A 57671-nucleotide genomic window follows, 5' to 3' on the forward strand; every position below is an offset into this window, starting at 1 on the left:
TGTTTTCTCATGGCCATGAATTTCCTCTATTAACTATAGCTTTCTTTTCATTCCCATATCAACAAGGAGCTCTCTTATCTTCGGGATCTATCACCACAAGAAAGGCGAGATCCATTAACGTATATGAATACGCAATATTCGACGGAAACGCATATTACCGAAAATAGCGATCCTTCATGAAAGGCATATGGCCGACCAGCCATACAAGCATGCCCCGAACCACGCATCGTGCGCACAGGGAGCAGTGCGCACGATGTACAAAAACCTATTACATCAGGGAGTTGTTCACGCAGAAAAATGAACGCGAGAAAGGGGAATAGCATACTCCGAGCGTATCGACTCCTAAACGCTAGCCTGGCGGCGGACAGTTAAGCTTTTTCACCTCAGCGATTGCGCTAGTCCGGTTCGCCACGTGGGATGGAGCGGCTGCCAGCCATACTCCTTCCGGGCTTTGGCGTTGGATGCGCCGCGCTCGCCGCGCTTGCTCCCTGCTTGATAGGCTGGAGCTGGTGCTTGCAGCGCATCGGCATACACCGGCAGCCATGCCGTTCCCGCAGCAGGCTCATCGTCAACGATGTTGACCGGGCCTGACGGCCAGTCCAATGCCAGCAGAGCGGCAAGCGCCGCATCCTCGACATGGAGAAAGGACTGAACGCCATCCGTTGCCGGCAGAGCTCGACTTCGTACTTTTTCCGCCATGATTCCGTTGGCGTCGTACCACGTGCCGGGTCCGTAGAACATTCCGTACCTTAGAATGACGTGGCTCGGCATTTGGGCAACGGCATGCTCCAGCGATACGATACCGTCTATCGTCGACTTGCGAGGTGCAGGCGCTTGGACATCCAGGGGGGCGTCTTCGGTGGCGGGATGCTCTCCCGGCTCGTACGCCCAAGCAATGCTCTGGGCAATCATTCGCTTAACGCCATGGATTTGGGCGGCTTCCACCAAATGACGCGTTCCCTCTATCCGAATCCTGGCATTGTCCTCCAGATTCCATTGGCTTAACGAAGTAAGCTGATGGATAATGACATCCGGCCGGCTCTCCCCGATTGCGGCGATCATTCCTTCGCGGTCAAAAGCATCCGCAACGATCCCTCTTGCTCCCCAGGATTCGATCAACCCTTTACCCTGATTATTGCGGGTCATGCCTGTAACCTCATGACCGGGTTGCACCAGCTTGGGAAGCAGCTGCTGGCCGATGACTCCCGTAGAGCCTGCAACAAATATGTTCATATAAACTGACAACCTCCTGTTCGTTAGATATAAAATGAATGGAACCCTTCAAGAGTGAAAGACATGAAGGGGCCCTGGTCCTGTCGGAAATTGGAATTGCAGTTCCATCTTAGCATGATGGATAAGCATCCTTAAGGGCCACTTTTCATCGGGCAGACCGTGCCAATTCATCCCCGGCGCAGATGATCAACACGGTTAACCCGGAAGCAGCCAAATCAAGTCAAGCGCACTACAAGCTCTTTTTTGCCAAGCCGGGTGGATCCTCGGCGTATTCGCATAACACAAAAACGCACCACATAAAAGTGGCGCGTTCACTTGAGAATAATAGCCGGTTCCTGTCCATTTACTCTTCTTCTGTTACATCACGTATCGACGCATTCGTAGCGCTGCGCTGCTGCCGGCATTCCGGTTGATTGCATACGCCATAAAAGGTCGCGATTCGATTCGTATCCACCGTATCGATTAGAGCGTTGCAATGTCTGCATAGGATGACACCCATATTCACCTTTTTAACGGAATGGTTCATGCTTCACTCATCCTCTCTTGGTATCAGATTTGTGTTCAGAACTTCCCAGCCATGTGCTTCCTGCTTACCTACAGACCGAACCTCCATTTCCGCTTCTTCTCTTTGGGTTCGATTCACCTCCAATTAAGCATGTTAAATATGAATCGGTTGTAATTAATGTACACCATAAATATATAATACACAATATATATTAAAAAAATAGTTATTTTCATCATATATGACGTCATATTAAATAGACTTTCGTTCCGTGTCTCCTCAGTGTCTATCATGCCTTGTGGAGCGAAAATGTCGCAGTCATTGAGTTTTTAATCGCTTGTGCTGGTTGGGATACTTCATGAAGCTTCCCAGACAAGATCAGATAATCGGTGACGAAAGATAATTGTCGCTCAGAGCCTAATTCGGTGAATATCTCAAAGTTATTTGGGTTTTCAATTGCTAGTGTTGGTTGGATACTTCACCTCACCTCTTATACCAATGAGCTCGTACCAGAGGTACCGAAAGAAACGAGTTTCATCTGATGTCTGCTTGGAGGCTTATAGTGAAACCAATAAAAAAGCCCCATGATTTAGGCAGCATTGCATCGGCTTCTCATCAGGGGCATTTTTTCATGGTCGATATAGACTGATGTAATTAGGATCCGAATATCGGTATCCATTCAATCATGAGAACAATACCTATTGCTAAACCCGCAAAACACAAGTTATACTACCCAACATAAGGACGTGAAGAACACGCCGCTTCTATGCAAAGTGCCCCAATGAAGGATTGGGGTTGCATTGTATGGGGCGGCTTTTTTATTTTCTAGAAAATCGCATTCTGTCTAATACTGAGGAGGGGAACTGATCATGTCACGGTTCGATCAACAATATGAGCTCTGGATACACACGAATATCCTCAATGAAAAGAATCCCCGCAGGCTCGAAATCCTTAATAAAGGCCTAGGCCATGGCACCGTGGAGTTTCTGCGTTCCGTATGGTTTCCAGCGATCGGTCATTTCAATGACTTGCATCCGGAATGGGAAGTACGCGATTTCAGCAATGGTTATCGTTATTTGGACCTTGCCTATATGCCCGGCGATGCTAGAGGAGGCATCGAAATACAAGGGTACGGGCCGCATGCCCGCGATCTGGACGTCAGAAGGTTTAAGGATTTATGCCGCCGTCATTGTTTATTGGCACTAGATGGCTGGACATTCCTTCCTATAGCCTATCCCTCCATCGTCGAAGAGCCAAAGCAGTGCCAGCAGCTCATTCTATCCTTCGTCGGCAGATTCGTTGCAACCGATGTACCTGCATCATTAAGCTGGCTGGAGGCTGAAGCTGTGCGATTTGCCCGGCGACTTCTGCGCCCGATAACCCCTTTAGAACTCGCTAATCATCTTAGGGTGAGTGATCGGCATACGCGACGCTTATTGCATAAATTGGTCGAGCTGCAGATTTTGGACATCGCAAGCGGAGAACAGCGAGCCCGGACCTATAAACTCCGCTTGTAAATGGTAGTAATGACGGGAGCATACAACAGTTCTTGGAAGAAGAAGGGAGACATGCGTTCTTCCAAGTGAGAATAAGAAGACAGCAAGGAGGGAGCTTGTGAATTGGGTACCGGCGATATTGCAGAAATCCAAGAGAGGATACTAGTTCCACTAAGTGGACACCAGATCCGTTATTTCGAAAAAAACAACCACTTGATCCGAATTTATGGACACAGGATCCGCTATTTACTCTAAACAACATGATTAACAGCCATTTTCTAAGCAATAGCGGATCTGGTGTCCTCATATAACCCAAAACTCGCCATTTAAGACCAAATAGCGGAACCTTGGTCCTCATCAAGTTGCAACAGTCACAAACAAGCCCGGACCTACAAACTCCGCTAGTAAATGGTAGTGATGATGGGGGAATGCAACAGTTTTGGAGTTCTTGCGGATATTGCAGTTCTTCAGTTCTTGAAGTTCTTGAAGTTCTTGTAGTTCATGCAGATATTACAGACCAGAGAAATGAATATTAGTTGCACTAAGTGGACACCAGATCCGTTATTTCGAAAAAAACAGCCACTTTATCCGAACTTCCGGACACAGGATCCGCTATTTACTCTAAACACCATGATTATCAGCCATTTTCTAAGCAATAGCGGATCTGGTGTCCTCATATAACCCAAAACTCGCCATTTAAGACCAAATAGCGGAACCTCGGTCCTCATCAAGTTGCAACGGTCACAAACGCGAGCCCGTACCTACAAAAATAGCGGAACCTCAGTCATCAAACCTCACTACTTCTGCCCTTCACCTGATGCTGGATCTCAATCAGCGTCTCATCCCAAAAACGCCTCATGATCTCTCGCACATAAACGTCATCCAACATCTCCTGATGGATCGCGATGGTCGTGTTTCCCGTTTTCGTGGACAGCACATAAATTTGCAGCCGGGACGGGTTGTCCCACTCCTTACGTTTCCAGGTCAGGCGCAGCTTATGGTAAGGGACGACCACCGTAATTTTGCCGGACACGCCTTCCTTCGACTCATATTCCTGCCCGACCCTCAGCTCCAGAGAAGGAACAGCTCCGATCCATAATGACAGGCCCTCTGGAGACGTGAGGAAATCCCACAGGCTCTCCTTCGTCACGGCCATCGTTTTCCTGACCCCGATCTGAACCCCGGCATCTTTCGTAACGCCGACAGGCACCCGGCCCATCAGCTGTTCGTACATCGTGGCGATCCATTCGCCCCACTCCCCGGATACCTGATGCTGCTCGACAATGTGGTTTCTGATCTGCTCATGGGACCAGAGTGGGTCCACTTCCTGCCCAAGGGCTACGACCCATGCTTCCCACGAACGTTCCGTTGCCTTTATCACTTCTTGTTTAAAAATGGAGCCAACCATCGCGCGCTCTCCTCCTGATACGATCTGATGGAGTTCATTATATAACACAAACACTGACAAAGAAGGTCAGTGTTTATCATCAGCTTTGATAATATTTGAATAACGACTCGGCAATATCGGCCAAACCTGATTTCAGCTCCTCGGGCCCGACGATGCGAATCTTACCGCCGAAGGATAGAAGATAGTAGGCAACTTGCGTATACAACGTAGACTCATCCAGTCTAAACACCGCCTCCTCCGCCGTACGTTCGACGAGCGCGTGGCCGAGCAGCCAATGCCCGCATAAATCGTCCAAAGCTTGGGGGATGCCTTGGATATGCACGGAAACCAAATGGGGATTGGATTCGGAGCCTTGCTCCGTCAACAGGCTGTCCAATAAAAATTCACGCGGGGAAAATGTCGCCGGGCGGTTAAACACGACGTCGGTAGGCCGAATCTGGCCCATGCGGTCGACACGGAAGGAGCGAATTTCACCGCGCAGATGGCAATAGCCAACCGCATACCATTTGCTCTTCCAGTGAACGAGCCCATAAGGATCTAAGGTCCGTGTCTGCTTAACGCCATCATAGCCTGTTGTGTAATCGAGCTCGAGACTGGTTTGCCGGTCGATCCCGGCTTCGATCTCATGCAGTATGGAGGTAAGCCCGGAAGCTGCAGGCGGATGGATGGCCTCGATGCTGTTCTCCTGTTGCTCCAAACGCTTCAACTGCTCCGGATTCGTATATCGTTTGATTTTGGATATGGCCCGATTCAGCGGCTCTTCGGATGGATACCCCGCTTCCCGTGCGAATGCTGCTGCATGAAGAAGCGCTTTTTGCTCATCGGCATCAAAAAACAAGGGCTCCAGCTTGATATGATCCGGAATGGAGTACCCTCCGTCGCGTCCCATCTCCGAAATGACAGGCACTCCCGAAATGCATAGGGCATCGATATTCCGGTAAATCGTTCGGATGTGAACGCCCAGTTCCTCCGATAGCTGTTTTGCCGAAATTCTTTTGCGCGATTTCAGCAGCCAAAGAATTGCCAGCATATTATCCGCTTTGGACATCGTGTGCAGCCGTCCTTCCCTTGGAATTCCTTCGTTTGCCGTTTGTTCTATTATATCTCACTTCCTTAGAAGGTTTGGAGATATTCTTCCTGCTGCTGCGCTCTGACGTTGTCCAGCGCTCCCAATGAGAAAAGCCGACCCGCTGCAGGATCGGCCTGATTTTGTACATCGTGCACACTACTCCCACGCCCACGGTACGTGGTCAGTGGCATGCTTGGATGGCTGTCGACTAGATGTAACGGAAAGATGATGCCCTGCTTCATCTGCTGTCACACTCATGCGCATCGTGAACGACGACGGTCCCTGCTTCATCTGCTGTCCTCTCATGCGCACCGTGAATAACGACGTTTCATCGGCTGTCATACTTCATGCGCATCGCGAAGTCAACTTTTCTTTCCACAATGATCATGCCCCACCGTGATGACAACACTGCCCCTCTTACGCCCCGTATCCGCGTATCGGTGTGCCTCGGCGATTTGCTCCAATGCATACCTTCTATCGATGACCGGTTTGATCTTCCCTTCCCCAAGCAGATCCGTAAGCCGTCGCAAATCCTCCATCAGCACCTTGGCTACTCCCTGCCCTTCTACCGTTACATAACTCCCGCCCGCGGCAAGCAAATGCTTGCAACGGGATTTCGGCAGTTTGCCGACCGCGTCCAGAATGATGTCGTACCGATCCCCGCTTTTCGAAATATCCTCTTGGGTATAATCCACGACTTGATCGGCTCCGAGCGACTTCACAAGCTCTACATTCACGGTGCTGCAAACGCCGGTAACCACGGTTCCCGCATGTTTGGCAAGCTGTACGGCTAAATTCCCCACCGCACCGGATGCACCATAGATCAGAACCTTGTGCCCCTGCCGGATGTTCGCTTTTCTAAAAAAATGCAGGGCCGTCGTCCCTCCGAAAAAGATCGCGGCCGCATCGTCATAAGTCACGTGCTCCGGCTTCATTACGATCATCCCGTCTTCGTGCATGCAGATGTACTGCGCATACGTGCCAAATCGCATTCCCCTGAATGCCAGAACCTGATCGCCGATCTTGAACCTTGTAACATCCTGGCCTATCGCTTCCACTTCCCCCGCCAGCTCCACCCCGAGAATCGGTTGTCTCGGCTTCCTCAGACCCAGCACCAATCGCATGGGAATTTTATACAATAGAGGACTGCGAAATCCCCGCACGCGGCAATCCCCCGAATTGACGGTAGTGGCATAAATTTTGATCCGAACTTCGTGATCCTTAGGAATAGGCTTCGCTACCTCCTGGAGCTGTAACACCTCCGGTGGTCCGTATGCGGTGCATACCATTGCTTTCATGGGTTTCCTCCAAACCTGCTTTTGCAATCAGTATATCTGCCGAGACGCACCGGGATATAGATACTTTAGTATGGTTTTCGAATAAAATACGGTATTCAAACCGGGCTGTCACCTACAGCAAGCCCAGCTCGCGCGCACGCGCAACAGCTTCGGTACGGCGGGTAGCCTGAAGTTTATCGAATATGATCCGGTTATGCCCTTTGACGGTACTAAGCGCAACAAAAAGCTTTTCGCTGATCTGACGATTGGAAAGTCCTTGGGCAATGAGACGCAGCACCTCCAATTCCCGTCGGCTTAGGGGCTCGATCAGAGACTCTGCAAGCTGAAGCTGGCTTGGAGAGGACTTGCCCGCGCTTTCCAGTCCTTCCATCTCAAAAGCATGCAGCAGCTTCTCCAGATAGTCATGCATCGGTTGGGTTCCGGTTGCATCTCGTATCGGTTGGCTGGCAGATGCTGCTCTGAGCAGCTCCTGCATCGGCGGCCCTTCATCGATGAATAACCGGATAAAACCGCCGGGCTCGGCCTTCGCCACAGCCTTTGCGGCGATCCGGCCAGCTTTCAGCCTATCACCCTGGGCATGCAGAGCCAGGGCCAGCACGACCATGACCTTAAGCTGCTCGTCGGCCCATTCCTTAGCTTCCATCTGCGCCAGCAGGGGTTCCATGATCGCCAGAGCAGCCCCCGCCTGCCCTTTAGCCAACAAAACTCTAGCCTGGCTGAGAGGGAGTCCATGCTCCTGCGCCAACTGGGAAGCTTCACTGAAATCTCCTTGTTGAAGCAGGACAAGCACCTGCGCTTCGGCAATGAAGGGTAGCTGACTCATGAACTGCTGCTGACGCCCGAGGCGATCCGCTTTAGCTAACATGGCGGCTGCTTCCCTCACTTCTCCTCGCGATAGCTTCAGCCTCGCGAGAAACACCTCGCAAGCCACGGCTCTGTCGGTTTGATCAAACTGCGCGGCTAATTGAAGGGCCTTCAGCCCATGCCGTTCAGCGGCATCAAGGTCATTCCACTCACGGCAGATTCGGGCCAGGCCCAAATGCGCTTCGCATGCTGCCGGCGGCGGAGGGTCACCCGCCAATTCCAGAACGCGTCGATAGGTCACGGCTGCTGCATATAATTGATTATCCGCTTCCTGAAGAAGTCCGAGTCCGAGCGTTGCCATCATGGCGATCATAAAATGTCCGATCTTCTGACTGATGGCAACGGCCTCCTCATAGGCCCGGCCTGCCGCGGCACGATTGCCCTGGAGCTGGTAAGCGTATCCCAGCGTCCACATCGCGGCCGTGCGGACAGGCAGATTATGCGGACTTAAATATTCCAAGGCCCGTCGCGACTCCGTCATGATGACTTCCGGCTGATGCTTGCTGACGGCAAGCGTCGCACGTATGGAGGCAATATGTCCTATGAGATCCCGGGTATTGCCGTTCTCCTCGGCTGGCAAATGAACCTCGGCAGCTTGAAGCTTGCGTTCGACGCGGTTCATTTGGCCGACCATCAGGAGAGCGGAGGCATGCATGACACAAAGCGCCGGCCTTGCGTCCAATTCTGCCTTCGGCAGGGAATCCAGCCAATCGAGCACGGGGTGGATCGCTCCACGGAAGACCAGGGGCATCCCCTCCCCTTCAATCAGACGCGCGGCGCGATCCATGTCCTGGGCAGCAGCCGCATGCTGGAAAGCCTCCAGCCAAAAATCATGACGATCATGCCAGTCGCTGGCACGCCGATGCAGTTCCTCCACGATCCTCTTCCCGTCTTCGGCATCCTTGCTTTTTCGGGATAGGCGTTGCCGCAATGCATCCGAGAACAAGTGATGATACCGGTACCAGCGCCTCTCGTTATCTAGCGGAACGATGAACAGATTGGCACGCTCCAGGTACTCCAGGGTTTCTTGTCCGGAAACGGCGGCCATCGGGGAATCACCGTCTTCCCTCTGCAAAACGTATTCGCACAGGGAACCGCTGAGCCGGTCGAGAATGGAAGTGCGCAGCAAAAAATCCTGCACGCTCTCAGGCTGCTGCTGCAGCACTTCTTCAATCAAATAGTCCAGCACGTAGTGGTGACTGCCGCTGAAGGATCGAATAAAGCCAGCAGCGTCTGGATGGCCCTGCAAGGACAGCGCCGCTAACTGCAGGCCGGCGATCCAGCCTTCCGTACGGGATGCAATAAGCGCTGCATCCTCCCCTGACAGGTCCAGCCCCATCACATGCCGCATGAATTCGGAGGTTTCAATGGAGGTGAACCGCAAATCCGGTGTCCGCACTTCCGTCAGCAGGTTCCTTGCACGGAGCCGGGCCAAGGGCAGATCGGGATCCTTGCGGCTGGCAATAACCACATGCATCTGCGGCGGCATGTGCTCAATGAGAAAGCCAAGGGCGCGGTCTATCGGTTTGGAATCAAGCACGTGGTAATCATCAAGCACAAGGATGACACGGTCCGGTTTGGCCGTGATTTGATTCAGCATGGCCATAACGATGGCTTCGATTGGCAGAGGATGCGGAGACGGGGCGTGGAGTGTGCTCACCATCCTCTCTTCGATATCAACCCCGATGGTTTGCAGGGCAGCCAAGAGGTAAGCGAAAAATCTGGATGGCTCACGGTCCTCCTTTTCCAAGGACAGCCAGGCAACGGGCTGCGGACAGCCCCCGATCCATTGGCTGAGCAGCGTGGTTTTGCCGCTCCCGGCAGAGGCGGAAATCGTGGTCAGCTTCCGGTGCAGACGCAGCCCCTCGTTCAAACGTTCGATCAGTCTGGGACGAAGGACAGCCTGGGACCGTGGAGAAGGAATATATAATTTCGTGGACAAAATCGTCGTGGACATCATAACCCCCGTTATGCCGTCATTGCAGCAGTTTTCAACTTATCGTTTATTATGTTTAAGTGTTCGACGGATGCAGGGTTTTCCCTCTTGTGCGCTACCTCCGCTCGCTGCAGTCGAACCGGAAGCATGATTGGAAGGGTTGCGCATACGATGAAAGATTTTATAATTAGAGCGCTTTAACAGGAGTCCGATTCAAAGGCGAGGTGATAGGCGTTAAGAGAGAACAACGCAATGCAGCGATTCCGACTGAACGGTTGAATGTCGAAATTAGTGAGAAGGTTTTATATGATGATCAAGCCATCCTTCAAGTTTGGCGGAAATACTTACGATTTCTGATAAAAGGCTGGCAGGCCACCCAAAGGTTCTTCCTTAGGCGGCATGCTGCATAAATGAATTTCCTAAGTTTAGACGCATAACCTCTCTCAGCTCTCATCGTCGGAGTTGCGATATGGACAAATCAACAGCGCTTCTTGGATCGTCTCGGCTACGATATCTGCTGCGGATTGGCCCGAAGTGAGCCCTCTTGTGCCTTGCCCTGCCCATAAGGACATATATTCCGGATTGCTTTGGCGATTGGCGGCATTTCGTATGTCGCGGGTCACCGTATTCTGCGTAGGGAAAGGCAGCGGCTCTATGCCGCTTGCATCCCATTGCTTAATGAAAGCATTTCGGATGCCTCTCGCCGGCCGCCCCGAGAACGCTTTGGTAATGACCGTGCTCTCTTCCGTGCTGCGAAGCAGCGCTTGCTGGTAAACCTCATGCGCACCCGATTCGGCCGCCGTCAGAAACCGCGTCCCCATCTGAACTGCTTGGGCGCCAAGAACAAGCGAGGCCACAAGTCCGCGTCCATCCATGACGCCCCCGGCGGCAATGACGGGAATCTTGACCCGGTCCACGATCTGCGGCACCAAAGCAAACGTTCCGATTTGGGCCCCCATCGGGTGCTCCGAAATATCAAACGTGCCCCGATGCCCCCCTGCTTCGCTGCCTTGGGCAACGACGGCGTCGCAGCCTGCTTGCTCGGCCAGGATAGCTTCGCGCACCGTGGTTGCCATCGCAACCACAAGCAGTTTAGCTTCTTTCGCTTGCCGCATAAGGGGCTCATCCGGAATACCGAATGCCGTGCTGATAACGGGCACCTTCTCTTCGAGCAGAACCGCGAATTGCTGCTCAAACCAATCGGGCGTTGTTACGTGTTCCGACCCCGCATGGGGAATGCCAAGGTCGCCGCGCATCCGGTTTAACTCCTGTTGAACATCTTCGATTCGCTCCTGGCGATCCGAGGCCCGGGACGCAAAAAGGTTGACGGCAAAAGGTTGATCCGTCCGCTTGCGGATTTCCTGGATGCTATGGCGAATGGCGGCCGGCTCCATGTAAGCCGCACCCAGCGTACCGATCCCGCCTGCGTTGGATACGGCTGCGACCAGCTCAACGGTTGTCGGCCCCCCGGCCATTCCAGCCAATATAAGCGGATAGCGGATGCCAAACCGTTCGCACAGCTCGGTCTGCAGTTGAATGTTCATGATATCATCTACCTCCTTTAACGCTACAGATATTATCCTATTAAAAGAGAGAAACTTTCAAATAAAAGAAAAACGACGATCGACGTACCCTCTCGAAGACAGACCGGACCGCATATAGTAAATGTTTTTTTATAAAGGCCAACCAGAAGATTCTGGCTAACCTGAATCATACGAAAGCCGCTAAGCACATGAAAAGTGTTTAGCGGCTTTTGCGGGTGCGTTCGTCCGGGGAGACCCTTTTCCCTGATGGTTACCCTTCTAGGACATTTTCACCAAACTGTAGTTTTTCTTGCCCTTGCGAATGATGATAAACCGGCCGCCAATCGCCTGGTCGGCTGTCACCTCGTGGCCCAAATCGCTTACGCGTTCGCCGTTCATCGAGATCGCGCCTTTGGTGATATCCTCGCGCGCTTGCCGCTTGGAAGGCTCGATGCCCAGATCCACGAGCCAGTCCACGATATTCTTCGTTTCCGGCGTTGCTTCGAACGTCGGCATCTCCTTGAAGCCCTGCTCGATCTCATCGGCCGTGAGCGATTTAATATCGCCGCTGAACAGAGCCGCCGTGATGCGCTTGGCCTGCTCCAGCATCTCCTCGCCGTGCACGAATCTCGTCATTTCCTCGGCCAGCGTTTTTTGCGCTTCGCGTTTATGCGGCTCGCTCTGCACCTTTTCGGCCAGCTCGTCAATTTGCTCCTTGGTCAGGAAGGTGAAGTATTTCAAGTATTTGACGACGTCGCGGTCGTCGGTGTTCGCCCAGAACTGGTAGAACTCGAACGGCGTCGTTTTGTTCGGGTCAAGCCAGATCGCGCCGCCGGCCGTTTTGCCGAACTTCGTTCCGTCGGCCTTCAGCATGAGCGGTATGGTCAGGCCGAAGGCTTTGGCTTCGGGTCCTTCCTTCTTCCGGATCAAATCCAGTCCGCTTGTAATGTTGCCCCATTGGTCCGATCCGCCGATTTGCAGCTGCACGTCCTCATGCTGGTACAGATGCAGGTAATCGACCGACTGCAGGATTTGGTATGAGAATTCCGTAAACGAAATCCCGCTGTCAAGCCGGCTCGCAACCACGTCCTTCGCCAGCATCGAGTTAATGCTGAAGTTCTTCCCGTAATCGCGCAGGAATTCGATAATGTTGATCTTATGCGTCCAGTCGTAGTTGTTGACCATGCGGATTTGATTGTCGCCCTCCGTCACGAAGAGCTTTTTCATTTGTCCGGTGAGCGCGTCCACGTTAGCTTGAACCTGCTCCAGCGTCTGGAGGGAGCGCTCGGTTTGACGTCCGCTTGGATCCCCGATGGTGCCGGTCGCGCCCCCGATCAGAATGACCGGACGATGGCCGGCAAGCTGGAAGCGTTTGAGCATGATGAAGGGAATCAGGTGACCGATATGCATGCTGTCGCCCGTAGGATCCACGCCGCAGTACAGCGAAATCGACTTTTCATTCGTAAGCTCCCGGAGGCCTTCGGCATCCGTCTGTTGGTTGATCGCATCGCGCCATTCCAGTTCGTCGATAATATTCACAGCGTTAACACTCCTTCAATACATAATTTTTCCTTATAACGAAACGCCCATCTGTTGAAAAAACAAAAAATCGCCCCTTGTCTGTTACAGACATAGGGACGATTCATAACCGTGTTACCACCCAGATTGCACGAATGGTCTGCAACGCTTGCCGCGCGCCATTCATGCCGCTCATTAGACGAGGTATCGTTCGCCGTTTCCGCTCGGCATTACCCGAGATACTCCAGAGTGTAATTCGCTGCGTTGGTATGTACCGGGTTCCATCGCCCCCCGGCTTTCTATAACAGGGACCAAGCTGCTACTGGGCTCTTTCAACGTATGTCGCTTATAAGATTACAGACAGTATAGTGAATTAATAAATCGATGTCAACTCCGTTTTGGACGGACGTCCCGCTTACCCCGGCAGCATGGGTGAATACCGCCGGAGGTGTCCCCAGAATATTAGGTGCGGCGCATATATGCACGAACCGTGATCGGAGCAAAGATCGCCACGATGATCGCGGCGCCGACCAAGGATATCGTCAGATCCCAGCCCACGGTTCCGGAGTTCGTCAGATCCCGGACAGCCGTCACCAGATGCGATATCGGGTTGATGTTCACGAACCACTGCAGCCAGCCCGGCATCGTATCTACCGGCACGAAGGCGTTGGAGAGAAACGTGAGCGGAAACAGCACGATCATCGATATCCCCTGCACGCCGGAGGCGGATCTTGCAATCACGCCGAAGAACGCGAATATCCAGCTGATGGCCCATGAGCATACAATGACGATCAGCGCGGCAAGAGCAACGTAACCCAGGCCCCCGCCCGGGCGGTAACCCATGACGTATCCCATCGAAAAGGTAAGCACCGTTGCAATGGTATAACGAACGGTATCTGCCAGCAGGGCGCCTGCAAGCGGAGCAATTCGCGCAATCGGCAGCGACTTGAATCGGTCGAATACGCCTTTATCCATATCCTCGCGCAGCTGCACGCCCGTGACGACAGAGGTCGTAATCACGGTTTGAACGAGGATGCCGGGAATGATGACAGGCAAATAACTGGCCACGTCGCCGGAGATGGCGCCGCCAAAAATATAGGTGAACATCAGCGTGAAAATAATGGGCTGGAACGTAACGTCAAACAGCTGCTCGGGCGTGCGCCGGAGCTTCAGCAGACCCCGGTAGGCCATCGTCAACGAGTTGCGTACCGTCTGACCGAAACTCGTGCGGTTTTTAAGCCGGCGTTCCGTCCCCGATTTCATGATCGTGCTGCTCATACTCTTGTCACCTCTCTATCGTTGGATTCATTAGACGATGGGGCATCGTCTTCCTTCACGCCGTGGCCGGTGATCGTCAGGAACACCTCATCCAGGGTCGGCTTCTGCACGCTCATCTCGGACAAGCCGATGCCTGCCGTGCGCAGCTCGATCAACAGGTCTGTAACAAGACCCGCATTAGCCATCGGCGCCGTTATCTTTCCGGCTTCCGGCGATATGTTGGCATGAACGCCTAGCACCTGTTCCACGGTGTGGCGGGCGCGGCCCATTTCCACTGCATCCTGGACGGTCAAGTGCAGCGAGGAAGTCCCTACCGACATCTTCAGTTCATCCGCCGTCCCCTCGGCCACGACCCGCCCGTAATCAATAACGGCGATCCGGTCTGCCAGTTGGTCCGCCTCCTCCAGATACTGCGTGGTCAGCAGCACCGTTGAGCCGGTCTTCACCAATCGGCGGATCGTATCCCACATCTGGGAACGCGTCCTTGGATCCAGCCCCGTCGTCGGTTCATCCAGGAAGATGAGCGGCGGCTGGGCAATGAGGCTTGCCGCCAGATCCAACCTTCTCCGCATGCCGCCGGAGAAATGTTTGAGCGGCCGTTTGGCGGCTTCCGACAACCCGAATTCCTCAAGCAGCTCACCCGCCTTTTGCCGTGCCTCCGTGCGTCCCAGCCCCAACAAGCGGGAGAAAATGATCAGATTCTCCGTAGCGCTGAGCGATTCATCCACCGAGGCGTACTGGCCGGTGACCCCGATCAACTGACGGACAATCTGCGATTCCGTCAGCACATCGTGCCCGAAGATTCGGGCCGAACCCGCATCCGGCTTTAGCAAGGTGGCCAGCATTCGGATGGTCGTCGTCTTGCCTGCGCCGTTCGGTCCCAACACGCCATAAATCGTACCGGTGCGCACGTTCAAATCCACGCCGTCCACGGCGCGGTTATCCCCGAACGTTTTGACCAGCCCGTAAGCCTCGACAGCCAAGTCGCCAGGGCTGTATTCCATGTTCCTTCTCTTTGCATGCTCCATTATGACTCCTCCTATTCGCTTAACAGATGATGTTTGGATCGTAACACCCCTACTTAAACGGAATGTAAACCGGGAGAAGAATAGGCTCGAAAAATAAACCTCCTACCATCAGAGTCGGGGATCGGCAGTACACAACGCCCCTGCTGTCCCTAAACAAAAAAAGTGACAGCGCAGAAAAAATCACTGCACTGCCACCACGGTATGTCTTATCAGAAAAACGAAAATCCCCGTTAAAGCTCTTCCTCATCCTGATCCATCGTATATTTCACCTGCATGATGATATTCTGTTCGTGATCGCCAAACTGGCGGCCGAACAGATTCAGCCCTCCCTGATTCACGGCATCGGGCTTGATGCCGATGCGCAGCCGCAGTTTGGGGCTTGCAGCAATATTCAGCTGATCCAAAGTAACGCTCGATATCTTCTCCATATCCAGCGTCGTTTTCTCATCATCCACGCGCCATATTTTCAGAAACCCGTATTGCGTTGCCCAATCGTACCACCAGTTCGGGTTCAGCTTGCCGCGGCGATCCCCGAAATCGCCGGGGCTTGTCCACATGCCGATCTCCACGCCATTGACCCACACCGAAATATTCGAAGGCCAGTTATGATCATAATTGGGGGCCTCGGAGCACATCTCCATGGACAGTTCCAGCGATTCGATTCGTGCTCCGGCCGGAATATCCATCGGCATCAAGTATTCCAGGTATCCCTTGCGAAGCCAGATGATCTGGGCATTCACATGCTTGGGATGGTAAAAGCTCGCCGGCTCGTCTTCCTTGATGATGTACCCGTCCGCATTGGCCATTCCGCAGGTAGGCGCCACTTCGCAATCGCTGTAATGGCCGATCGGCATATCGACTTCATAGACATGCGTGACTCCTTTAGGAACCGAATTCTTCAAATTCAACGCAATATGGATATCATCATAATTCCGGCTGCACACCTTCATGGCCCCGCGCGAAGCCGGAAGCAATTCCGTATTGATTAACTCGGCCGCTTCCAGCACTTTGATGTTGCTCGCCACCGTCGAAACGGGAAGTTTGAGTTTCTCGGCGATTTCGATGATATTCAGGTTCTTGGAATTCAAGAGCCTCAGAATATCCACCCGAGAACGCGTTGACAAGGCATGAGCTACCGTGACCAGTCTTTCCGGGTCGTTAAAACCAAGTTCCAGCACAAATCCGCTCTCCTTTAAACATATTCATTACCTTTCATCTTATCTCTTAATGAAATGAAAAACAATCATGCTTGCAAGGGCTTACATCCGCGATCCCCCTGCATCTTGCCATAGTTTATAAGCCTGGATGCGGCGAAGAACACCAGTCCCTTCCTAGCCAGAAATGGCTTCCGGGAGAACCGGAAGCCATCCATGATCGAGCTTGCAGCACTTCATTTTTCGGTTGACTAAGCCATCCGCTGCGTCCTAATTCGCCGGCTTGATGTCGAAGAAGTCGATTTCTCCGTATCCTTCGCCTTTTGAAAAACGTATCGTGTTCACGCCGGCCTTTAACTGAACCCGCGCCGTGGACAAGCCCCAGTTCTCCCACCCTTTATTCGTAATATGGAATTTGTCGGCCGTTCCGGCATTCACGCTGAGCATAAGATGGGACCAATTCCCTCCGGCCGTTCCGTTCGCCGTGCGGGCCAGCAAAATGTAGTCGCCTGCGGACGGGGCATGCACCGAAAATTCCACGTAACTCTCCGGCGTATCGATATGCCCTGCTTTCATGCCTCCCGAGCCGTTAGGGCTTTGGGATGCATAGGCGACGCCGCCGAACGTTCCCTCCTCGCCTTCATATCGGGTGTGCGCCGCTTCGCCGGAAGGCAGCGCTATCGGAGCATTCGGATTCGCCGGCACGCCGAGGTTCGGCGTATGGTCGGCGTGCCATGTGAATTTCTGCGCTCGGACCTCACGGTTCCATCCCGCGTTGTTATATTTAGCGACATGGTATAGCATCCAGTCTTCCGTTCCGTCGGGTGACTTGGTAAACGAATGGTGGCCCGGGCCGTACAGCCCGTTGCCGGACTTGAATATAGGCTGGCTGCGCTTGGTCCATGAAGCCGGATTCAGCAAATCGCTGGTTGTGCTTGCCGTGATCAGGCCGAGGCAATAATCATTGGTCCAGCTTCCGCTTGCCGAGTACACCAGGCTGATGACGCCGCCGCGTACAATCACCTGGGGTCCTTCGTTTACATGCGGGGAATGATTCGTTTCCCAGCTGTGCGTAGGCCTCGCAATTTCGACGCGGCTTGAATCAATCGTCCAAGGGTTGCTCATATGGGCGATGTACAGATTCTGCCGCACATTGGTGTCCCCTTCCCAGCCGGACCAGATAAAATACAGCTGACCGTTAACCTGCAGCACCGTGCCGTCAATCGCCCATTTGTTTGTCGGGTCCGTTATCTGGCCTTTGTACTGCCAGGTTCCCTGCGTCGGGTCCGCCGACGTGTTCTCCATGACATACATGCGGTGGTTGACGTTATCCCCGTCATCCTTGGCATAGTAGATGTACCAGGCGCCATTGATGTAATGCAATTCGGGAGCCCAGATCCCGCAGCAGCCCGTTTCCACGACCCTCGTCGGAGCCGCGTCCACCGTGGTAAGTTGGGCGGACTTCCATATCGTCACGTTGCCGCCGGTCGTTTTCGTGAAGTAGTAAAAGCCGTCCGTGTGTTTATACACCCAAGGATCCGCTCCATCCTGCATGACCACGTTGTAAAAGTTGTTCTGAAGCGTGGCCGCATGCGTCGCCTGACCCATCGGAAGAATAAGAAATGCGCATATCGTGAGCAATAATTTATTCCGGTAATTCACCTTCATCCTTTCGTCACGTTCCTTTCGGATAATGTGCAATCATACACCAAACATGGTACAAGCCTACTTCAAGATACCGGTCATAATGGGCGCTTAATCCTCTATCGCGGCTTTGCGGGCGTTAATGCGTCGGATCACTTCAGGATCGAATTTCGATCGTCTGTCATAGGTGTACAATCCGTTCACTTCCTGCTCCACGTCGTACAATTGGGTATAACAGAACCCGAACATCATGGGATGGTCCAGCAGCACGTTCGTTAAGCCCGCATAACGCTCCAGAAACGCTTCCTCGGATGTCGGTCTGTCGCCGTAACCCCAAGACTTCTCGTCTTTCTGATCCGGATTCCACCAAATGCCGCCGTATTCGCTGATAAAATAAGGCTGGCCGCCATACTGCTGCCGATTCGGGAAGCTGTTGTATACCTCTCCACCGTTCTTCATCGGCTCATATCGCTGCTTGAACGTTTCGGGATTTTGGTCATAATCGTGGATATCGAAAATATCAGTCACCACATGGAAGTTGCCGCTCGTATCAATCACGGGGCGCGTCGGGTCCATTTTCTTCGTGACCTCGTATACAATGCGCAGCACATCGTTATTTTGCTTGGCGCCGTCCCGGTCCCACGTCTCGTTGAACGGGCACCAGCCGATGAGGGCCGGATGATTGAAATCGCGTTCCATGCCTTCGAGCCATTCCGGCAGGAAATGGGACAATCCCTCGGAAGTGGTAATGTCCAGCCCCCAATTCGCATGTTCCCCCCATACCAGATACCCTAACCGGTCCGCCCAATACAGAAAGCGCGGTTCGAATATCTTCTCGTGAAGCCTGGCGCCGTTAAAGCCCAGTCCCATGGAAATTTCGATGTCTTTGCGGAGATCCTCATCGCTTGGAGCCGTATAGACTCCATCCGGATAGAAGCCTTGGTCCAGCACAAGGCGCTGAAATACGGATTTGCCGTTGATGCGGAAAGCCATGCCGTCCAGCATGACGGTTCGGAGGCCGAAATATGATTGGACAGTATCGCTCGCCTGGCCATCTCCTTGCAATGATAATTCCAGATCGTACAGCCTGGCCTGACCCGTTTCCCACAAATGGACCTCCGACAGTGGAATGGTGAGTTTGACGGACGGCCCGGATACGACAGCACTTGCATTCCCTACCGCATTCCCCTCATACAAGGCGGATGCGGTCAGTTTACGGCCTGCTGCGTTCCCGTCGATTTTAATCTCGAGGTGGGCACAGCCATTATCCGGGTCACCCACCAGCTTCATGTCGGACATATAAACCTGCGGCACTTGCTCCAGCCATACCGTTTGCCAAATCCCCGTCGTACGGGTGTAATCGCAGCCATGCGAATAGAAGCGTCCGCTTTGCTTTCCGCGCGGCTGGCGTCCGGAACGGACATCGTCTTCCGCGCAGACGGTAACGATATTCTCGCCCGGCTTCACATGCGATGTGATATCAAAACTGAAAGGCGTATATCCCCCGCGATGCGTTCCTACGGATACTCCGTTTACCCAGACTTCGGTTTCATAATCCACCGCCCCGAAGTGAAGCAGAATTCTGCCATTCCAATCCTTGGGGACCTCGAACTCACGCTTATACCAGACCGCTGCCATGAAATCCTTATACTCAACGCCGGACAGCTTGCTTTCGGGACAGAATGGAACGGTGATCGTTCCGGACAGCTCATGTCCAGGTTCATGGAGTCCACGCTCCTTCCCGCTCCGGCCATGGTCGATTTCGAATTGCCATGAACCGTTCAGATTGATCCATTGCGGCCTTACCCATTGCGGGCGAGGGTATTCGGGACGCGGTAGTGTTAATTGAGTCATGTCGAACTCCTTTTTATTATGTTTAATTGGGCTTTAGCCCCGGCTTTCCTTGACGTACAGCCGGCTGGTCTCTTCCCAGATTTCGTTCGGCTCGAGACTGAAGCACCCGATTTCTTCGGAAAGCATATCCATATTGGGAGCATTGACCAGGTTGATCTGCGGCTCAGGGCAAAAGAATCCCTCGGTCGCTTGGTTGTTCCAGATCATCCATTGCTTGTAGGAAGTGCCCACGTCATAAACCAGAGTGACCTTCCCGGCCTCATCGGTAAGCTCCATCCGGTTCCTTCCGTTCTGGGGCACGGCGGTATAGTGATTGTCCATGCTTTCGAAGAACGGATAAACGCCTGCGCCTTGCATGGCCAGTTCATTCGCGGACAGTTCCTGATGGGAGCCAGTGGGGAGCATTCGCCCATCCAGCTCCCATCGCTTCCCGACGGTCAGCTTTAAGCGGTAATCCCGGGCGTCGCCCCCCTCGGCAAACGGCGCGTTAACGGATGTATGAAACGCCAGCAAACACGGCATGGCTTCCGTGCCCATATTGGTAATCAATACCCGCTGAGACAATCCCTGATCGCTTAAGCCGTAGCGAAGCTGAATGCGGAACCGGAACGGAAAGTGTTCGAATATCGGATGCTGTTCGTCTATGCGGACGGACACGGTCACATAAGCTTCCTGCCCGGTATGCCCGTATTCGTCCACCTCCCATGGAATGTTGTACAGAAATCCATGCAGGTGATGTCCCGTCGCCTCTTCATTGACCGGAAGCTGAAGAATTTTGCCGTTCCACCGGAACACGCCATCTTGATACCGGTTCGGGGGAAACAACACCGGAATGCCGTGAATCATCGGCCTTGCTTTGAATGCCGGCATTTCCTCCGGCGTCGGCTCATGCAGAAACCGGTAGCCCTTTTCGATGTCCCGAAACGCTATCAAATTACCGCCGATATCCGGGAGCATGACCGCTTCATAAGCTCCTGCCCGCAGAAACACGGCTTTCTCGTTATGGTATACGCCTTCATAGGCATTCGTCCCGCCCATTTTATGTGCCTCCTATTGTCCCGTCATGATTTTGCGAATGGTTTCGAGCGGCGCCTTCGGCTTACGGTCATACGTAAGCAGGCCGTTGATTTCCTGCTCGACGTCCGTCAGCTGCGTGTAGCAGTATCCCTGGATCACCGGGGAAGAGAACATCGGATCCACCACCGCTTTGAGCCGGATCAGATAATCCTCCTCGTTCTCGGCTCCGGAATACCCCCAGCCCTCCCATTCGCTCTTCTTGAAGGCAATGCCGCCAAACTCCGATACGAGAATGGGTTGGCCGTCATAGGAAGCGCCGCCGACGAATATTCTTCGGTTCGCCGGCATGGCTTCCACCGCGGACGCGGCTGTTGCATACCGTTCTTCCAGCACTTCCTGGCGGCTCTCATAATCGTGAATGGTGACCAAGTCCGTGGTCATATGCTCCCATCCGTCGTTATATACAACCGGTCTGCTATCGTCTAACGACTTCGTTAGATGGTACATGGCGAGCCCATGCTGCTGCTGGCGCCTATCCATCTGCACATTGGGAACACCCCAGCTTTCATTCAGCGGGACCCAGGTGATGATGCAGGGATGGTTATAATCCCGCTCGATGATCTCCTGCCATTCCGCCGTGAAACGGCGAACATACGACTCGGAATATTCGTACGCGTTGGCCGCCTCGCTCCATAACAGCAGGCCGAGCTTGTCGCACCAGTACAGGAATCTGGGGTCCTCCGTTTTCTGATGCTTTCTCACGCCGTTGAATCCCATTTCCTTCGCCAGCTCCACGTCGCGCTTCAAAGCCTCATCCGACGGCGCCGTCAGGATTCCCTCGGGAAAATAACCTTGATCCAGCACCAGCCGCTGGAAATACGGGCGATTATTCAGGCACAGTTTGCCGTTCTCGATCGATACCTTCCGCATCCCGAAATAGCTGGATACCTGGTCAACGACGTCTCCATCCTGAACAAGGCGGAATTCGATGGTATATAAATTCGGATGCTCCGGGCTCCACAGGCGTCCCAGGCCATGGTCCGTAAAATCGCTGAGGCCGATGGTCCGCAGCTGCTCCGCGCTGCGAATGGCATATTGATCTTCGGCAACACACTCGCCCTGATAGGATACGGTGATCTGCAGCTTGAGATCCTCCGTCGCCTTGTAGCCTTCAAGGAAGGTCCGGATGCGAATTTCGTTGCGGTCGATATCGGGCGTCATCATCGTTTTGCCCAAGTGTACCGGGGATACCGGCTCCAACCACACGCTTTGCCAGATGCCGGTCGTACGGGTGTAGAAGATGCTTGCCGAGTGCTCAAGCCAGTATTGTTTGCCTCGCGGCAGGGTGACGTCGCGGCTGAAATCTTCCGCCCGCAGCACGAGCGTGTTGCTTCCTTTCACGAGCGAAGCCGTAATGTCGGCCTGGAATGGCGTATGCCCGCCTTCATGCATGGCTACCAAGTGCCCGTTTACCCACACTTTGGCCAAATAATCCACGGCGCCGAAATGAAGCACGATCCTCTTTCCGTTCCAGTCCTGCGGAATTTCGAACGTTCTGCGGTACCACACGACATCATGAAAGGAAGGGTCGTCGATGCCGCTCAGCTTGCTTTGAAACGTAAAGGGAACGTTGATCTTCCTCGTAAAGGAAGCCTGCGCTTCCGAATGATACCACCCTGCATCCTCGCCGATGGCTTCATCGTCAAAACTGAAATCCCATTCTCCATTGAGGGTTAACCACTCTTTACGCTGAAACTGGGGCCTCGGATATTCGCTGCGAACCGTTTGTGCCTTGCTAACTTCTGTCGTCAAGATGCTGCTCACTCCTAATTATTCAGTCTCTCTATCTGCTTGTTTGAACGCCTAGCCTTTGATCGAACCGACATAAACGCCTTTCACGAAATACTTTTGCAGGAACGGATACACCAACAATATAGGCACCGTCGAAACCACGATCGCGCAATATTTAACCAGCTCCCGGAACGCGGTCGAGCTCTGGGCGCTGTTAATGACGACCCCGCCCGCGCTGCCGATCGTGGTGGCCGTTGAATCGTTGGCGACCAGAATTTCCTTCATTAACAGCTGTAACGGGAACAATTCCCTATCCTTCAGCAGGACCATCGCGTTAAACCAGGAGTTCCAATTGCCGACCAAATAGTACAGGAAGATTACGGCCAGCGTCGCCTTCGACAGCGGCAAGATCACGGTGATCAGGATGTTGGCCTGGCTTGCGCCGTCGATCAGTGCCGCTTCTTCCAGCTCTCTCGGAATCGATTGGAATCCGGTCCTTAGAATGATGATGTTCCATGTGCTTAAAGCGGTCGGAAGAATCATGGCCCACAAATTGTTGTACAAGCCGATGTCTTTCATTAACAGGAACCAGGGAATCAGCCCTCCGCCAAAGAACATCGTGATCGTAATCATGACCATGATGTAATTCTTGAAATACAAGTCCCGCCTGGACAGCACGTAAGCGCCCAATATCGTCATGACCATATTGACCAAGGTGCCCAGTCCAACGTAAATGATCGTATTCATATATCCCCTGAGCAGGCTGTTGTCCTTAAACACCAGCTTGTAACCGTCGAGCGTGAATCCCAGCGGTTTGAACAATACCCCTCGATGAGCCACCAAAGCGCCGGGATCGCTGACGGAGGCGAACAAGATATGCAATATGGGATAAAAGCACACCAACGTTAAAGCGGTTAACAGCGTATAGTTCGTAAAGTCGAATACACGGTCCCCGATGCTTTTATGCTTCCTGCTTCGTTTCACTTTGAGTTGCTTGATTTCCTCCATAACCTTCCCTCTCTCTTACCATAAGCTGGATTCAGATCTGCGCTTCACGATGGTATTCGTCATCCATAACAGCCCGAAATTGACGATGGAGCTTACTAAGCCGACGGCAGTGGAATAACTCAGGCTCGCTTCCCTCAAGCCCCTTCGGTAAACATAGGAAGCGATGACATCCGCCGTATCGTAGATCAAAGGATTGTAGAGCAGGATGATTTTCTCGTAGCCGGAAGCCATTAATCCGCCGATCGCAAAGATAAACAGAATGATGATGACCGGGCTGATCTGAGGCAGCGTAATGTACCACATTTTTTTCACCCTGCCGACCCCGTCGATATCGGCCGCTTCATATAACGAAGGATCGATGGAGCTCATCGCAGCCAGGTAAATGATGCTGTCCCAGCCGATGCTCTGCCAGATTCCGGAAAAGGTATAAATCGGCCGGAACAAATTGGAGTATCCGAGAAGGGACGAATAGTCTTTACCCGTTATGAAGGAAAGCAGCTGCGTAACGACTCCCTCATTGGACGTAAAGATGTGAATGATCCCGCACACGACCACCAGTGAAATAAAATGCGGCATGTACGTGATGGTTTGCACGGTTCGCTTGAACTTGGAAGAACGGACTTCATTCAGCAGCAAGGCCAGGATGATCGGTGCCGTAAATCCAAAGACGATTCCCCATACATTCAGCAGGAGCGTATTCTTGACGACCCTCCAAAAATAGGGTCCTGAGAAAAAATCGATGAAATGCTTGAAGCCCACCCAATCGCTGTCCGCGAAGCCCAGCAAAGGCTTGAAATCCTTGAATGCGATCATGACGCCCCACATCGGCCCGTAGCAGAAGATCAAGAACCACGCCACGACGGGAAGGGCCATCAGATAAACGAACCAGTTCTTTTTCAGGTCCTTTTGAATCAAGCGCTTGGTGTTCTTAGGCTCCGAGGGTGTCCGGACATGGTCTATTCCCCTGTTTTTCCGTAAAATCTCCATGAATCAACCACCTGTTCTTATTATGAAAACTATCGTTGGTTATACCGATCCAAGGCTGCCTGATGGAGACTCAAAAATTCGTCCAGCCCCATGCTTTGCGCTTCCTTCAAAAATTTATCGTAAGCATCGACCGGCAATTCGCCCATGATGATCTTCGCGAAATATTCTCCGCGCAGCGTGGACAACTGGTTCCCAAGCTCGGCTTCGCGCGAGGCCTCTTCCTTCGTAAACGTGATCGGCGGCATCGCCATGCTGGTGTCCATGTTCTCCGTCCAGTCCTGGCGAATATCTCCGGAATAGCTGCCTTTCGCCGTGATCAACGGATTGGCATTGTGCTCGTCGCGGATATTCGGCCAACTATGCCAGCGGTATTTCCAAAGCGTGACGTCTACCGGCTGACCGTCCGGATCATTGTACATATAACTGTTTTCCGGATAATAAGGCATTCCTTGCTCATCCACCAAGTGCACGGTGCCGTACTCCCCGAAGTTGATCAGCTCCCAGCCTTTCTTGGAATAGTTGAAATCCAGCCATGCCATAGCGGCTTCGACATTTTTGCTCTGGGTAGTAATGGCTGCACTGGTTCCGGTTCTTTTGAAGTTTTTGTAGGTGGTCGCGGATTTGTCTCCTTCATTCAGAACCGGATTCAGCGCCCCCACGAAATCAATGTCGTTCTGCACTTTCCAATAGCTCCACATCGTATCCGGGGAATCCATCATCACGGCCGTATCATCGGAAATCGCGCTGGCCATCCGTTGATTGAAATCGGCGGTAGCCCAGTCCCGATTCAGCAGGCCTTCCTTGTTCCACTTCTGCATCGTTGCGAGATATTCCTTGGCTTTCGGCTGTGCAGGCCCCCAAGCAGCCTTGCCGTTCTCGTCCACGAAGGTCCAATCCCAGACGCCATATGCGCCATTAATAATGCCGGTAAAAATTTGGCCGTACGTCGAGCCGTAATTCAGCGGCGCCTTATATCCGACTTCTTTGCTTTTTTTCAGGAACTCATACCATTCGTCTATCGTGTTCGGGACTGGAAGTCCCGTCTTATCCAGCGCCTCCTGCTTGATCAGCATGCCGAACCAGGTCCATTCGGAATACGGCGCGATGCCGTAGAAGCCCAGCAGCCTGCCGTCGTCGGTCACGGTCGTTTTTCTTCTCGTTTCGTCCGAGTTCCGCCATGCCGTATAATTCGGAGCGTGCTTTTCCATCAGGTCGGTGAGATCGAGGTAAGCGCCATCGTTCACCCCTGCTTCGAAGCCTCCCGGATAACGGCCCGGGTCAATAATGATGTCCGGCAGCTCGCCGGAGGAGATCATCAAGGTAAATGCATCGGCTTCCTGTCCGACCGGCGGCGTAATGAAGTTCACCTTGATGCCGGTGAGCTTTTCCACCTGCTTCTGAACCAAGTGATTATTCATATCCGGGATGTTGGAGTTGGCAGGCATCCAAACATCCAGCACCACATCGCCCTTGACCGGATATGCGGAATAATCGCTTGGAATGACTTCGTCAAATACATCTCCGAGGTATGTATCATTCAGCGTGCCGTTGACCTCATCGATTTGCTCCTGCGTCGGTGCTTTATTTCCGCGTATATCACCGCTGATATCCTCGAACGTCACCTCATTCTTCTCTACTTCTTCCTCTTGGGTTACGGTGTTGTCAGGCTTGTCATTTGCCTTGCCGCTGCAAGCGGTTACCGTCGAAATAATCAGGATGGATATGAATAACAAAGTGAAAAAACGCTTCATCGTTCCGTTCATGCTTAACCTCCCATGATATGAATAATTGCGAGCACCCCGCCGCTGCGCTCTAGAGGATCCATATGCCGTCGTTATTCAGGGGGCGTCCGGTATTAAGGCTTTTATCTGTCTTTTTTAATCCTTCGAAGCTAGCGTCTCCTTGTGTCAAGGCATCTTCATGTCTTTGAAAGCCTTTGTCTCTTCGAATTGGCAAAATCCCGTTTCTGCTCCATCAGCTTCGCTTCATGTTCAACGCTTCATGTCTTTTCAGGCTGATGCATGACAAGGGTCATTCGCGGTCTAAGCACCTCCGCCCTGACACGATCCTCTTCATCATGGCCATTGGATATGGCTCCCCTTTCACATGTGAAATTGATGAAACCGACAGCTGTTGCACATCCATTTAATACAATTATTCTGTATCTTTAACCGAAGTATAAGCATACAACCCCATTCTGTCAACGCTTTCAAACACAATTTTCGTAACTAAATTTGTGAATTATCCAAAAAAATATTTTGATAATGAGAATAACGGGAATAATAAGATGCACAAAAACTCCTTTTGAATTAAGGGGTTTTCATGAAATTCCGTTATTTTCATATATTTTCGCGGTTCTCGTCATACATGTTCAACTCTTCGTAATAAACCCCCATTAATTACAGATATATTGTAATAAATGGGGGTTTATATAGATCAAATATTATGGTTATTCGCTTACACCAGCCTGGTTACCACTCGCTCTCAACCATGTTTACACTGCGATCCCTTGCATGTTCGGAAGGTTGTGAATCCGCATACATTATTCTCCGGACGGTTTGGCCAAGGCATCCGACTCGCCGGCCGGCACGCCGAAATCCGGAGTTCCATCCGGCTTCCAGCCGAATTTCTGGATGCGGGTCGACCGCAAGGCCGTCTCGACGCCAGGCGCGGGCAGCGCATGGTAAACGATCCAATCCTCCTTGCCATCCGGCGATTGCGTGAAGCTATTGTGACCGGTCGCGTACACTCCGTTTTCCACGCTTTTGCAAAATACGGGCTGCATCGATTTGGTCCAGGATTCCGGATCCATCGGATCCCCGTTTTCTTCCATCGTGAGCATGCCCAGCGAATAATCCTCCGACCAAGTGGTGCTGGCCGAGTACACCATAAAGATGCGGCCGTTTCGCCGAAGAATGACCGGTCCTTCGTTAATCGCCATTCCGCCTTGTTTTTCCCAGGACAGGGTCGGAGCCGTGAGCAATACATGGTCCCCCGTCAATGTCCAAGGGTTCGACATGCGCATGATGTAGATCGCGGACCCGTAATCCGGGAAATGGCCATATCCGGCATACAGGAAATAATGCTGGTTGCCTGCGGTCATGACCGTGCCGTCCAAGCCGGGGACGGGGGTCGGCAGCGCGCCTTTCCAAGCCCATTGTCCCTCCATCGGATCAACCTCGGCGTTCTCCAGCACGCATATTTGGCGGGACTCATCCCCTCCTCCGTCATTCGCCGTGAAATAGATGTACCATTTGTTGTCCAAACGATGAATTTCCGGCGCCCATAGGTTATGACTGTACCTTCCCCCGGGTTCCGGAGTCCAGATCGTTTTCTTCCGTCCTTCCGCAAGGCCGGTTAAGGTTGCGGATTGCGTCAGTTCCAGATGATCGCGTTTCGTCGACATAAAGTAATAATAGCCGTCCGTATGCTTCCATACCCAAGGATCGGCTGCCTGCTCTACGATCGGATTGTTGAATGTTGGTCCATTCACCATCTTCGAATCCCCCTTATCCCTAGACATTCCTGGTTTTGATCAACACTACGGCAATTCAACCCTTGACTCCCTTGAGCTCCCCACACCTCCCGCAAAAAGTTAAACCCAATCTTACTGATGTCTTTCAGCCTTGTCTATACGCAAATTTACGAGGTTTATCGCGTTAGATTATGTGACATCGGGAAGTGGGAGAAATATGAATGGGGAGCATCTAAGTTTCTATAGCCATCTTGGAAACAGCCGCGGTATTTCGATCTGTTTGATGGAAATTCAGGAGGTGCTGCACAATCAAAAAAGCTGACCCTAAAGGATCAGCTTTATCTTTTTCTTGATATCGATCTCGCCAAACGAAACCCGAGATCCTCAATCCGAAACGTCGGGTGGCTGCGGCGGCGGCATGTCGCTCCGCAGCCTCTGGCTTCTTCGGCCCAGCTCCCTCCGCGGAATACTCTGTAGGAGCCGTATACGTTCGGATCGTAAAGATCCCAGCACCACTCCCATACGTTTCCGAGCATATCGTAAAGCCCCCACGCATTCGGCCGCTTTTTGCCCACCTCATGCAGGACGCCTCCGGAATTCCCTCCATACCAAGCGATGTCGTCAAGCTCTCCGTAACGGTAGCCGAGACTCCCGGCTTTGCAAGCGTATTGCCATTCCGCTTCCGTGGGAAGGCGGTATCCGTCCGCCTCCTTGTCACAAACGACGGATTCACCGTCATCCGTTACCGAATAACATTCGTTCAGGCCTTCGCGCCGAGATAACATATTACAAAAGAGAATCGCTTCATGCCATGATATATTCACGGCTGGGGACTCCATCAAATCATCGCATCCGGATGTCTTTGGCATGATTGAGAAATACAACGCCTTCGTTACAGGGACCGATGCAAGCTGAAATGCAGGCACTTCCACCGTCCACGAGGACTTTATACGGTCGTCCCTTAATTGAACTACGCCTGCTGGAATGTTCACCATCGAAACCCCTTTTGGATCAAACCCAGATACCGGCAACGATCTTCCTCCCGTATTCGCTACTTAGTTATTCCATTTGCTTAAACGTTCGATCCCCTCTTGTTCACTGGGCAAGAAAAAGAAATCATGGCCCTTATTGCATTCGTAAATAAAATCTTGAAGGCTTTGGCTTGGATAAACCGAAAAGTCTCCAATGATCGCAATTTTCACCTGATAATTGATAAACTTCTGGAGAATGTCGCCTGCAAGCCGCGTCTTCAAATCGAAGAAAGACTCGCTTATCAACGATTGATCCATCACAATGCGGCGGCTGTCCGTTTCATATTGCACGGTGGCCATGAGATCCAGGGCCGACTGGACATCCTTAATCAATACCTCGCTGCCGCTAACGACAGCAATCGTTCCTCCATCGGTTTCAACCTTCGCGATATTCATCAAACTCCTCCTCTATTGATAAGTCTTCTTACATAATCCTCACATATGTACCGGTTATCCTCGTCCTTGTCGGGCGGAACCTTCGCTACTCTAAAGAAGCTCAGGCCAATAACCATCGCCATCAGGCCATAGGCGGCACTGTTGGAATCTTCAACCGACATCTGCCCCGTCCGGTTACCGTATTCCATAATCTTGGCGATGCCTTGGAGATCGCGTTCGTAGCTCTTGGATGCAACTTCCTGCAAATGACGGTCCAGCATGGCCTTTGAAAAAAACTGCACAAAGAGCTTGCCTTGATCCTCATAGGGGATAAACATCTTATCGACTCCGTCAAGCTGCGAAACATTCAGCTTCTGATCCGTGTCCTCGCTGTACGGAGGGAGCATATGCTGCAGGACAACCTCCATCATTTCCTCCGCTGACATGGCAGGCTCAATGCCTGATTCGATCTTTAGCCCATAGTAGGCTAGGAACGACTTGAAGGCTTCGGTCGTCAAATGATCCTTATTCTTGAAATAATAAGTGACCACTCCCTTGGAGCAGTTCGCATACTCGGCAACCTTATCCAGCGTCATCCCTTCAATTCCATGCAAGCTGATGCAGGTTAACGTGGCGTTAATGACGTCTGCCCTGCGCTTTTGTTCCATTCCCAATTTGGGCATCGCTTCTCACCTGACATCTTGATTTTATTTATACTGAACAGTCGGAATAAAAAAAGTGTACACAATGTTGATTCACGCTGTCAATGAACATTTATTTGGCTGGCAGCTGGCTGCATGGGGCAAAACCTGAGCTTCTCCTACGATCTCTCGCCAGCTGCTGTATCAATCAAAGCAATAAGATTCTGGTTGAAGGATATTACGCAATAGGCGGACACGCCCGCATCTTTTTAGAGTGGAGCATCTGTAGAGAACCTGTATAGCTATTGTAGAGAATTTGTAGAGCATGCTTTGTTATTCTGATATCCGCTTGTCAAAATATGTCCTTCCATGTCAAGAAGGCAGCCTTGGTGCAGGTTCGCTTGAGATGAAGGTACAGGACATCAACAAAATACAAAAAGAAGGAGGATGATCATTTTCATGAAAAAATCCGGAAAATTCGGATCCTTGTTTATGGTGATCTGTATGCTCGTTGCCACGTTTCAGCCTTTGACGGCACCGGCCTCTGCGGCGGCGGCACCCGAGGACAAATGGGTCACCTATAAACTTGATAATTTCAGCAATTCCAAGCAAGTCGATTTATTCTCGCTGAACGGCCAAGCCAAAGTGATGCAAGACAGTAAAGGACGCGATATCCTGCGTCTGACCGAGGCACAAGGAAACCAGTTCGGTACGGCTTTTAACAAAAAGCTGATCGCCGCGGGCAACAACTATTCCTTCAGCACTTTTTTCAAGTTTCGCCTAAACGGAGACAATCGTACCAACTCTCCTGCCGACGGCATCACCTTCACCATTCAGGCTCAATCCAACAGTGCGGGCGAAGTCGGTGTGGGCATTGGTTACGGCGGGATCAAACCCAGCTTTGCGGTGAAGTATGATACATACCAAAACGCGAGCCCGGTCAATGATCCATCCGCTAACTACATCGGACTTGCAAAAAACGGTAGTGTGAACAATACCAATCCGGATTGGTATACAACGAACCTCAATGGCATTACGCTGTCTGGAGGAGAAGATCTATACTCCTGGATCGACTACGATGGACAGACCAAGGTTGTTAAGGTTTACCTGAGCAAGGATGCTGTACGTCCGACAACTCCCGTTCTGGAAACAAGCAACATTGATCTGGACGAAATCTTTGCCGGATATCCCGGCGTTTATGCGGGATTCACCTCCGCCACCGGCGGCTCGATGGAAACCCACGATATTCTCGGATGGTATTTCACGAACGAATTCGAGCCGATCGATACGGCAAATACTGGCTATGTCTACAAACAAGCTCCAACCGATGTCAGAATTGAAGTCGTTCCAACCTCTGAGCCTGGAAAGTATGAAGTGATAGGAACCGCGCTTGATGTAAACGGCGATCCCGTGGAGGGAGCCCCGATTACCTTCTATTCCGAGGAAGGAGTATGGACTTCTCCATCCCAATCGACTAATAGCCAGGGACAAGCTACGGCCATTCTGGATTTTGGCGATAATCCTCCATCGGGAGAGATAAAGGTTGTGACGGTAGGTGGAGCTTACGCTACGGTACCGAAGGCTCCGGTCCTTTCATCAGGTAATACACCTGCAACAGCTAATGAGCTGTCGTGGAACACTGTAACAGGAGCTACTTATTATAGTCTTTATAAGGACGGTGTCCTGCTCGACACGAATATTCAGGTTCCCTCGTATACCTTAACGGGGGCAGATCTGGATGAGATCTCACAATACACTGTAACTGCAGTTATATCTGGACCGGCCGGTACGATCGAGACCCTTCCATCTAATCCAGTTACTTTAGGGCTCTACTTTGATCTGCCAGAATACAAACTCAATACGAGTCCTCTTGCACAAAACTACACGCATCCTACGGTGGTTACGTCTGTTTATGAGACCGGTAGTAGAGACGTTACCCTGGAGGTAACGGAGTTTACCGTTAAAAATCCACTCGTAGCTACGATAAGTGAAGACGGTTTACTGACGGCAATAGGTGCGGGCACCACCGTAATCGAGGCCGTATATAACGGTAAGACCACTCAATCCATTGTTAAAGTAAGCATCGATGCTCCGGCGTTAACGACTGGGCAAGTGAATGCGACCAATGCCGAATTATTGTGGAACGCCGTCCCTGGCGCTCAAACGTACAATATCTATGATGCCAATGGACAGCTGATCGCCGACGGAGTGACAGGTACTAGCTATGTGTTGTCCGGCCTGAAGCCGGAAACGAAGCAAAGCTATGTCGTCAAAGCCGTCAGCAACGGCATTGAATCCCCTGCTTCGCAGCCCGTGGATGTAACCACGCCGGCCTCCGGCCTGCGCGATCTGTTGATCGATCCGGCAAGCGTCACGCTGCAAACCGGTGATCAGCACACGCCTAAGGTAACGGCGGTTTCCTTGGATGAAAGCATTCAGGATGTAACAGGCAAAGCCACATATACATCTTCCGATGATAAGGTGGCCACGGTCGATGCCAATGGCGTCGTTACCGCCGTAGCACCAGGAACGGCCATCATCACGGCTACGCATGACGGAAAATCCGTCACGCAAACCGTCCATGTTCATGATCAGGCATTATCTTACAACCTGGATGTAACGGTGACCCCTGAAGGCGTATTGGCTGACGGGAAGTCTCCGGTCACGGTTACCGCTAAGGCAACCGATTCCAAGGGCAACCCGGTTCCTGGAGTACCCGTGGTCATCACATATGATTCCGGAAAAACCAAGACGGTGACCACCAATGAAGAAGGGATTGCCGTATGGACATACGAACCTGCGGTTTTAACGGACACGACGCCGTTATACGACATCGTGGTCGCAGAAATACAAGATCCTGGCACAGGCACAACCGTTCAAGCAAGCAAGGGCGTACATTACTTCCCTGCCGCCATTGACGGCATCGTTGTGGATCAAATCACCGGCAAACCGGTAGCAGGCGCAAAAATTACCGTGGAATCCGATTTCAACAACGACGGAATTCCTGATTTCTCGGCTGAGGTAACGACCGGCGAGGACGGCTCATACCAGATTCCGGTTCCGCGCGGAAACTATACCTACGAGTTGAATATCGAAACTCCGGTTCAAATCGGAGGGCGTGACGTCACGCTGACGCAAACCAAAGAGGTTACGATCGGCACTTTACAACCTGGCCAAACGATCAAACCTTCGAACCTGCTGAGAGGTCAATTATTCGTTGCTTCCGCCAGCGGAGCATCCAACCCTGATACCATCGGGGATGTCCTCGGCAGCGGGAAAGCCGTTGCACTGCTTCAAGGCTTGAACGGCAGCAGCTTTAAGCAGCCGCTCAACGTAGCCAATGACGGAACGTTCTCGCTGGATCAAGTCCCGCCGGGGAAATACCAAATATCCTACCAGCTTGAACTGGCGGACGGTACGGTATTGGCAGGTCCCGCTTCCATCTTGGACGTGGATATGACCCAAGACGGACAGACCGCGATCGTATATTCCCTGATAGATCCTTACGGCATCATCACGGATGCATCGACAGGAAAAGTGATTAGCGGCGCAGACGTTCAATTGTATTGGGCTGACACTGAGCTGAACCGTCAGAAAGGACGGGTGCCGAATACACTCGTATCCTTGCCTGCACTGGCTGGGTTTGCGCCTAACCAAAATGCCAATCCGCAAATTTCCGACGCGGCTGGCGAATATGCATGGATGGTATATCCGGAAGGCGATTATTACATCGTCGCGAAACGAAGTGGCTATTACACTTATGACACTCGGGTTTCCAAACCGAATGCCCCGGCCGTTAACGGTTCCGACAGTTATATCAAAAACGGGATCATCCATGTGGGACAGAGCATTATCGCATTTGACTTTGCTATGCAGCCAGTGCCGTCATCAGGTAATGGCGGGGATTCTTCTGGGTCTTCTTCCCCATCACCTCAGCCGCAGGGCGATGTGACATTGAACCTATCCACGGACAAGAAGCAAGTCCAAGAAGGCACGCAGTCGACCATTACCGTCGATTACGCTAACCGTACCAACGCGGCATTACGTGATGCATCGGTTCAAGTTACCCTTCCTGAAGGCGCCGAAGTCGTGAATGCTCACGGCGGAAAGGTTGATGGCAGAACCGTAACCTGGAATGTGGCTCATCTCCCTGCCGGAAGCACCGGCAGCTTCAAACTGGACATCAAGTGGGGACAGATTGCAGCCAAAGAGATTCAATATGAAATCATCGGACAGCTTACGGCAGGTAGCAGCAAAAAATCCAATAGCGTCCATGTTCAAGTATTCTCTGACCGGTTCGGCGATCTCCAGCATCAGCGTTATATTCTCGGGTTCCCTAACGGTAAATTCCAACCGTCCAATACCTTGACCCGGGCCGAGCTCGCTGCAATCGTTGCTCGTCTTTCGGAGAAAACCACAGGCAACGCGAACTCAAGCTTTAACGATATTCGAAAAGGACATTGGGCGACCGATTACATTCGAATCGCGGTATCCCAAGGATACTTCAACGGTTACGCAGACCATACGTTCCGTCCGGATGCACCAGTCACTCGCGGAGAACTGGCTGCGGTGCTGGCCCGTTTCCTGGACTTGGACACATCGGCTTCCGTAAATCGCCATTTTACGGACATCGAAGGAAGCTGGGCTGCCGAATCCATTGAGGCATTATATCGCAACAATTTGCTGTCCGGTTATCCTGGAAACACGTTCCGGCCGAACAACCGCATCACGCGGGTCGAAGCCGTCACGTTGATCAACAAAGCGTTATACCGTGGACCTTTGACGGGATTGGAGCCGCTCTTCCCTGATGTAGCGGAAACCCACTGGGGCTTCGGCGATGTTCAGGAAGCAACGGTTTCTCACCAGTCCACTCGTAATTCAGACGGCGTTGAGGTTTGGGTTTCCACGCTTAAGGATAACGTGAAGTAATAATACTCTCCCTCATAGGGAGGATGCTGTCGATCATCGAAGCATCCAACCGCTCAACCCCCGGTCTTATTCCAGACCGGGGGTTTTCCTTGTTCCAGATACATGTAGGCATGCATTCAGCTAACTTAAAAATAGCGACAGGGTTATCCAGGGGGATTTTCCTTATCTTCCCTATGCTTAAATCCGACCCGTGCTATAATGGATTCACTATTTAAAGCATACGGAACAGGGGCGACTTTTTCATGCAATCTCCTAAAACGGTACTGATTATTGAAGATGAGCGGGATATCTCGCGCATTGTGAACGATTATTTGCGTGTCCAGGGATTCAGCTCGTTCATCACGGAAAATGCGAGGGACGGATTGCAGGAAGTCCGTAACCGGCAGCCGGATTTTATCATTCTTGATTTGACGCTGCCAGACGCTGACGGAATTGAAGTATGCCGCGAGCTTCGTACATTGACTTCTGCGCCCATACTTATTTTAAGCGCTCGCAGCAGCGACACGGACAAAGTGCTTGCCTTGGGTTTCGGCGCCGATGATTATATGACCAAGCCCTTCTCGCTCAGTGAGCTGGTCGCCCGGGTTCAGGCGCATTTGCGCAGAATGGTCGACCCGAAACTCCAGGCAACAACACAACAGCTATTGCGATTCGGCACGTTATCTATTGATAAAAGCGCTCGCAAGGTCATGGCCGGACAGCGGGAAATTGCTTTATCCGCGAAGGAATTCGACCTGCTCTATTTTCTCGCATCCAACCCGAACCAAGTGTTTACCAAAACGCAGCTGCTGGATCAGGTGTGGGGGTACTCCGCCTATGTCGAGGATAATACGATCACGGTCTACGTTCGGCGGCTCCGCGAGAAGCTGGAACGCAGCGGAATCAAATCCGCTTATATCACGACGGTTTGGGGCGTCGGTTATAAATTCGACCCCGATGAAACGGAGTAGCCTTTTATGCACTGGAAACCATGGTATGCAAGAAGGCTCTGGACGGCTTGCCTGTCTCTTCTTGTAATTTTGCTGTCCGTCGTTTGGCTCGCTTGGCCCTCGAACCAGCCTGCTTCGTCCTCCATCGTCAACCACATTCGCTTGCTGACCAATACGATCGTCCATACGTTGGAGAACGAGTTCGTCGAACTGCTCCCTCCGGATGCTCCGATTCGCGAGAAATTAACCGGCTGGAGTCAAGAAACACGGATCGGCCTTAAGGTCGTGCTCCCTGACGGAACGATGATATATGACAGCGATGATTCATCGGTACGCCGTATTCATCCTCGCTTTGAACTGGACTATACGCTGCGTATGTCCGACGGCGACCCGCCCGATTACCACCTGGCATTTCCGCTGCTGGATGCCGGAACCAACGCCTTCGCAGGCTATGCGCAGTTTACGGTCCCTGCATCTGCAGCGACCGCGGCCATCCCTTCTTCCGGCTTGCTTCTCGTTGTGCCATGGACCTTGCTTTCCTTGGCACTCCTGACGCTGCTTTATGTACTCTTCTCCACCGGACGCCGGGTGCAGCGGGATCTGGTTGAGCCTGTTGCCGGGCTCAAGCCCTATGCGGAAGCCATCCTGAAGGGCGATTACGAGCAGCGCGCCGAATGGACAAGCAATAACGAGGTCGGCGAACTCTATGCCGTATTTGATCTCATGCGTGAAGAAATTCGCAATTTACATATGCAGCAAGCCTCGCACAGCCAGTCGCACAAGGAACTCATTTCCAATCTGTCCCATGATTTAAAAACCCCGCTGGCGACCATCAAAGCCTACATCGATGCGATTCGTGAAGGCATCTGCCCCGATCTGCCGAGTGTGATGGCTTACCTGGAGGTGGTGCATGCCAATACAAGCAAGATGGCTGTGCTAGTAGACGATTTGCTGCTGCACGCGCTGCGTGATCTGGACCAAATTGCGGTGCGTCCGCTGGAGCAGTACAGTTCTTCGACGATTGAACCTGTGTTGCGAACCATGGCGCACTACATACGTACGATGGGGGTGCGCTGCGTGGAGCCTTCTTCCATTCCGAACGTGCTTGTTATCATCGATGCTGTGCGTTTCGAGCAGGTCATCGCCAATCTCGTCACGAATGCCCTGAAGCATACCCAACCCGGGGATACGATTACGCTCGCCGTTGAGGAGTTGGCCGAATCATCCAGTTTGCGGATCATAATTTCCGATACGGGCAGCGGTATTTCCCCTCAGGACATGCCCTTTATTTTTGAACGGTATTACCAAGGCAGTGTCCCGGACCGCAAGAAACTGGCCGAGCGGCAAGGGGTTGGACTCGGTTTGTCGATTTGCAAATATATTATGGAAGCGCATGGCGGCACGATCACGTTTCACAGCAAGCAGCAGCAGGGAACGACCTTCTGCTTGACTCTGCCGCTAAGCTGACCCCTGTCATACTTTATTAATAATTTGATAAGGAATGCGCAAGAATCGTCCTCTATAATTTGGAAGCACGAGAAGAGAGGAGACCCTGTCATGACTACAACCAAAACCATCATGCTGCAAGCTTCCAATTTATGCAAAACCTATACCACCGGCAAGGAGCAGTATCATGCCGTGCGCAATGTCGATCTGTCGATATATGCCGGCGACTTTACTGTGATCATGGGAGATTCCGGGTCGGGAAAGTCGACCTTGCTTTACTTGCTTAGCGGACTCGACGCCGTGACGGCCGGTGAAGTCCACCTTCAGGGACAGCGCCTCGATCAGCTTTCGGCTAAGGAGCTTGCGCGTTTTCGAGCAGATCAGATCGGTTTTATCTATCAAAACAGCAACCTCGTGCCGGATTTGACGCTGTTCGATAACGTCGCTCTTCCTGGTTATATCGCCAATCGGGACAAAGAAGCCGTAAAACAAAGGGCCAATGACCTGATGACAAGCCTGCATCTCGAAAAACAAGGCACCCGGCTGCCTTCCCAGGTGTCCGGAGGCCAGCAGCAGCGGGCCGCCATCGCCAGGGCGCTCATCAACAATCCGGATATGATTTTTGCCGATGAACCTACCGGCAGCCTCAACTACGAACAAGGTGTTACGGTGCTCGATATCCTGAGCCGGATGAATGCGGAGGGCCAATCGATTGTCATGGTCACCCACGATATGAAGGCGGCCTGCCGCGGCAATCGCCTGATCTACATTCGCGATGGCAAGATCGGCGGCACGCTGGATATGGGACCCTACGTCCCGGAGTTAGCCTCCGAGCGGGAAGCAATGATCTTTGCTTATGTCACCGGGAGGAGGTAGTCCAAGATGCGTGCCATATTGACGCTGTGCTGGGGGAACATTCGCAAACGAAAATTGCAAAACGCGCTGATCGCATTGCTCATTGCGCTATCTGCTCTATTAGTCGGCACCGCTTTCACGGTCTTGATGAATACGGAAAACGTATTCGAAGAGCGCCATACGGCTGCTCAAGGTGCCCATGAAATCATAAATATGACCCGCGGGCTGCATGATGAACGCATGGTTGCCGATTGGTGGTCAACCCAGGAGGGGGTGACCGCCTCCAGCCTTATTCCTTACAAGCCTTGGACCGGCTTGGTCTATAACGGGCAAGAACTGCCCAATCTTTATCTGTATATGATCGATACGCCTCCGATGCCGCATGGGGTCAATCATCCGCTCCCCGGCGCCGGACCGGCTCAACTGACCGTTCCGGAAGCCGGAACCGTCTGGGTGCCCACCTCGCTCGCCTACAAATACGACATGGAAGTCGGCGATGAATTGGTGTTCACCGCCGGGGCTGCCCCGGTACAATTCACGATCGGCGCTATCGTTATTGACCTGTCACATGGCGGCCCCTTCACCACCACTGCCCGCATCTGGATGAACGAAGCGGACTACCTTTCGACCATGGGCGGCTTGTCCACGCCGGAGCAGTACCTGGTGTCGCTTCGCTATGCGCATCCCGAACAAAGCGGGGAGTACTGGCAGCGCTTTGAGGAGGCGCTCGGATCGCCGTTTTTGGAAGAACGCGTTTCGTTTGCCGAGCTGTCCGCCTTTTACTTTATCATGAACAAAGTGATCGGCTTCGTCATGAGTTTCCTCGGATTGGTCATGATTGCTGTCGCCTTGCTTACGATCGGCTTTACGATCACGGACACGATCCTGGCCAATTACCGCACGATCGGCATTCTCAAATCCATCGGCATGACCTCCGAACGCATCATCGTCACCTATATGCTGCAGTACGGCTTGATTACCGTTATCGCCTTGATCCCTGCCCTGATCGGCAGTCGACTGCTGTCGGATATCATCATTAAGAATTCCTTATCCTTCCTCAAATCCGAGGCGGCGCCAGTGTCCGTGCAGGCGCTGGGGGTCGCAATCTGGACCGGCATCGGCATGCTGATCATCATCCTCTTGTGCGTTGTCCTCTATGCAGCCAAAACGCGCCATATCGAGCCGATTCAGGCGATCCGCTATGGCATGTCGGAGTCTTCGCATACCCATGCCCATGGACATGGAACCGGCACAAGGCTGCTGGACCGATGGTCCGTACCCGCCGTCATCGGATGGAAGCATGTGACCGGCAACAAAAAAGGGGCGGCGCTGGTCTTTCTGTTGATGAGCATTACCGCGGCGGTGCTCGTCTTTGGCACCCTGCTGGTAACGAGCGTCTATCGCATCAGCGAAACCTCGGCCCAGTGGGGCTACGACGATGCGGATATCGCCATCATGGTGATCAACGCTGACGGAATGGATCGTACAGAATTGCAATCTTATATCGAGAAGGATCCCCGGGTCCTCAGCCTGAACTGGTCCGGCTCGGCTATTGGAGTTGTTGCGCAAGCAGATGGCACTCAACCGACGTTCAGCCTCCCGCTGACCGTGGTGGAAGGCAGCATGGACGAGATGGGATTGGCCTCGCTGACAGGCCGGAACCCCGTGCTGCCTAACGAAATCACGATCGGAGTCAACATTGCCCGCAAATTGAATAAAGATATTGGCGATGCCGTCACGATCTACATCGAAGGAAAACCGCATCAACTGCTGATCACCGGCACGTTTCAGTCCATTTCCAACCTGTCGAATATCGCTCGGATCACATCGGACCTTGTCGGGCACATCAATCCGGACGCCGGGTTTGTTCAACTTCGGAACCAAGCGGATAGCGATGAGTTCGTGCGACAGCTGAATCAACGCTATGGTCCGGTGATCCAGGCCCTCAAGCAGAAAGTGCTTCTGGATTCCGTATTCAAGGAGGCCACGGCCGTGCTGCTCATTCCGATGAGTTTGCTGGCCCTTCTGTTCCTCACCGTCACTTGCCTGATCGTCTATAGTACTTGCCGCCTGCATATTCGTAAGGAAACGAAAACCTACGGCATTTACGCTTCGCTCGGCCTGACGGCATCAGACATCCGCCGCGCGTTGACAAGCGGCATTGCCGGAGTCGCTGCCCTCGGTACGCTGGTTGGAATGGTATGCGGAGTCTACGCGCTGCCAGCCGTACTGCGCGGCTTGCTGTCTGCCTACGGCATCGTCAAGGTGCCGCTGGTCATGGAGTGGCCGCTGGCGATAGTCCTGACGCTGATCGCTCTTGCCATTGCCGTCAGCGGCTGCTGGTTGGCTTCGCGAGCCCTTGACCGCACCTCCTTGCGAGTGCTGGTGACGGATTCTTGAGGAAAGTCAACGAGAACGGGGCTGCGGCAGACAAATGAGCCATTTACCAAACGAGGCGAAAGCTATCTGTTTCGCTGTTGAACGAGAAAAAGATGACCTCCGTTTTTCGGAGGTCATCTTTTTTAGCTTCTTGGCTTTGTTCCATATTTTACTTACCGGACAAATAGAGGCCGAGCTCTGACAACAGCGCGCTTCCCACGTACGTGCCCGTGAACACGAACACCGCAACGATCGCCACGCGCCAGGAGGTTTTGCGAAGATCAACCAGCCTGTCGGCTACGGAAATGCCGGCGAACGCCAAAATCGGAGTGGTGATGGACAAAAAGTTGACGTTGGCAATGGCGTCCACAAACACATCCGAAATCAGGCAGCAGATCAGCGAAACGATCGATACCCAGCCGAGCACCGGGAATTCCTGCAGGAATTTCAGCGGAACCTTTTTCATCAGCGTCGAGATCAGAACGCCGATGAAGGAAAAAAGCCAAAGCACGGATAAGCCGGCTATCGTCCCTATCGTAATATGGCCTTCGCCGTTTTTGATGAACTTCATTTGCTCCGTAAATAAAATAAGACCGACGCTAAGCAGCAGGACGAGGGCATATTTTGCGTATTTATTCAAACCGGTGCTCATTTCTTTTCACCTCTGACCATTAATTTGTACATAAACCGCTGCAGCGGAACCGCGAGAAATACCATCGTATACGTTCCGAGAAAGCTGGTAAGCAGCTGGCTCGCAGCAGCGTATCCGTTAATGGTCTCCGTCATCTCAGGAGAATGGGCGATTAACGCGGAAGAAGAGCCTGTCATCATGCTGGCGGAACCGACCCCGGAGGACATCGCCAGCGCTTCGATCGAGAAGCCGGCGGCAACCATGACCGGCGCCAGAATGCTGAAGAACAGCGTGCCGAATAGGGTACCGATAATATAGAGGGACAGTACCCCGCGGCCTTCGTCGGAGTCGAGCGTATACTTCTCGGAGATGTAAGCGAGTTCCCCTTCCCTTCCAAGTCCAAGCGTAGCGCCGATGGCTTCCCTTCTCAGGCCGAGCAGGATGGCGATGGGAAGTCCGAGCAGAATCGTCCCCAGGTTGCCGATTTCCTGAATGATGAATACCCAGCCTACTTTTAAGATTTCTTCTAATCTAGGAGCAACGTCGGCGCCGTATCTCGCCATGAGCGGCAGCATAATAAAGATCAGATACTTGCTGGAGAAACCGACGTTTTCCTTGCTGTAAATTTTCTTCATCAAGCCTTTCCGGAATATCGACAAGCCGAGCACCATCGTGATCAAAATGGCGAATACGAGTGGAAGCAGGCTTATTTTCACGGAGCCGACCTGGATGGACTGAATGCCGATAAATTCGGCAACCGCTATAACAATGAGCACGAATGCAAGCAAATAGAGATACTGTAGTTTTAACTTCATGCCATGATGTCCTCTTTTCTGTTTTTCTGTTTCTTAATGGGAGCCAACGATCGAAGCAAGGAGCTGCTCGTATTCGGCGAATGTGCGGCGGTACAGCTTCGAACGGTCGATGCGTCCGCTCATGCGCTCCAGCACCTGCGTTATAAATCTCGGGAACACTTCATAAATAAATTCCGGATCGATATCCTTGAAATCGTCGCCGTGGATCGTTCCCGTAAAGCCGCTGTAGCCGATTTGAATGCAGGGCATCATGAAGGCTAAATCCCCAATGTCTCCTGCAGCGCTGATGGCGTTGTTGTTCCAAATACGGGCGATCTCCTCGTTATCCTGGAACGCCTCCAGCACGAACTCGGACAAATACCGGTCCTGAACGAACGGCAAATATCCCATCTGCGTCTTAATCTCGACCTCGCCTTGAAGGGCCAGCGCGCTGCCCCTGGCCGCATCGTCCATCTTGGAGGCCGCTTCCTTCATGTAGTCCACCGACTGGGTGCGCAGATCGCTGCCAACCGTAATCCGATTGGGAATGACGTTTGTCGACATGTCGGACTCCAGGACGATCGGGTTCATGCGGACCTTCTCGCTGTCCTTCATCTGCTGCCTGCTGAGGCCTAACGCCACATTGAACAGGGTCGACATGCTGTAGGCATTTTTGGCGGAGAAGGGATCAAAACCGGCGTGGGTTGCTTTTCCGGTAAACGTGTAATGCTTATATAAGAATCCGGCCAGGTCGCAGTTGATTTCGATCGTGCGCTCGGCAAACTCTCCTCCCATGGCGTGTACGCACAGCCCGATGTCGATATCGTCGAACACGCCGAGTTTCATCGCTTCGGGTTTTCCTCCGTAATAGGAGATCTTGCCGCTTCCGAGCAGCTCGTCCCTGTAAGCGAGATCCAAATACTCCTCGGCGGGAATAAAAATAAACGTTAGACTATAATCCAAAGCGTCGTACGCCTTGGACTCGAAATAATGCTTGTATAAAGCCAGGGCAATCGCCACCTGCGTATAATGACCGCAATTGTGTGCCGCACCCGTTGCCTCGTCCGATCGCCAATGGGTTGGAGCATATACCGCATCAAGCTCCGCGATAAAAGCGATGTTCAGCGGCTTGCCGCCGCCAAGCGTTGTCCGAAGGCCGGTTGTGCTGAATGATTGCAGCTCGATATCCGGATTAACCTTTTTCAGAAAATCCGCTACCGTTTGATTGGTTTTAAATTCCTTGTAGCCAAGCTCAGGGTTATCGAATATGGTCTGTCCTACACCTGCAATTTCTTCGTACTGTTCTTTAAAACTCATAGCTGCCTCCCTCTTGATGAAAATAATCCTAATGTTAGTTTAGTTTTCTTAATTGTGTCAATAAAAATCACGTTATATTATTTTCCTATAGAAGTGATTATATTTACATATAACGCTCTAGTTTTCCCTTTGTTCAATAGCTGCAGATGAACGAAAGAAAAAAGAATCCGGATTAAACCCGGATTCTTTTTTCTAGTTTTGTGCACTTTTCTCATTAATAAACTTCATAGTTTTGCCCGGTTTGAGCCCCTTCCACACTCTTTTTATACGCAAGCGCTACACGTGCGGCCGGCACGGCTTCAAAGCCCGGGAAAAACTCGCCATATTTTTCTAGGGACTCCACTAAAACATTAGGGCTTACGCTGTTTATGCGAATTCCCCTTGGCATTTCAATGGCTGCGGATTTAACGAAAGCCTTGACACCGCCGTTTGCCATGGCCGCCGATGCGCCCTGAGGAATGGGATCATCCATCATAATTCCGGTTGTTAAGGTAAAGCTTCCTCCGTCATTCATATAATCCAGTCCTAGAAGGACTAGATTAATTTGGCCCTTAAGTTTGCTTTCAATGCCAATCTCATTTAGCTCCGGCGTCAATTCTGCAATAGGACCAAAATGCGCACCGCCTGTTGCGCTGATGACCGCATCCACTTTTCCGATTTTTTTATACATGTCTTTAATGCTGTTGACGGAAGTAATATCCACTTGGGCATCGAAGCCGTTTCGCCCAGCATGTACGATTTCGTGATTTTTTTCTAATTCTTTAGCGACTGCTCGTCCGATCGTGCCGCTTGCGCCAATGATTACTACCTTCATGTGCAGCCTCCTTATTCCTATGAGATTTCAATTATATTATACCCCTGGTTTTGCTTGAAGACATTGAAAGAACTCTTGGAGAACGGCCTTGAAATATTATAATAAAAAACCATGTTCTGTAAATGTCCGTCCTAACAAGTCTTTCGAACCTAACGTTTGTTGACTATAGTATCAAGTTTGTTATCTGGAAGCAGCGTTTCCTCCTCTTATACAATGAAATCAACAAGTGCACGACAAGCGAGATTACACCGTAAGGAGTGACAGACATGAGCTCTCAAGCCGAACCCAAAAAACGAAAGCGCTTACGAATGCGCTGGCACAAGCAGGATACGGAATTGACCCTCTTGGCGCTGCCAACCACGATCTGGTACATCCTGTTTAGTTTCTTACCGATGTTCGGGATCATTATCGCCTTCAAAAATTTCAAGATTAGCGGCGGGTTCTTGAGCAACGTGTTCAACAGCCCTTGGATCGGGTTCAAAAACTTCGAATTTCTATTCAAGTCGAATGACGCCTGGATCATTATTCGAAACACGATAGGATACAACATTGTGTTTATTGTGCTGGGGATCGTTCTGCCCGTCCTATTCGCGATCATGATCGGCCTCCTCCACAGCCGCAAAGCCAGCAAAGTCTATCAGACGATGATGTTCCTCCCCTATTTCCTGTCGTGGGTCGTCGTATCCGCCGTAGGCTGGGCGTTCCTGAGCTTCGATAAAGGGATCGTCAATCAAATGCTCGTCTCGATGGGCAGCGATCCCATTAATTGGTATATGGAGCCGAAGTATTGGCCGTTTTTTCTGATTCTCTTGAATGTTTGGAAGGGCCTGGGCTATGGCATGGTCATCTATCTGGCGACCATCACGAGCATAGACAGCACCTATTATGAAGCAGCCGTCATCGATGGCGCGTCCATTTGGCAGCAGACAAGATTCATTACGCTGCCCATGCTCAAGCTGGTGATCGTCATGATGTTCATACTGGCGGTAGGGCGCATATTTTACACCGATTTCGGTTTGTTCTATCAGGTCACGCGAGACTCCAATTCGCTGTTCAACGTGGCGACCACGATCGATGTCATGGTGTATAAACAACTGAAAACGGCTACCGTAGGCATGGCATCCGCAGCCGCATTCGTACAGTCTGTTCTGGGATGCGCTACGATTCTGGCCGCTAACTGGATCGTTCGCCGAATCGATCCCGATAGCGCGATGATGTAAGGAGGCAAGAAGATGACATCGAAATCTACTTATCAGACAGGCCTTGAGAAGTTTAACCGCACGAACAAAGCCGTCAATCTTTTGTTCAACCTGATCTTCATTCTGTTGGCGCTGCTCTGCGTCATACCTGTAATCGTTGTCCTGTCCATCTCCTTCTCCAGCGAGGAGTCCATCCGTGAGACCGGATATCATCTGCTGCCGGTTGCCATGTCGGCCGAGGCTTACGTCTACATCATCAAGCAGGGAACGATGATTCTGCGGGCCCTCGGCGTATCAGCCCTCGTTACCGTGGTCGGTACCGTGCTCGGGGTGCTGCTGACCGCCTCCATGGGTTACGTTCTCTCTCGCCCCAACTATAAGTTGCGGGGATTTCTGACCTGGGTGGTATTCATTCCGATGGTATTCAACGGCGGCTTGGTATCCAGCTACTTCATCAACACGAATTTGCTGGGACTGAAAGATAGCATCTGGGCGCTGATTCTCCCGCTCGCCGTTTCATCGTTCAACGTCATCATATGCAAAACCTTTTTCAAAAGCACGATTCCCGACGGGCTGATCGAATCAGCCGAAATCGACGGCGCGAGCCAGCTGCGAATCTTCTTCTCCATCATCATGCCGATCTCGCTGCCGGTCATCGCCACCATCGGACTGTTTCTCTGCTTTGCTTACTGGAACGACTGGTTCCAATCGATGCTGTATATCGACAACCAGAACCTCTATTCCCTGCAAGCGCTGCTCAACAGCCTAATGAGCAATGTGGACGCCCTCGCGAAGAATGCTGCGAGTATGGGCGTAAGCTATGCCATGCTCGTCGCAACGATGCCGAAGGAATCCGCCCGCATGGCGGTCGCCATTCTCATCGTGCTGCCTGTAGCATTCGCCTACCCTTTCTTCCAGAAGTATTTTATTTCCGGATTGACGGTCGGCGCCGTGAAGGGCTAATGACGAAATAAACCAAGACAAGCTTGGTTTATGATAAATATCCGCTGTACAACACTCAGGTAATTCAACTTCAAAAAGGGGGAAATGAAATGAAAAGAGCATTAAAGTTCATCTCTACGCTGTGCGTGCTGACGCTTATGTTGACTGCTTTGGCAGCCTGCGGCGGCTCGAAGCCTGCACCTGCGACAGACGGATCCCAAGCGACGCCGGACACATCCAATGACACCGAAACGGAAAGCAAGGATGTACCCACGTTGACCTGGTGGACCATCGGCGGCCAAGTGCCTAACAATTTCAGCAAAGCGGTTGATGCCATGAATGCCTACACGGCCGAGAAGATTGGCGTGAAGGTCGACATCAAGGTAGCCAGCTGGGGCGAATGGGACACCAAAATGAATACCATCGTGAATACCGGCGAGCCATTCGACATCATGTTCACGAACAGCGGTAAATACAGCAAGCAAGTAGCTATGGGTGCGTTTGCCGATATTACGGATCTGGTTCAGAGCGAAACGCCGGACTTATACAAATTGATTCCCGAGAAGGTATGGGAAGGCACAAAGATCGGCGGCAAATATTATTCCGTTCCGACTTACAAGGATTCCGCGCTGACGCAGTACTGGGTATTCGATGATAAGTACGTGCAAAAGTACAATATCGACATCAACAACATCAAAACATTGCAGGATCTGGATAAGCCGCTTCGCGACATGAAGGCCGGCGAAGGCAAAAGCTTCTATCCGCTGCCAATGACGCAAGGCGAAGGCTTGAACGGCTTCTTTAACGACTACGACGATTTAACCCTGGGCTTCCCTCCGATCGGCGTCAAAGCGGACGACGCATCGCGCACGGTTGTCTCCGTGCTGGAACAGCCTGATGTTGTGGCTAATCTGAAGCTGCTGCATCAATGGTACCAGGATGGCATCATCAACCCGGATGCGCCGACGAAGACGGAGAACGACAAAGGCAGACCGTTCTTTGCGGCCCAGGCATTCCCGGGAGCCGAGATCAGCTGGCAGATCAATGACGCCATCGAGAAGTACGATATGGTTCAGCATTACGGCCCGATCTATACCACCAGTACGATTCAAGGCTCGCTGAACGCGATTTCGGCGAATTCCAAGTATAAGAAGGAAGCCTTGAAATACCTCGAGTTGGTGAATACGGATCCTAAACTTCGCAATATGCTGGCATTCGGCGAGTTGGGCGTGGATTACAACAACGTCGATGGCGAAAAAGTGATTGAGCGTACATCCGATACTTGGCCGCTTGCGGCTTACACGCAAGGCACGTTCTTTAATCTGGCGGTTACGAAAGGCGCTCCTGAAGATCAATGGGAGCAGGTTAAAAAGCTGAACGATGCAGCGACCTCCTCCACCGTCCTCGGCTTTGCGCTGGACATCACCGATCTTCAGACCGAAGTGGCAAACTGCCAGGCCGTGTGGGATAAATACAAATATGAAATCATTACAGGAGCATCCGATCCGGAGAAAGTGATACCGAAGGTCACCGCTGAATTAAAGTCGGCCGGCATGGATACGATCATGCAAGCCGCCCAAGAGCAGATCAATAATTACTTCAAGTAAATTCCTGCATCCCTTATTAGGACACTTTTAAGGGATGCTTTTTCCATCCTATCTATGAAGCTTGGCGTGAATCGTGTTACATTGAGATTAAGCTGCGCATATTTAAAGCGACCTGCTGCAATTGAGGTGTCGTATGGGCTCATTTTTACAAATCAAAATCTATCGCCACAAGTTTATTGCCTATGTCATCTTCGTCGTGGTCATCGGTCTGACGCTTGGTACGCTGACCAGTGCCATGCTGCTGAATCAATGGGTGGGCAATGCCCGCATCGAGGCGGCTAATGCCTTTGCGCGCGTGGAGAATGAGCTGCAGTATGATGCTGACCGAATCGAGGCTTACATGCAGCGCATCTACTCCAATCCCGGACTGATGGACGATGCTCGCAGCTTTCTGAGCAGCAGCGCGGAAGGCTATTTAACCAGCAGGCTGCAGAACAGCCATTTCTCCCAGCCGCTGGTTTCATTTCCCGAGGATGTGAAGACCTATCTGTACAGCTGGGCGCAGGGCGAAATCACGCAGATTAGCCTGCATACCGATCATTACGGCAATGTCGTACGTTTTAATGAGCATGGGATAACAAGCTTTACCTTCGGGCTGCCGAATACGGACGAGGCGTTCCGCGATACGATTATGAAGGGCTTCGTCTATCGCAAGAAACTGTCGAATCCGACGGCGGGCGCTCAGGAGTTCGGGGAAATGCGCTTTTTGGTCAGCAGCGAACAAATCTTTAAATCCATTCGAAATTTCCGGTTTGGCAATGCCGCCGCGGTCAGTGCTACCGGCGAAACCTACCTCATCGGCAATGGGCAGGACCAGGACTTGGAGGAGCTGTCCCGACTGGCCGAGGCAGACGGCCGCAGCCATGGTTTTATATCGAGGGGTGTACGGAAGCATATCTTATTCGTTTCCTTTCCGTCCACCAAGTTTAATTTCAAATTTATTAGCATCATTGATTTATCCATGCTGATTCGTCAGCATGCCGGGATGCTGGTCGCCATCTTTCTGATCGTATTGACGGCCATGGTCAGCGTGCTTCTTCTCATCGCATACAATATGCGGGACGATGCCCTCTTCCTCCGCCGCATCATTCAATCGATCGGACGGGTAAAAATGGCCAATTTTACGCCGAACCGCCCCGCCCGGTACCGTCGCAACGAATACGGCATGATCGCCCGGGAATTGGACGATATGATTCAGCAGCTGGACAAGCATATCCGCAATGAGTATCTGCTCAAGATCAAGCAGCAGGAAACCGAAATGAAAGCGCTTCAACACCAAATCAACCCTCATTTTTTATACAATACGCTGGAGGTTATCCGTTCCACGGCGTTAGTGAATCAGGACCGAGACACCGCCGACGCCATTGCTACGTTAGGCACGCTCTATCGTGAAATCGTCAAAAAGGAAAATATCATCTCGATTGCTAGCGAGCTGGAATTGCTGCAGAAGTACTTGGAGATTATGGAGTTCAAGTATCCCGAGCGTTTTTATTATCAAATCAATGTCGAGCCGGCGCTGCACTCGATCCCTACCGTGAAATTCTGGATGCAGCCCCTGGCTGAGAATTTTTTCATTCATGGCTTTAACGCGAATCATGAGTTTAATCTGTACGTCGTCAACGGCTTTGAAGCGGATGATGGTTATGTGCTGGAATTCGTGGACAACGGAAGCGGGATTCCGCCGGAGCGTTTGGATATCGTTCGCAGCACGCTGTCCAACCATGATGAAACTTCTTCCCATAGTATCGGACTGCGCAACGTGTATACGCGCCTTCATTTCTTTTATGGAAACGGCCTTTCGATCGAGATTGAGAATAATGAGGAAGCTGGAGTCAAGATTTCCGTGCGGATTTCAAAAGAGGTGATTGAACATGTACAAACTGATGATTGTGGATGACGAACCTCAGATTTTGGAGGGAATGAAGCGAATCCTGGATTGGAAGCAATACGGATTTGGACGGATCGAAACCTGTGAATCCACGGGTGAAGCGATGTCCAAGGTGGTGGACCTGCTGCCGGACGTCGCCATTTTCGATGTCTGCATCGGCAAGGAGCTTGGATATGAAGCGATTCAGAGACTCAACGAATTTCAAATCCCTACGAAATACATCATCATGAGCGGCTACAGCGAATTCAAGTATGCTCAGGAAGCCATTCGGTGCGGCGTCAAAGACTATCTGCTCAAGCCGGTCGAACGTACCAAGCTGCAGCAAGTGATCGAGAAGATCATCGTCGAGGATCTGGGCGGTTCGATAGGTAACCGAAACGGCGAAAGCTTGAACCAGGATCCGGTGCTTGGCGTTAGCTATGACAGCTTATCCAAGCTGGTGAACCGGATTCTGCTGATGATCAGGACGGAGTATGCTCAGAACATCACCTTGAAATCCGTGGCGGAGCGCTTCCAGATGAACAGCACCTACCTCGGACAATTGTTTCTCAAAGAAACCGCGATGAAGTTTTCCGAATACCTGATGGCTTACCGCATGCTTCTGGCACAGGAGAGAATTCAATCGACGGATGAGAAAATTTCCTATATCGCGTTTTCCGTGGGTTATAACAATCTCAATTATTTTTATACGCATTTTCACAGCTTTTTCGGGAAATCTCCTTCTGAACTGCGGGGAAAAGGGTAACGCATACGTGGCGGAAAGGAGGACATCGATGGTTAAATACGCTAGACGCTTACGGTCTTTAATGATGATCAGCCTGCTGCTGCTGTTCACATTCTATACAACCGGCTGCTTCGGACAGCCTGGCTTTGACGACGAACCGCATGTCGGCGACACGGTCAACCTGATCTATTATACGATCGGTGAGCCCGATAAGGATCTTCGCCTCGTCAATGATAAAATCAATGAAATCATGGCTCGCAAGATCGGCGTGACGATCACCTATATCAAGGTAAGCTGGCAGGAATATGAAGATCGGCTGAACACGCTGATATCCGCCGGAAGTCCGTTCGACATTGCTTTTGCGCCCGACTATGCAACCACCGCGATGCGTGGAGCCTGGCTGAGGCTTGATGACCACCTGGCCGGCCTGGGCAAGGATATGTACGAGGCCATCGATCCCACCTTTTGGCAGGGGGTCCGCATGAACGACGGCAGCATTTACGGCGTCCCTACCAATAAGGAGTTAGCCGTACGCGATCAGTGGATGTACCCCGCCTCGATCGTGGACAAACACCATATCGACATCACCAAGTACAATACGCTGGAATCGCTTGAGCCTCTCCTCCGGATGATTCAGCAGAAAGAGCCGGATTACATCCCTATGGAGTTGGATCGGGATTCCCATAATTTCTTCGCTCTCCACGGATACGAATATATCATGAACCATAAATTGCCCTTGATGATCAAATCGCTCGACCCGGACGCACCGGTGGTGAATATCTTCGAAACCAAGGAGGCCCGGCAGGTTCTCGATACGCTGCGGCGTTATTATAAGCAAGGCTTCATCAATAAGGACGCGGCGCTGCGCGAGCCGGGAGGGCTCAAACGAGGTGCCAAGGTGTTCTGGAAGTCCTCCGGCGGGGGCCCGCTCTCGGAGACGACTTGGAGCAAGGATCGCGGTTATAAGGTGGTAGCGAATCCCGTAACCCCCAGCACCGTTACTACGGAATCCGTCCGGGGAGGCATCATGACCGTTAATGCCAATACCAAGCATCCCGTAGAATGCATTAAGTTTCTAAATTTGCTTAATACGGACCCCGAAGTACGGAATTTATTCAATTATGGGATCGAAGGCATCCACTACACATTGGACGAACAGGGGCAGGTCGTTCCGAAAACAGACAAAGACAGTCATGGCGTACCGATCCCGGATGCGCCTGCAAGCAGCTATTCAGGCGTGCAGTACACGCAGGGGAATTGGTTTATCCTGAAAACCATGGGCGGCGATAACCCGGACCCCCTCGACAAATGGGAGCAATTCCGTCAATACAACGCCGGAGTCGTCAATTCCACCGTGCTCGGATTTACGCCGGATCTATCCGCGCTGACCGCTCAAACCGATAACATCGAGATGGTCTGGCATAAATATTATCCAAGCCTCATGACGGGCTCCGTGGATGTCGATGCGATCCTCCCCAAGTTTAACGAGGAGCTGAAGCAAGCAGGCATGGATGACGTGATACGAGAGGTGCAGAAGCAGCTGGATGCTTGGCGCAGCGGCAGGAAGTAACTGCTGGAATCCGCTTCCCTGATTGGTTCGGCCTTGGCCCCAAATCGAGAAATGGACCCTATTCAAAAGAGACCCTAAAGCGGATAACTTCAGAGTCTCTTTCGCTTGTTCACCTGGACGGTAACGGGGAGCACATTTAAGATATTCTCTACTCCCACTTTTCATAGGCTGCGTGCAAATGGGTCCCGGACAGGAGGCCTTTTTGCAGCTGCGGATTCGGAACGATCCGGTTATACTTCATAATTTTCTGGTTGATGGCCTCTACCTCGGCCTCTGGAATCGCACTCGGATCCTGAAGGTCCAAAAGACGCTTGATGTCGGCGGCGATCTCTTTTCTCAGCTCCACCCATGCCGGCTGGTAATTCGCGTTCTTCATGATACTGGTTAGCACATCGCCGTCCTCGATCTTGATCGGCTTTCCCTTCAACGGCAAGTCGTCAAAGCCACCTTCTCTGGCAAACTTGTCGATGGCCGATTCCAGGAGGCCGCTGCTCGTCGACGTCGGGCGTCGTTCTTTTTCCTTTTGCTGATTTTCTTCAGCAGCAGAAGCCATTTCTTTAGCGTCATTGTTCAAATCCATATCGGACACCTCCATTTTTACACATCAGGGAAATAAATCCGTTTCTCAAATGATATGTCAAAGAATTTGTACTTCCCGTTCTCGTCCTGCTTAATATGCAGCGCAAAGTCCTTCTTCATCGAACGTCAACCGAAATTATCCAAAATATAACATACATCACATGGTTTTAACAGTCGCTTTCGGAATCAAATTCGATGATGCGGGACGCGGCATATGACGGATTCATACCACGGTTGTGCTGATCATGCTTACAACGAAGGCATGAAACAACGCTCGGCCCAACCATATTGGTGAGCCGAGCGTTGTTTGGCATTCTGCTATTTCATGAATAGGCTTTTGCATATCGTAAATTCAAAGGACATGTCCGTCGAAGGATCGAGTTGATACTCGTCATGAACCGGAGCCCCCCAACTGTCGTCACCCCCAACCCCCATTTGCCGACCGGCAATGGTAACAACGGTATGGTGAACATTCGGCAGCTCATAATGATGCGTCGCATTCTCCAGCTCAAATGCGGTATAGGGCGATATATTCGCTTCAACCGGTGCTGCCGCCGAGGCTTTTATCGTGAGACCATGACCTTGATCGCTCGTTATGGATACCTCCCGCACGCCTGTACGATTGCCCGATTCCTGCGGTACCAAATAGGCTGAAACATGATCCGCCGCACGACTTCGGAAGCGACATAATCTAGCTCCGAACGCACGATCGATATAGTTCTCTTCCGGCCCGTTTGCATACCAATCCAGGTTGTCGTAGTCCGCCGGCACTTTGAAGGTAAGAGCAAAGATCGGCAGCTTCGGCAGCCCCGGCTCTCCTTGATACCCCGACTTTACGTGAATGCTGCCATCGGTAAACACCGTGTAGGATACACGCACCCGTATTCCTTCGGATACGCTCAGTTTATACACGTAGGTCACGGTTGCGCGGTCTGAGTACTCCATTAGCTCGCAGCTTTCCGTTCTTCGAGTCAGGCTTGCCGCATACCAAAGCGCGGAGTCGAACGGCAGTCCGGCCCCTTTATCGTTATCCGTCATCGCTCTCCAGAAGAGCGGCGCCGGCGGCGAAGAGATCATCTCCCGTCCCGCATACTTGACCGATATGAGGGTCCCTGCCTGCTTCGAGAACATGACGGAGAAATCGCGTCCGTGAACGCCGATATTTACGTCCCCTTCAACTACACGGAAATCATTCGCCGGCTTATCCTGCGATACCTCTGAACCTGATTGCAGGCGTTCTGCCTCCGACGCTGACGCATTGTCAGTATCATCAACGGCCAACGTGTCCTCCACTTGGAAAACTAACTGTCCAAAAGCAATTTCATACCCGGCTTCCGCCCATAACGAATCCTTCTTGGTCATGAGTGAAACGTCTAGCGAATACTCACCGGCTGGATACCCGGCCGCAGGCAGTTCCAGCTTTACATATCTCTCTTCGCCGGGACCAACCTGGGTGCATACAGCTCCGCTGTAGATTTCCCTGCCTTCATGATACAGGGAGTATTTTACACGATAAGCATCCAAACCCACGAACAAATTCTCGTTTCGGATCGTGACGCCATAACGATCCGGTGTCAGCTTGATGTTCTGATACAGGAATTTAACTTCCTGCATTTTGGGGGACCATGTCCGATTTGCATATACGATGCCGTTGCCGGAGAAGTTGTAATCGGTTGAGCGGTCGTCAAAATCCCCTCCATAGGCCATAAATGGCTTGCCGTAACGATCATGTTTCACGATAACCTGATCCATGAAATCCCAGATGAAGCCGCCTTGATACATCGGATACTTCCGTTCCAGCTCCGTGTATTTATGCAATCCACCGACGGAATTGCCCATGGCATGCATATACTCGCAGCTGATATAGGGCTTGGAAGGTTCGTTTTGCAGATACTGTTCAATATCTGCAGGTTTTGCATACATGCGGCTCTCCATATCGCTCGCATCGTCATATTCCCGGTTATGGAACACTCCTTCGTAATGCACGAGCCGGGTAGGGTCCTTCTCCCGGAAAACATTCGCAACGTTTCGAATGACTTCACCCGCATAAGACTCGTTGCCGCAAGACCAGATCAATATCGATGGGTGGTTCTTGTCCCTCTCGATCATGGAAATCGCACGATCCAGAACGATATCCTGCCATTCCGGCCTGCTGCCCGGTATGTTCCAGGATGGCTCAACAGCCCCCATTTTCTGCCACGATCCATGCGTCTCCAGATTCATCTCGTCGATGACGTACACGCCGTACTCGTCACACAGCTCGTACCACAGCGTCTGATTCGGATAATGCGACGTCCGAACGGCGTTGATATTCGCCTGCTTCAATGTCTTGATATCCCACAGCATATCCTCTTTCGTAATGCAGCGTCCGCGATGGGAATTGAATTCATGCCGGTTGACGCCTTTGAATACAATGCGCTTGCCGTTTAAGAGCATCACCTTGTCGATCATCTCGAATTTGCGAAAACCTATCTTTTGCGGCACGACCTCCACAAGGTTTCCGGATGCGTCATAGACGGATACGTACAGTGTATATAAATTAGGTTCTTCTGCGCTCCACCGCTTGACCTTTCCCGCAGCTAACGCAATCGACGCCGTTCCCTCGGAAGCTCCGGTCTCCCCCCGGACCACTGGATTTCCTGCTGCATCCTTAAGCTCAAAGACTATTTTCGAAGCAGGCCTGCCCTTAAGCTGCATGGCAGCCTTCAGCGTTCCAAGTTCATACGTTTCATCCAAATCGGTTTGAACATGCAGATCCTGAACATGAACGTCAGGTACCGTGTATAGATACACGTCGCGAAAAATTCCGGAAAAGCGCCAAAAGTCCTGATCCTCCAGCCAGCTTCCGGTGCTGCGTTGATAGACCTCTACAGCCAGCTTATTCTCGCCTTCCGCCAAGTACGGCGTGAGGTCGAATTCGCTCGGCGTAAAGCTGTCTTCGCTGTAACCGACAAACTCCCCGTTCAGCCATAGATAGAAAGCCGATTCAACTCCCTGAAAAGAAATGTACAACGGACGCTGCTGCCAGCCGGCAGGAACGTCGAAATACTTCACATAGCTGCCCACGGGATTGTGGTCCTCTGAGATCATCGGGGGTCTAAGAAACTCCACACCGTCCCATGGGTACATGGTGTTCACGTATTGCGGCTGCCCGTAACCCTGAAGCTGGATATGTCCGGGAACCTCAATATCATCCCATCCTCTGCAGGATGCGTCCATTGTATAAAAATCCGCTTGGCGTTCCTTGGCGTTATGCGCATAACTAAACTTCCAGCTTCCATTCAGACTGCGGCGCCAAGGCATCTCTCCAAGCCATTCGGCTTCCCGTATCGTTGCGTAGTATCGGTGATCGGAGTGCGCAGGCATCCTGCCTACCGCGAATATGCCGGGATCGGACAACCATGCAAGACTTGGCGCGACTCCCCGTTCAACCTGCTGTTTCATCTGTTCTCCTCCTTATTATTTAACTGAACCTGTCATTCCGGCAACAAACTGCTTCTGCATCATGAAGAACACCATTGCCGTCGGCAGCGTCGTAATGACAATCGCAGACATGATCAAACCATAGTCGGGAGCGTAGCCTGATCCCAGGTTCGATATCAGCAGGGGCACGGTCATATTCTCCGGCGATTGCAGCACGATCAGCGGCCACAAATAGTTGTTCCAGCTGTTCAGGAACGTAATAATCGCGGCGGCGGCATAGGTCGATTTCATCGTCGGCATATAAATGCGGAAAAACAAGCCGATCTCCGAGAGTCCGTCGATGCGACCGGCTTCCATCATGTCCTTCGGAAACATTTTTGTGCTTTGGCGGAAGAAGAAGATCAGGAAGGCCGTCGTGAATGTCGGCAGAATGACAGCCCCTGCCGTATCAATGCCTAGAAAGGGTACAACCCCCGATACCTTAGCAAACATCTGAAATAAAGGCACCATGATCGCCGCGAACGGAATCATCATCGAGGCCAGGAGGATATTAAATACGATATCTTTGCCGCGGCTACGGTACATCTCAAATCCGTAACCAGCGGCTGATGCAACCAGCAGTGAAAGCACGGTAGTCACCACCGAGATTTTTGCGGAATTCCATAGAGCTTGCCACATGTCCACGGAACTGAACAGATTGTTGATATTCTTGACCAGGTGCGAACCCGGCAGCAGCGTCCCTTTCGTTACTTCCACGGACGGATTGGTGGCACTGACAACCATCCAGATAAACGGAAAGATGGAGATCAGGGCAGCGATAATTAAAAACAGGTAAGTAAACACGCGTTTGGTTCTCATGATCTCTTGTCACCTCCAACTTTGTTCTGGATCATCGTCAATATGACCACCATCAGTACGATCGAATAAGAAACCGTAGATGCGTACCCAAAGTCTGGCGTGTATTCGAAGGAAAGATTGTAAATATATTGCGATATCGACATGGTTGCGTTTCCGGGGCCGCCTTTGGTGATGTTGACCACCTCGTCAAACAACTGGAGCGTTCCAATAGTCGATGTGATCGTCGTAAACAAGATGATCGGCTTCAAGAGCGGAATCGTAATTTTGAAAAATTGCGTGAAGGCATTCGCACCATCGATGCGTGCAGCTTCATATACGGATTTATCGATATTTTGCAGTGACGATAAATAGAAAATCATATTATAGCCTGTAAAACGCCAGGTGATCGCGATGATAATCGTGACTTTGGCCCAGAACGGGTCGGTAATCCATTGAATCGGCTCCTGGATGAGATGAAGATTCACCAGAAATTTATTGACGATGCCGTCAGCTCCGAACATGTACTTAAAAACGACGGAGTATGCTACAAGCGACGTTACCGTCGGCAGGAAAATAGCCGTTCTGAAAAAACCTTTGAACTTCAATCGATCGTCATTGAGCAGCACAGCGATAAAGAGCGCCAGCACCAGCATAACCGGGACCTGAACAAGTAAGTAA

At 51.9% G+C, this 57671-nt stretch carries 42 protein-coding genes and 1 other annotated feature (1 of these 43 running past the window's edge); of the genes, 12 read left to right on the forward strand and 30 right to left on the reverse strand.

The features are described from left to right. Positions 1-378: 378 nt before the first annotated feature. Together RB297_RS23835 and RB297_RS23840 are read right to left on the reverse strand one after the other, a co-directional pair. Entirely contained in the window at positions 379-1233 is an 855-nt protein-coding gene (locus tag RB297_RS23835; protein ID WP_375121622.1) for an NAD-dependent epimerase/dehydratase family protein, read from the reverse strand. A gap of 343 nt (positions 1234-1576) precedes the next feature. After that, positions 1577-1759 carry a GapA-binding peptide SR1P gene (locus RB297_RS23840; protein WP_009591018.1) on the reverse strand — a complete coding sequence of 61 codons (183 nt, stop codon included), beginning with the start codon at positions 1757-1759 and terminating at the stop codon, positions 1577-1579. Positions 1760-2604: 845 nt separating this feature from the next. Here RB297_RS23840 and RB297_RS23845 point away from each other — a divergent pair. Continuing rightward, on the forward strand, positions 2605-3252 hold the full coding sequence (locus tag RB297_RS23845; protein WP_375121623.1) for a transcriptional regulator: 648 nt from the start codon (positions 2605-2607) through the stop codon (positions 3250-3252). A 766-nt stretch (positions 3253-4018) separates the two neighbouring features. Here the strand turns inward: RB297_RS23845 and RB297_RS23850 are convergent. From RB297_RS23850 to RB297_RS23945, 20 genes are all read right to left on the reverse strand, one after another. Continuing rightward, the gene (locus RB297_RS23850) at positions 4019-4639 is read right to left on the reverse strand and encodes an SRPBCC family protein (RefSeq protein ID WP_375121624.1); all 621 of its coding nucleotides are present in this window, start codon (positions 4637-4639) and stop codon (positions 4019-4021) included. Positions 4640-4718: 79 nt separating this feature from the next. Next, entirely contained in the window at positions 4719-5687 is a 969-nt protein-coding gene (locus RB297_RS23855) for a helix-turn-helix transcriptional regulator (protein ID WP_375121625.1), read from the reverse strand. A gap of 383 nt (positions 5688-6070) precedes the next feature. Continuing rightward, the gene (locus tag RB297_RS23860) at positions 6071-7006 is read right to left on the reverse strand and encodes an NAD(P)-dependent alcohol dehydrogenase (protein ID WP_096776178.1); all 936 of its coding nucleotides are present in this window, start codon (positions 7004-7006) and stop codon (positions 6071-6073) included. Positions 7007-7118: 112 nt separating this feature from the next. After that, entirely contained in the window at positions 7119-9827 is a 2709-nt protein-coding gene (locus RB297_RS23865; protein ID WP_375121761.1) for a winged helix-turn-helix domain-containing protein, read from the reverse strand. A 422-nt stretch (positions 9828-10249) separates the two neighbouring features. After that, positions 10250-11350 (reverse strand): NAD(P)H-dependent flavin oxidoreductase, encoded by a 1101-nt coding sequence (locus RB297_RS23870; protein WP_375121626.1) that lies wholly within the window; start codon positions 11348-11350, stop codon positions 10250-10252. Positions 11351-11608: 258 nt separating this feature from the next. Further along, positions 11609-12868: a tyrosine--tRNA ligase gene (gene tyrS / locus RB297_RS23875; protein WP_009591882.1), complete on the reverse strand. Its 1260-nt coding sequence runs from the start codon at positions 12866-12868 to the stop codon at positions 11609-11611. A 91-nt stretch (positions 12869-12959) separates the two neighbouring features. Continuing rightward, positions 12960-13192: a binding site (T-box leader), on the reverse strand. A gap of 117 nt (positions 13193-13309) precedes the next feature. After that, positions 13310-14125: a tetracycline efflux ABC transporter Tet(58) subunit B gene (tetB(58), locus tag RB297_RS23880; RefSeq protein ID WP_009591880.1), complete on the reverse strand. Its 816-nt coding sequence runs from the start codon at positions 14123-14125 to the stop codon at positions 13310-13312. Further along, the gene (gene tetA(58) / locus RB297_RS23885; protein WP_375121628.1) at positions 14122-15153 is read right to left on the reverse strand and encodes a tetracycline efflux ABC transporter Tet(58) subunit A; all 1032 of its coding nucleotides are present in this window, start codon (positions 15151-15153) and stop codon (positions 14122-14124) included. Before tetA(58) ends, tetB(58) begins: the two co-directional genes overlap by 4 nt. Before the next feature lie 230 nt (positions 15154-15383). Next, positions 15384-16331 (reverse strand): ArsR/SmtB family transcription factor, encoded by a 948-nt coding sequence (locus RB297_RS23890; protein ID WP_096776185.1) that lies wholly within the window; start codon positions 16329-16331, stop codon positions 15384-15386. Positions 16332-16577: 246 nt separating this feature from the next. Then, positions 16578-17975, reverse strand: coding sequence for a family 43 glycosylhydrolase (locus RB297_RS23895; RefSeq protein ID WP_192570924.1), 1398 nt, complete (start codon positions 17973-17975; stop codon positions 16578-16580). Between the two features lie 87 nt (positions 17976-18062). After that, complete coding sequence (locus RB297_RS23900) at positions 18063-19805, reverse strand: glycoside hydrolase family 2 protein (protein ID WP_375121630.1); 1743 nt, start codon at positions 19803-19805, stop codon at positions 18063-18065. A 33-nt stretch (positions 19806-19838) separates the two neighbouring features. Then, a complete protein-coding gene (locus tag RB297_RS23905) occupies positions 19839-20843 on the reverse strand; it encodes an aldose 1-epimerase (protein ID WP_375121631.1) in 1005 nt (334 codons plus the stop codon). A 12-nt stretch (positions 20844-20855) separates the two neighbouring features. Continuing rightward, complete coding sequence (locus tag RB297_RS23910; protein WP_375121632.1) at positions 20856-22634, reverse strand: glycoside hydrolase family 2 protein; 1779 nt, start codon at positions 22632-22634, stop codon at positions 20856-20858. 51 nt (positions 22635-22685) lie between these two features. Then, positions 22686-23621, reverse strand: coding sequence for a carbohydrate ABC transporter permease (locus RB297_RS23915; RefSeq protein WP_277746693.1), 936 nt, complete (start codon positions 23619-23621; stop codon positions 22686-22688). Between the two features lie 15 nt (positions 23622-23636). Continuing rightward, positions 23637-24608 (reverse strand): ABC transporter permease, encoded by a 972-nt coding sequence (locus RB297_RS23920; protein WP_090909282.1) that lies wholly within the window; start codon positions 24606-24608, stop codon positions 23637-23639. 29 nt (positions 24609-24637) lie between these two features. Further along, complete coding sequence (locus tag RB297_RS23925) at positions 24638-26371, reverse strand: type 2 periplasmic-binding domain-containing protein (protein WP_192570919.1); 1734 nt, start codon at positions 26369-26371, stop codon at positions 24638-24640. Between the two features lie 779 nt (positions 26372-27150). Next, a complete protein-coding gene (locus RB297_RS23930; protein ID WP_375121634.1) occupies positions 27151-28104 on the reverse strand; it encodes a glycoside hydrolase family 43 protein in 954 nt (317 codons plus the stop codon). Positions 28105-28421: 317 nt separating this feature from the next. After that, entirely contained in the window at positions 28422-29078 is a 657-nt protein-coding gene (locus RB297_RS23935) for a formylglycine-generating enzyme family protein (protein ID WP_192572575.1), read from the reverse strand. A gap of 60 nt (positions 29079-29138) precedes the next feature. Further along, complete coding sequence (locus tag RB297_RS23940) at positions 29139-29510, reverse strand: DUF4180 domain-containing protein (RefSeq protein WP_375121635.1); 372 nt, start codon at positions 29508-29510, stop codon at positions 29139-29141. Beyond that, entirely contained in the window at positions 29510-30172 is a 663-nt protein-coding gene (locus tag RB297_RS23945; RefSeq protein ID WP_375121636.1) for a TetR/AcrR family transcriptional regulator, read from the reverse strand. Before RB297_RS23945 ends, RB297_RS23940 begins: the two co-directional genes overlap by 1 nt. Positions 30173-30589: 417 nt before the next feature. Between RB297_RS23945 and RB297_RS23950 the strand changes: the two genes are divergently transcribed. From RB297_RS23950 to RB297_RS23970, 5 genes are all read left to right on the forward strand, one after another. After that, positions 30590-35059 (forward strand): S-layer homology domain-containing protein, encoded by a 4470-nt coding sequence (locus RB297_RS23950; RefSeq protein ID WP_375121637.1) that lies wholly within the window; start codon positions 30590-30592, stop codon positions 35057-35059. 242 nt (positions 35060-35301) lie between these two features. Beyond that, positions 35302-36009: a response regulator transcription factor gene (locus tag RB297_RS23955; protein ID WP_375121638.1), complete on the forward strand. Its 708-nt coding sequence runs from the start codon at positions 35302-35304 to the stop codon at positions 36007-36009. A 6-nt stretch (positions 36010-36015) separates the two neighbouring features. Then, entirely contained in the window at positions 36016-37455 is a 1440-nt protein-coding gene (locus tag RB297_RS23960) for a HAMP domain-containing sensor histidine kinase (protein WP_375121639.1), read from the forward strand. Between the two features lie 90 nt (positions 37456-37545). Further along, positions 37546-38310 (forward strand): ABC transporter ATP-binding protein, encoded by a 765-nt coding sequence (locus tag RB297_RS23965; protein WP_375121640.1) that lies wholly within the window; start codon positions 37546-37548, stop codon positions 38308-38310. A 6-nt stretch (positions 38311-38316) separates the two neighbouring features. Continuing rightward, positions 38317-40689: an ABC transporter permease gene (locus RB297_RS23970; RefSeq protein ID WP_375121641.1), complete on the forward strand. Its 2373-nt coding sequence runs from the start codon at positions 38317-38319 to the stop codon at positions 40687-40689. A 148-nt stretch (positions 40690-40837) separates the two neighbouring features. On the opposite strand, the gene RB297_RS23975 is transcribed toward RB297_RS23970, so the two are convergent. The 4 genes from RB297_RS23975 to RB297_RS23990 form a co-directional block, all read right to left on the reverse strand. Then, entirely contained in the window at positions 40838-41320 is a 483-nt protein-coding gene (locus tag RB297_RS23975; protein ID WP_009593297.1) for a hypothetical protein, read from the reverse strand. Continuing rightward, positions 41317-42114 carry a DUF3100 domain-containing protein gene (locus RB297_RS23980; RefSeq protein WP_015736873.1) on the reverse strand — a complete coding sequence of 266 codons (798 nt, stop codon included), beginning with the start codon at positions 42112-42114 and terminating at the stop codon, positions 41317-41319. Before RB297_RS23980 ends, RB297_RS23975 begins: the two co-directional genes overlap by 4 nt. Positions 42115-42147: 33 nt before the next feature. Next, positions 42148-43410 carry a M20 family metallopeptidase gene (locus RB297_RS23985; protein ID WP_375121642.1) on the reverse strand — a complete coding sequence of 421 codons (1263 nt, stop codon included), beginning with the start codon at positions 43408-43410 and terminating at the stop codon, positions 42148-42150. 214 nt (positions 43411-43624) lie between these two features. Next, positions 43625-44224: a short chain dehydrogenase gene (locus tag RB297_RS23990; protein WP_375121643.1), complete on the reverse strand. Its 600-nt coding sequence runs from the start codon at positions 44222-44224 to the stop codon at positions 43625-43627. Positions 44225-44490: 266 nt separating this feature from the next. Here RB297_RS23990 and RB297_RS23995 point away from each other — a divergent pair, with 266 nt between their 5' ends. The 6 genes from RB297_RS23995 to RB297_RS24020 all read left to right on the forward strand — a co-directional run bounded on the left by RB297_RS23995 (position 44491) and on the right by RB297_RS24020 (position 52154). Continuing rightward, the gene (locus RB297_RS23995; protein WP_015736876.1) at positions 44491-45444 is read left to right on the forward strand and encodes an ABC transporter permease; all 954 of its coding nucleotides are present in this window, start codon (positions 44491-44493) and stop codon (positions 45442-45444) included. 12 nt (positions 45445-45456) lie between these two features. Continuing rightward, the gene (locus tag RB297_RS24000) at positions 45457-46386 is read left to right on the forward strand and encodes a carbohydrate ABC transporter permease (RefSeq protein ID WP_009593207.1); all 930 of its coding nucleotides are present in this window, start codon (positions 45457-45459) and stop codon (positions 46384-46386) included. Positions 46387-46475: 89 nt separating this feature from the next. Next, positions 46476-47972: an ABC transporter substrate-binding protein gene (locus tag RB297_RS24005; protein WP_375121644.1), complete on the forward strand. Its 1497-nt coding sequence runs from the start codon at positions 46476-46478 to the stop codon at positions 47970-47972. A gap of 133 nt (positions 47973-48105) precedes the next feature. Beyond that, positions 48106-49869, forward strand: coding sequence for a sensor histidine kinase (locus RB297_RS24010; RefSeq protein WP_375121645.1), 1764 nt, complete (start codon positions 48106-48108; stop codon positions 49867-49869). Continuing rightward, positions 49844-50605, forward strand: a complete 762-nt coding sequence (locus RB297_RS24015; RefSeq protein ID WP_375121646.1) for a response regulator transcription factor — start codon at positions 49844-49846, stop codon at positions 50603-50605. The genes RB297_RS24010 and RB297_RS24015 overlap by 26 nt, the downstream gene beginning before the upstream one ends. Positions 50606-50633: 28 nt before the next feature. Next, a complete protein-coding gene (locus RB297_RS24020; protein WP_375121647.1) occupies positions 50634-52154 on the forward strand; it encodes an ABC transporter substrate-binding protein in 1521 nt (506 codons plus the stop codon). Positions 52155-52302: 148 nt separating this feature from the next. On the opposite strand, the gene RB297_RS24025 is transcribed toward RB297_RS24020, so the two are convergent. The 4 genes from RB297_RS24025 to RB297_RS24040 all read right to left on the reverse strand — a co-directional run. After that, on the reverse strand, positions 52303-52734 hold the full coding sequence (locus RB297_RS24025) for a DnaJ family domain-containing protein (protein ID WP_375121648.1): 432 nt from the start codon (positions 52732-52734) through the stop codon (positions 52303-52305). Positions 52735-53051: 317 nt separating this feature from the next. After that, the gene (gene lacZ / locus RB297_RS24030) at positions 53052-56177 is read right to left on the reverse strand and encodes a beta-galactosidase, LacZ type (RefSeq protein ID WP_375121649.1); all 3126 of its coding nucleotides are present in this window, start codon (positions 56175-56177) and stop codon (positions 53052-53054) included. A 15-nt stretch (positions 56178-56192) separates the two neighbouring features. Then, on the reverse strand, positions 56193-57014 hold the full coding sequence (locus tag RB297_RS24035) for a carbohydrate ABC transporter permease (RefSeq protein ID WP_375121650.1): 822 nt from the start codon (positions 57012-57014) through the stop codon (positions 56193-56195). After that, a protein-coding gene (locus tag RB297_RS24040; protein ID WP_375121762.1) for a carbohydrate ABC transporter permease crosses the window boundary here: on the reverse strand, positions 57011-57671 show its 3' portion. The gene runs 155 nt beyond the window's last position; the window shows 661 of its 816 coding nt (coding positions 156-816); its start codon lies off the right edge, out of view; it ends in the stop codon at positions 57011-57013. The genes RB297_RS24035 and RB297_RS24040 overlap by 4 nt, the downstream gene beginning before the upstream one ends.

The organism is Paenibacillus sp. CR_12, assembly GCF_041953985.1.
Taxonomy (GTDB): domain Bacteria; phylum Bacillota; class Bacilli; order Paenibacillales; family Paenibacillaceae; genus Paenibacillus_AQ; species Paenibacillus_AQ lautus_A.

Excerpts from the sequence above, each read along its gene's own strand:
- RB297_RS23915 (WP_277746693.1), bottom strand. The coding sequence starts at position 23,621 with ATGGAGGAAATCAAGCAACTCAAAGTGAAACGAAGCAGGAAGCATAAA.
- RB297_RS23870 (WP_375121626.1), bottom strand. The coding sequence starts at position 11,350 with ATGAACATTCAACTGCAGACCGAGCTGTGCGAACGGTTTGGCATCCGC.
- RB297_RS24005 (WP_375121644.1), top strand. The coding sequence starts at position 46,476 with ATGAAAAGAGCATTAAAGTTCATCTCTACGCTGTGCGTGCTGACGCTT.
- RB297_RS23850 (WP_375121624.1), bottom strand. The coding sequence starts at position 4,639 with ATGGTTGGCTCCATTTTTAAACAAGAAGTGATAAAGGCAACGGAACGT.
- RB297_RS23950 (WP_375121637.1), top strand. The coding sequence starts at position 30,590 with ATGAAAAAATCCGGAAAATTCGGATCCTTGTTTATGGTGATCTGTATG.
- RB297_RS23925 (WP_192570919.1), bottom strand. The coding sequence starts at position 26,371 with ATGAACGGAACGATGAAGCGTTTTTTCACTTTGTTATTCATATCCATC.
- RB297_RS23930 (WP_375121634.1), bottom strand. The coding sequence starts at position 28,104 with ATGGTGAATGGACCAACATTCAACAATCCGATCGTAGAGCAGGCAGCC.
- RB297_RS24010 (WP_375121645.1), top strand. The coding sequence starts at position 48,106 with ATGGGCTCATTTTTACAAATCAAAATCTATCGCCACAAGTTTATTGCC.
- RB297_RS23860 (WP_096776178.1), bottom strand. The coding sequence starts at position 7,006 with ATGAAAGCAATGGTATGCACCGCATACGGACCACCGGAGGTGTTACAG.
- RB297_RS23955 (WP_375121638.1), top strand. The coding sequence starts at position 35,302 with ATGCAATCTCCTAAAACGGTACTGATTATTGAAGATGAGCGGGATATC.
- RB297_RS23980 (WP_015736873.1), bottom strand. The coding sequence starts at position 42,114 with ATGAAGTTAAAACTACAGTATCTCTATTTGCTTGCATTCGTGCTCATT.
- RB297_RS23895 (WP_192570924.1), bottom strand. The coding sequence starts at position 17,975 with ATGAAGGTGAATTACCGGAATAAATTATTGCTCACGATATGCGCATTT.
- RB297_RS23920 (WP_090909282.1), bottom strand. The coding sequence starts at position 24,608 with ATGGAGATTTTACGGAAAAACAGGGGAATAGACCATGTCCGGACACCC.
- RB297_RS23865 (WP_375121761.1), bottom strand. The coding sequence starts at position 9,827 with ATGTCCACGACGATTTTGTCCACGAAATTATATATTCCTTCTCCACGG.
- RB297_RS23940 (WP_375121635.1), bottom strand. The coding sequence starts at position 29,510 with ATGAATATCGCGAAGGTTGAAACCGATGGAGGAACGATTGCTGTCGTT.
- RB297_RS24025 (WP_375121648.1), bottom strand. The coding sequence starts at position 52,734 with ATGGATTTGAACAATGACGCTAAAGAAATGGCTTCTGCTGCTGAAGAA.
- RB297_RS23995 (WP_015736876.1), top strand. The coding sequence starts at position 44,491 with ATGAGCTCTCAAGCCGAACCCAAAAAACGAAAGCGCTTACGAATGCGC.
- RB297_RS23835 (WP_375121622.1), bottom strand. The coding sequence starts at position 1,233 with ATGAACATATTTGTTGCAGGCTCTACGGGAGTCATCGGCCAGCAGCTG.
- RB297_RS23990 (WP_375121643.1), bottom strand. The coding sequence starts at position 44,224 with ATGAAGGTAGTAATCATTGGCGCAAGCGGCACGATCGGACGAGCAGTC.
- RB297_RS23900 (WP_375121630.1), bottom strand. The coding sequence starts at position 19,805 with ATGACTCAATTAACACTACCGCGTCCCGAATACCCTCGCCCGCAATGG.
- RB297_RS23855 (WP_375121625.1), bottom strand. The coding sequence starts at position 5,687 with ATGTCCAAAGCGGATAATATGCTGGCAATTCTTTGGCTGCTGAAATCG.
- RB297_RS24020 (WP_375121647.1), top strand. The coding sequence starts at position 50,634 with ATGGTTAAATACGCTAGACGCTTACGGTCTTTAATGATGATCAGCCTG.
- RB297_RS23985 (WP_375121642.1), bottom strand. The coding sequence starts at position 43,410 with ATGAGTTTTAAAGAACAGTACGAAGAAATTGCAGGTGTAGGACAGACC.
- RB297_RS23935 (WP_192572575.1), bottom strand. The coding sequence starts at position 29,078 with ATGGTGAACATTCCAGCAGGCGTAGTTCAATTAAGGGACGACCGTATA.
- RB297_RS23945 (WP_375121636.1), bottom strand. The coding sequence starts at position 30,172 with ATGCCCAAATTGGGAATGGAACAAAAGCGCAGGGCAGACGTCATTAAC.
- RB297_RS23970 (WP_375121641.1), top strand. The coding sequence starts at position 38,317 with ATGCGTGCCATATTGACGCTGTGCTGGGGGAACATTCGCAAACGAAAA.
- RB297_RS24035 (WP_375121650.1), bottom strand. The coding sequence starts at position 57,014 with ATGAGAACCAAACGCGTGTTTACTTACCTGTTTTTAATTATCGCTGCC.
- RB297_RS23845 (WP_375121623.1), top strand. The coding sequence starts at position 2,605 with ATGTCACGGTTCGATCAACAATATGAGCTCTGGATACACACGAATATC.
- RB297_RS23905 (WP_375121631.1), bottom strand. The coding sequence starts at position 20,843 with ATGGGCGGGACGAATGCCTATGAAGGCGTATACCATAACGAGAAAGCC.
- RB297_RS23965 (WP_375121640.1), top strand. The coding sequence starts at position 37,546 with ATGACTACAACCAAAACCATCATGCTGCAAGCTTCCAATTTATGCAAA.
- RB297_RS23975 (WP_009593297.1), bottom strand. The coding sequence starts at position 41,320 with ATGAGCACCGGTTTGAATAAATACGCAAAATATGCCCTCGTCCTGCTG.
- RB297_RS23840 (WP_009591018.1), bottom strand. The coding sequence starts at position 1,759 with ATGAACCATTCCGTTAAAAAGGTGAATATGGGTGTCATCCTATGCAGA.
- RB297_RS23960 (WP_375121639.1), top strand. The coding sequence starts at position 36,016 with ATGCACTGGAAACCATGGTATGCAAGAAGGCTCTGGACGGCTTGCCTG.
- lacZ (WP_375121649.1), bottom strand. The coding sequence starts at position 56,177 with ATGAAACAGCAGGTTGAACGGGGAGTCGCGCCAAGTCTTGCATGGTTG.
- RB297_RS24015 (WP_375121646.1), top strand. The coding sequence starts at position 49,844 with ATGTACAAACTGATGATTGTGGATGACGAACCTCAGATTTTGGAGGGA.
- RB297_RS24000 (WP_009593207.1), top strand. The coding sequence starts at position 45,457 with ATGACATCGAAATCTACTTATCAGACAGGCCTTGAGAAGTTTAACCGC.